Below are 57671 nucleotides of genomic sequence, written 5' to 3' on the forward strand. Positions count from 1 at the left end.
AGGTGATTCAGTTAATTCCAAATTACAGGTATAACTAATCGAACTATAGTAATTGGCTAATCATTTCCAGCTTAGCTCATCTAGCTAGAATCGTCCAACCTAACTAAAAACTCATTGATCAATTGAATGAATTGTGCTTTACTAGGTTCCCATAGTTCATGTCCAGACTCATTTAATTCCTTAATAACTACATCGGGAAGATTGCTTCTTAATTTTTCTGTCTCTACCTCTGATAATAGTGATTCTTGGGTACCACCTTTAATTACTAGTACTGGTACCTGGATTCGATTTAAATCTCTATATAGTTCAATACTTTTTGACTCTTGCTGAATACCTTCCACTACATGCTTTCTCTCTTTACTTATAAAGCTGCGACTAAGCACTCTTTCTGACCATGATTTTGGAATAGATGGATATTTAGCTGGATAATCACAAATTATTAGACCTTTTATTCCTGGTGATGTTGAAGCAAATTTGATAGCATATGGAACTCCCATAGAATATGCCATTAAACAAAAGCGATTAACTTTACTATCGTTTATTACTGTTTCTATATCTTTAACATGGTGTTCAAACGAGTATCCAGAATTAGGAGCATCACTTTTACCACGTCCTCTCAAACTTAATGAGAGACATCTTCTAGATTTGAACTCTTGCACTATTTCAATAGACTGCTCAGCGAAATTTAATGCACCTGGAATATATACCAAAGGAGTTAGTAGATTATCATTTATATCAATATCAAGATAGTGACCCCTTCCGAATTTGCGTATTTATTAGTGAAATTCATCTCAACACCCCTAGCCTATTTTATCTAAACTCACCGTGTTTTTAGCAGCTACTTTAACTAACTCCTGCCTAGTTAATTATAACTTCAATAAAAATAGCATTTCTCCTTCTTGAAGAAATGCCCATAACTATAATTAAACCCTATTATCTAATGGTTTTCTGATCTTTTCACAACAAGATCTTTGTACCCTTGAAGAGATTTCATTTTTTCTATTTTGATATCTTTATAATAGTATTCTAAAATTTCTTTATGGTTGTTCCCTATCATTGCCAAACTATTAGCCCCGTACTGACTCATTCCAACACCATGTCCGTATCCTTGGGTAGTAAATTCGATAGAATCATCAACAACTTTGAAACTAAAATCTGTTGACCTTAAGCCTAATGCCGTTCTAAACTCATCACCTGAGAATTCCTTCCCATTAATTGTGACAATCGATACTCGGTTTGTAGAAGTTCTATGAAGCTTTATATCACTTGTTAATTTAACACCAAGTTTTGACTCAAATTCACCTGAAGTGATTTTTGTCATTCCATTAAAGTCAGGGGAATTTTTATCCCATGGGCTAGGAACACTCCTTAAGTACGGAAGGGCCACTTTCCAGTAATCTTCTGAATTCTCGGTATAACCGTTACTTATTGCAAAGAAAGTAGAATCAATGAGTTCACCATTATATGTCATAATTAAACCCTCTGTTTCTTTAACTGCCTGAGTAATTTTGTTAATATATTTTGAATAATCTTCTTTCCATATCTTTTTTAACTCAGCTGAGTCTTTATAAACTTGATGTATTGTGGAATCTGTTATATCAGCACTTTTTGGTAATCCTTCTTTTTCAGTCATTAAAAATTTCAAAATATACGTTCTAGCACTAATCGCCTGTGCTTTTAATGCTTCTAATTCATAACTTGCAGGCATTTCAGAAGCAACTACACCTATTAGATATTCTTCTAAAAACATGTTTTCAATATCATTATTATGCATCCTAAAAACTGATAATGTAATATTTTCAGCATTTGTTCCGATAGGTGTAAGAGGGGACATTATAGTAGGTACATCATTTATATTTTGACTTGTTTTATTTGAACCAAAAGCAAAAACGATTACTGAAGGTACACCAAGGACTATTATCATAAGACAAATTACAATCATATAAAAAGATTTCATTAAGGGCCCCCATACATTTTTTACTAATATATATGGGCATCGGACAAGCATAAGAACACTAAATAACAAAAATTGTAATTAAACATTCAGTCTAGCTCCATATAGAACCATCAAACCTTACTAGTATTGGAATATGCGGGTTCATTCCTATATTTAATTAAATTTTTTAGACAGTAATTCTAGTAAATCTAATGGCATAATAAAACAGCTTCGTCATAAAAAAAGAAGCTGTTATATGGATTACTTTAATACACTAATAGCAATAAAGAAATGTATTACCTCATTCAATTTTTTTAGCCATATATGGGCCGTTATCAATAAATCTATTCCGTTGATAAAAATTATACGTACTATCAAATGCATGAAAACTTTTATCTGGGAGGCAAACTTCCAACCTTTTAATAGTGGAATCGCGACAATAATTTTCCACAGCACTAATTAGGCTATTTCCTACTAAAAGACTCCTATATGAAGGTTGAACCCAAAGTTCTTGTAGTAAAGCATATGCTCCACCCTTATATATGACTTCTTGTATGGAGACGGTCGCACATCCAATAATTTCATTATCTTCTGTTTCAGCAACTAGCACTGTTCCTGGAATAACGCTATTAATGATTCTACGAAATACATTCTTAGCATTTTCAGGCAATGGAATATCATGTTTTCCCCTTAATTCTTCAACAAATAATCGAATTGCTTCAAGAACTTGAGCTTCATCATTCATGTTCGCAGTACGAACTTTCCAATCCATTTAAGTATTACCCCCTTCTCTTACTATGAAGAATACTACTCACCATTTAAATATCTACTCAATAGGTTCTATTGAAACCTATTTAATAAGTTGCTTATTATACAAACTAATTGAGTGGATATTCTCTTTTAACAAGTTATCTACTATTTGTTTTATTACACTTGGTTCTCTTAAATCTTGGTTTTCAAATGTTACTAGCTCATTTACATTTATCCACTTGCTGTCTGAAACTTCACCTTCTGCGAGATTTAACGAACCTCCAGTTCCCTCACCGATAAAATGAAATAAAATAACTTGATCGTTTGTATTACTGATAAAATTATATACACCAGTCGTTCCGATAAGCTTTACTTCCAAACCTGTTTCCTCTTTAACTTCCCTCCGAGCTGCATAAAGAATATCCTCTCCATATTCAATACGTCCACTCGGAAAGTTCCACTTATTAATTGCAGTAGGTTTATTCTCTTTTATAATTAATACTTTATCATCAGAAAAAATTGATACACTTGCTACTAGTACAATTCCATCTTGAGACATCCAATTTCCCTCAATTCAATTAAAAAATTATATAATTTATTTTCATGGCTTTTTCATTCACTAACCCACTTCGTTACTACAATCTATAATTAGATATAATCTCTAAAGAAGTAATCCCTTCCCACCTAAACCCGTTATGTTCAACTTTACATTAGTTTTTTTATGTAGGGTGTCTTTCTCCACACAAAATGACTGAAAAAGAAGCTAAGAATGATCCCAAAAAATCCAGTTAGTAAGAATTTAATTAGTACCGACACTGGCAGGTTTGACAAACTATATTGGAGAAATACAACTACAGGAACATGAATAAAATAAACGACAAAAACATTATTCGCTAGAATCTTAGCTATACGATTTGTTCCGTTTACTTTTTCCCTAAATAAAATTAGTAGCCCAACGACAAGCGAAAAACATAGTAATGTCTCAATAAATGACCGAGACAGCGAACCTACATTTGCTCCACCCTTCAAAAGAAATGGATACATTGCTTCTCCTCCAAAATACAAAACTGCCGTCAACACAACTCCTATCGAAAGCCAGACGTACCCAAATCTTGCATTTGAATTTAATAGCCATGCCCGACGATATGCAATAATTCCTAATGCGAAAAAACTTACATATTGAGGAACATGTGCAAATTCTGTTTGGATAAAACCTAACACCCCAGTCCAGTAATCAATTGGATACCAAATCCTAATAATAAAAGTAGCTAATGATACTCCTAGTATAAAAAGAAGAATTTGATAACCTTTAATATTTTTATAAGTTTGTTTTTCTATATTTTTAGGAAAAAAATATGCCCAGACTGCTAAAACAAACGCATAAACGAGTAGATGCTCTAAAAACCATAAATGGCCAAATTGCATATCAGGCCAAGCGGGTCCAGTCCAATCTGTTGGTTTATCTGCTAACCCAAAAAATATATTTACATAGTAAGAAAAAAACGAGATTGTTTCATATCCTCTAAAATTAATATAATAAAAATACATTAAAAGGGGGATCATCACTACAAAGCCGATTAACAATGGAACGCCAATTCTTATAAACCTTTCTTTTATAAAGGTTTTCGACCCTTTTCTATCGATAGACTGAGGAAGAAAATAGGCTGACAAAAAGAAAAACAAACTCATAAAAAACGCAGCATTTACTGCAAAAAATCTACCGAGCCAATTTAAAACTTCTCCTTCTTGAAAATACCACCATCCCCCTGGGCCATATGCCTGTCCTGCATGATGAACAACGACAAGCATGATTAAGCCAATTTTTAAATTATCAAAAAAAAACAAATGATTAACCTTTTGTTTCATGGTAAGATCTCTCCCGCTATATTTTATTCAAATATCACCAGCTCAGTATCATTATATTCAGAAAATTAAGGACAAGAAATAACCTCCCAATTATGATTTATAAATTACTTTAAGAAGCATTCCAGGGAACAAGAGCACAACACTGGTGTTTTCTTGTGGAAGAATGGAACGAGCTCTTTACGTCTGGATCTGAAGAGATTTAGTATATGAAGCAAAGGTTTATAGAATCGGGTAAAGCTCTAGTAGGTTTAACCGTTAGTTTCTTTTATACTAAAATCCCCATCCATTTTATTCCTTCTCCTTTGCAGACTATAAAATCATTTCTAATTTCACATCGCCTGTTCTTCTTTTCAAACTATCCTCAATAACTTCAACAAAATTAACGATAATCCTTCTATGATTATCGCTCCAGTTAGTTTAGTAAGCCTCAATTTTTTCACTTAACTACAAATAATAGAAAATTAAAAAAGAGCTGCCGCAACAGCTCAGAGATTTATTTCAAAAACTATTTAACATTTTCAAAACTGGAATCCAAATTTCGCACTTTACGGAAGATGAAGTTAAATCTTTACTTTTAATCGACAAGATTTCAGGTCCTTCTTTTACTTGATAGTTGGAAGACGGGAACCACTCGGAATAAATCCTTCCCCAAGTTTCCTGTAGAGTATTAGGAAATGGCCCTGTTGATTCAAATATTGCCCACGTTAAGGCGGGAACTTCAAGCTTTGAAAAATATTTAGGCTTCTCTCGTGTTGTAGCCACTCCTATATACTGATCAAGATATCCTTTTTCTTCCATACGTCCTTCTGAAAAGTTTGTAGAAGCTTGAATTATTCCTTTCGGATCTATATTAGAGAGTTTTTGTAATTCTTCTATTCTTTCCATGGTCAAGGATTGCCACATCGCTGCTATTTCTGGATTTTCTCCTTCAATAACAATAGGAACTCGTTTCATAATACCAACGATGTTAAATCCTTCTTTTTGTTCTATTCGGTAGTTCATTTCATTTCCTCCTCTAATTGATAATTGGAAGGTCATGAGAGGATATGCTTTTAATTGCTGACCATTGTTCCTTGCTTCTGTTGGTGTAACACCATGCAAATTAAAAAAGGCTCTAGTAAATGAGTCGGGTGAATTATATCCATACTTCGTCGCAACATCGATTACCTTTACATTACTATTATGAAGCTCAAACGCAGCTAAACTAAGTCGTCTACGGCGTATATATTCTGATAACGTTATACCTGCAAGGAAAGAAAACATTCTTTTAAAATGATATTCAGAACAAAGAGTTAACCTAGCTACTACTTTAAAGTCTATTTCACTAGTAAGGTTTTCCTCGATATACTTCATTGCAGTATTCATGTTTTTTAGCAAATCCATTTATATGACCTCCTTTCATCAATAGAATAACAGGAGTTTAATCTTGCCATCCGACATTTTGTGCACCAGTTTGTATGATTAATTCTTTATTTCATTATACTGCCCTTTACTTCAACAAAAATAGCCACTAACCCTGTTTAGACCAGTAGCTATCTTCATCTTTGTGCACGATTTCTTACAAGAACCAATCGCCCTGAGCAATTTTTTCTACTTTTCCTCCTACATTTACTCTGATTTCACCGTTAACTTCACTAACCCTTAAAAACAATAAAGATGGTCTTTTAATTTCATATCCTTGTTCTACACGAATATTAATTTCACTTTTATCAAAATATCGATAGTTAACTATGTAAGCTGCTAAACATCCATTAGAGCTTCCAGTGGCAGCATCTTCTGGAATACCATAATAATCTGCAAAGTCTCGAACATTCAAATCATTCTCGGCATTATATGTTTCAGGAGAGAAGACCATAATTGCTTTTGCATCAGTATGTTCAATTAACTCAAAATATTTTTCTTTATTGATTCTAACTTTTTTAGTTGCTTCTAATGATCTTAAAGGGACAATTATAACCGGGAGTCCTGTTGAAACCTCCTGGATAGGAAATCTATTATCTATGTACTCTTTATCTATATTTAAAACATCAGAAACCTTATAAAGATCTAAAACACGTCCAAATGTTGGTTTATTTTGTTTCATCCAAAAGATTTCATCTTGATCGAACGTTACAGGGGTCTGTCCAGCTTTAAAATTTAAAATAAGTTTCTCTTTTGGTTCTTCCTCTATTTCATTTTGAATGATATAGGCAGTTCCTAAAGCTGGGTGTCCAGCAAAAGGAATCTCTTCATTAGGTGTAAAAATACGAACATCATATCCATCATTTTTGGGGGTATTTGATAAAATAAAAGTAGTCTCCGAAAAATTAATTTCCTTCGCTATTTGTTGCATTTGATTATCAGACAGGTTTTCAGCATTCTTAAACACAGCTAGTTGATTTCCCGTATATTTCCCTTGTGAAAAAACATCCACAATTGAATAATTAATTTTCTCCATTATTTCTTTCCTCCGACTGGGCAGTAACTTTAATCGCTAAGTTTTTCAATACACTAGCTCACAATTAATCGTCTTGCAGGTAATCTAATAGTTTTATAAAACTTTATCCCTAATCTTATTTTTTAGTTTTGAAATATTTAAATACTCCAGTAAGCGTCAGTAATAACATTATTCCTTTGGATAAAGATTCTGATATGTTTCTACTGTATACTTAATTAAATCCTTTAAAACATTAGTATCGATATCAGCTAGTTTATTAACATAAATACAAGCCTTACTCTTCGTATGTTTACCAAAGCCTTCTAATAACTTTTCTCTTTCCTCTCCTTCATAGGCCAAATAAAGACTAATTTTTGCCTTTCTTGGTGAAAAACCGACTAAAGGGGCATCCCCTTCACGTCCTGACGCGTACTTATAGTGATAGCTACCAAAACCTATAATACTAGAACCCCACATTTTTGCTTCATAACCCGTTACCTCTTCAAAAATCTCTAATAACTTATAGGCATCTGCCTTCTTCTTCTCATTTTCCACACGTTCAATGAATTCAATTACACTATTGTCGTTTTCTTTCATTTTCGGTTCAGACATATATACGCTCTCCTTATCTCTGAGTTAATACTTGTTTCATTATTGTCAATGGTATTTCATTATAGATACAAGCCCTCTTCTTGAGGGGATTTTTTAAAGTCTCAAGTTTATTGACTATGTAATATATATTTGCTTACTTACAACATTTATTAGTTAAGAATGTCTTGCAATGCCTTTTCAAGTGTTTCAAAAGTAAATGTGTAACCTTCACGTTCTAACCGTTCCGGAAGAACCCACCGACTTTTTAACACTAATTCTGTTTCTGTTTTGATCAACAGTGAGCCAATCTCCAAGATCCATTTGGGCGAAGGTAATCCGACTGGAACATTCATCGTTTTTCTAAGTTCTTTCATTAATTCACGATTACTAACAGGTTGTGGTGAAGAGCAATTAAACACACCCGTTAGCTCTTCTTTCTCTTTCAAAAAGAGTACGATTTTGAATAAATCTTCAATATGTATCCAACTAAACATTTGGTTTCCTGTTCCCTGAAAACCTCCAAGTCCAAACTTCACTAAATTTTGATAAGGAGTCATTACTCCGCCGCCCTTGCCTAATACAATAGCAATGCGTAATGCTATTTGCCTTGTATTTGATAAATCAAAGGAAAAGAAGGTTTGCTCCCAGTTTGTTGCAACATCAACTGAGAAACCAGTTCCAATCTCTCCTGTATCTTCCGTCATTGGACGATCTTCTGCATGGCGATAAATGGTTGCTGTACTTGAATTCATCCAAATTTCAGGTGGATTTTCACATGCCTGTATAGCCTCTCCAAGCAATGTAGTTGTCCTAATCCTAGAATTCATAATTTCATTCTTATTAGTCTCATTGTATCGACAATTCACAGATTTCCCCGCAAGATTGATTAAAAGTTCAGCATCCTCTAATGCCTCTTTAATGCCGTCTTTATCTTCCCAAGAAATATGTTGCATTTGCCTTGATATTATTTTCACCTCATATCCTAACTCCTTGAATTTTTCCTTAAAGTATTCACCGATAAAGCCTGTTCCTCCAGCTAAAACTATTTTTTTCATATAAAAACTCCAATCTATTTTGGATCCTTAATTCAGCTTTTTTCATCCACTAATAAAATGTAACAAAGTCCATGTTGTACTTTTTTATAACGTTTGAAACAGGACGTAATTCACTCTCACTTACCTGCCTGAAAATTTTTCTTTTCCTCATTCATTTTCCATAAAGTTTTGCTTCTCTAAGTAGTTTAAAACTGTCTGGGAGAACTCCTGATGAGACTCTTTCGTATATTTTGCAATCGTATAAATTTGGGCAAGATTTTTTAAACCTAGGCGTTCTGTCATTTCCTTCAGCTTAGGAACGTCCATGTAACGCTGCCAACCCTTTTCATCTCTCTCTTTATAGATTTCTACAATATCCTCATCCGAATAATCATGATACTGGTCATAGTGAACTAGTCCATGTCTCGGCAGACGATCACGAGGCGCTGGATTTTCAGCAGGATAACCTAACGAAAAACCTACTACTGGCACAACATTTGCTGGTAAGTTTAATAGTTTCCCAATTTGATCGCAGTTTGCTAAGGTAGAGCCCATATAGCAAATGCCTAGTCCCGCATTTTCTGCAGCTAATGCAACATTTTGAGAAGCAAGAGTTGCATCGATAGCCCCAATCATAAAGCTCATAAAGTTATCAAACTGAACAGGTGCATCATTCAGTTTCAACCATTTTCTCATCCGGTTAAAATCAGCACAAAAAGTTATGAGTACTGGGGCGTCAACTACCATCGATTGCTCCATATGTGCGCTGTACAGTTTTTCCTTAAGCTCTTTATCTGTTGTCACAATAATTGAGTACGTTTGCATATTACCACTCGATGAGGCGCGAATGCCCGAATCTAATATTTGGTTAAGTAGTTCTTGGCTTACTTCTTTATCCTCGTATTGTCGTATTGATTTGTGCCCATGTATTACATCATTTAGTTCCAATTGTAACAACTCCTTTTTTTATACCTGATTCATTCATTTATAAATAGCTAGTAATCTCTTCGTAAGTGGTTCGTAATTAATATCCAATCTTACTTCCTACCGTTTATATTATAAACTATTACTCCTAATATTCAGAAATTTAATGTTAAAATAATGGAAAATTGCATGTGAAGGTACTATCATGGAAGATTTTTTTCGGAATTTGCCTACTTTTGAAACTGATAGATTACTATTACGTAAGATTCAATAAGAGAATGTTCTAGACATTTTTCCAGTAGGATTATCATCCAAATATGGAGTTTACAAAAAAGCTTGAACATATATTAATGGAATTATATATATATTTATTTCTTTATTTCATCATTAATGAAGCAGGAGTAACAATAGATTTGTAGAAAATACAAATGAGGAATAATTATCAAAATACTTAAAAAATAGGAGGGAATCATGAGTAGAATAGTGCATTTTGAAATTCACGTTGATAATATGGACCGGGCGAAAACGTTTTATGGGGAAGTATTTGGATGGACATTTGAAGATTGGAGCGAATATGCTGGAATGCCGTATTTCGGGGCAGTAACTGGCAGTGAAGAATGGCCAGGAATTAACGGTGCGTTAATGCAACGTCAGAGTCCTCCCCCAGAACAAAACCAACCTCTTAACGGTTATGCATGTACCATAGGAGTAGACGATTACGACGCAATTGAAGCAAAAATTCTTGATAAAGGTGGCATTGTAGCGTTACCGAAATACGCGCTACCTGGCATGGCGTGGCAAGGTTACTATAAGGATACAGAAGGAAATATCTTTGGTATTCATCAGCCGGATGAATACGCAAAATAGAATACTTTCTGGATCTGGAAAAGGCACTAATATTGTGCCTTTTCTACATTTTTGATGAACGATGTGCATCTTCTCAATATAATTGGATTCTGCCTAAGTAGTCTTTGTTGCAAAGTCTTCTTGTTATAGCACTAGCAGTCTGCTATTATATGGATTTCCTTGCTTCTTGTTCGACCCTCTGCATAAATTCTTGTACGACGGAAGGGTTATTTTTCTGTCCGCTAAGCTTTAACATCGCTCTACCAACAAAATTAACTCCTTTATTTTGGCCCTCATATATAAACTTCGTGTGGGTATCGTCTAGCTTAACTAGTGTAAATGTGAGAGTAATTTCAAATGCTTTTCCTAAAACAAATGAGATTTTTTTCATTTTCCTATTCTCACTATTTTCATACGCTAATGTTTCGACTATGTACGTTTCGACACGTTTTCCTTCGCGATATTTTTGCTGGTGCTTTGCTCCTACTTCCCCCTCCTTCTTCTCCACTAATTGATGCTCTTCTACTTTGGGCATAATTCTTTTTATATTTTTATCGGCGAAAAGATCCCACACTTTTTCTATATTCGTTGAAATCACTATTTCTTCTTTCCATTGCATGATTCGCTTTCCTCCTTCCCAGATGCAAGAAAGTCATTGATTTCTTCAACACTCTGATGAAGTTCTTCAATTTGCATCTTTATCTTTTCTTTCTTTTCTATTAGCAACTCTTCCAAATGAGAGAAGGATTCATCTTCCATTACAGTAATCATTTCTTGTACGGTAAAACCAAATCCCCTTAATTTACTTAATAATATGGCAAGAAAATAACTTCCATCATCGTAATAACGATATTTATTACTAGGGTCAATATAAGCTGGTTCCAATAATTTCACCTCTGCATAATATCGTAACGTTTCTTTACTTAACCCTGTTAATTCGGAAAACTCACTTACTTTATACATTCCTATCCTCCCTCGGATATATAATAAACTGTGTTGTGCACCACAAAGTCAATCTTTTTTTAGGAAGATATTTCAAAAAGTGATAAAAACTCCAGCTACTTTTTTAGTTAGTTTTTATAACAGCATCTTTTATATCATTTTGATACCTTTCTGGATAAGAGCTAATATAAATTTTCCCATAACTATCTCTTTCAATATTCCAATATTGGTTTTATGATGCTAGTATTATCCGTTTCAATTGAATCACCATTATAAAATTATGCGAACATTATACCGAACAATTACCTACTAATATAATGGTTTTATAGTTTCCAATTACATAAAAAATAGCGCCAATTTCTCTTTAATATCGGCACTTTACTATATGTTTAGCGTTAAGCTCTTGGAGATTGAAACATGTCATACTTACGTGGTTATATCGTTTTTAACGCTTGCTTTTTTGAAAATTTGTCATTTGGTTGTAATTTATAATATTTTTGTTGACACAAGCAATAGGATGGTCGTCCACACAATTATTGGTAATAATAGTCCTAACAAGTGTTAACGTATTCCTTTCTCAGATTATAAGATAGACATATTCCAATAATCTTCAGCCTCGTATAGATGTTCCAACACTTCATTTGCAACCTCTTCATAAATGTTTTTAGATTCATATTCAACATCGTATCTAAACCATTGACCCTTCGTTTCTTTCAACCTGAACTTATTATGTAAGTCATGTGCTGTTACTTTATTGGGTAGCACTTTCTCCCCCCATGAATGAGTAATTCCTTCAGATGGACATACCCCCACTTCAATTACAAAACCTCCTCCATACCTGTCAAACTGGAAAGTCATCAAGTCTATTTTGTCCTTGCTAATTCTACGAAAATGGGGGAAAGAACCTTTAAATCCTCTTATTCTAAGTTCAGGGATAACTATCTTCTTCAATTCGGTAATCATTTTATTTCTCTCCAATGACATTCTACCACCTACTATTAATTTAACTTGACTATTTAAGCTAAACTACTCTGTTAATATCACTAATAGCAAATTTCCCCTTTACAGAAGCATTCCCACTAAGTGAATAATTGCTTAATACTATTTGTGTCCTTAATAATTTCTGTCTTGTTTTTATGCATGCTATATTTTTTGAAAAAATTAACTTTCCCCACGTCTTCAAAATATCGGTTCCACTTAAACATTTTGAAAAATATTTTTAAGGTTGGTTTGTAGTTTGATTTCTCTAATCGAAGTTTTTGTTTGAGAAACCTCTTTATTATCCGATAGGTTCTTAATGAGTATTTTGTATCTAAAAAAATAATCAAATCTGCACTTTGAAAACAGTTGCTTACCCAATCCTCATTGTGAACCCCTTCTATTATCCAACTTTCTGATTGTATTATTCTATTTAAATACTCTTCTCTTTCTTGTTCAGTTCTTCTAATATCGCCAGACTCTTTCCTAATCCAAACTACATTATCTAATTCATAATATGGTATATCTAACTTTAAAGATAATTCTTTTGCTAAAGTTGTTTTACCACTTCCAACAGAGCCAATAATGTGTATCCTTTTCGGAATAATTTTGTTCATAATACACCTAATTCATAATAATTTTACTCCCTAAAAATATTCTATTTAAGGTAATGAATTTCCTCTTAATATTACGAAGCAACTCTTTCTTGACTGTTTCTTTCATCAATAAACTTAAAATATGGTAAACACATTCCTAGTAGTGAAACTAAACTAATGATGAAACCAATAAAAAGGTATAACGGTCTTACCCCTAACATTTCACTTAATACACCACCAGCAAGTACTCCCAATGGCATTGCACCTCTTATGATTAGTAAACGCACTGAGAACACTTTCCCCATTAGTTGATTAGGGACCGTTTGTTGGCAAATCGTTGTATTATGTACACTAAAAATAGCCATTACTATTCCACCAATTACCTCGGTTGTTATTGCTAATGGAATACTATAGGTAAAACAAAGCGCTATAAATGTTAAGCCTCCTATAAAAAGAGATCCCAACATGAGAAATCTACGACTCTTATATTTTAATTTTGACACCAGTAAAGCACCGATAATGTATCCGATAGGAAAGCCCGCCATAAAATACCCATATTCAGCAAAAGTCCCTCCTAATTCTTCTGTAATGTATGGAAGAGTTGTTACCATCGTTACTCCTACTCCGAATTGGACAAATGCTAAAAAAATACCTAACCACACTATGACTCTCTGAGTGAAGAAAAAAGAAATTCCTTCCGAAAAATCGGCTAACCATGTTTTTCTTACATCTGGTCTATTTCTCTGTTCTCGAATAAAAAGTAAAGTAAATCCACTAATAATCATAAAAGAACTCACAAGTGTAAGAGTAACTGTAACACTCGTATACTCAATTACTATTCCAGCAATGATTGGAGATAAAAAAGTCATTAAGCGGGCAGTTCCGTCAATGTATGCATTTGCTGACTGTAGATGTTTATCTTCTACTATAGTGGGGATAATCGCATGGTTTGCAGGTACATAAAGAGGTGTGATTAATCCAACGATACACTGTACAGCATAAATGTGCCAAACTTCTAGGTTACCTATTTTTAATGCCATTAGTGGAATAAGAAATACGACTCCCCTTGTCCATTGCGAGAGTACCATAATCCATTTTCTGCTCCAACGGTCAATATAGGGGCCTATAAAAAGTTGAAGAATTAGAGATGGTAAAAAATATAGAAGCCACATACTCCCAAGTGCTAGAGTAGAACCTGTAAGTTGATAGATTAATATAGAATTACAGAAGGTTCCGAACGCGCCACCAAGCTCTGATATTCCATTTCCTACCCATGTACTAACAAACGAGCGATTCTTTAATAAAGAAGAGTTCATAAGGTCACCTATCCTTACCGTTTTAAGTACTGATCTAGTTCCTTGAAAAGCAATTTTACTACATTCGCTTTCAAGGAATATTTCGCACCATTCATTTCAACTAATTTAGCGGCACGTAATATTTTTAGATGGTGATGAATCGTCGTTTTCCCCATATTTAATATTTTTGTTAGTTCTTGGAGCGATCGGTCATATTCCGATAAAAGCTTGACTATTCGAAGCCTTGTTTCATCTCCTAACGCCTTATGCTTTTGAACTAGGAAGTTACTTGGCATATATTTGTCATTTGGTGAAAGGCTTTCATTTGCGACCGGATAGTAAAATACTTTTGTGTCTTCTATATCTGCTTCAATATTCCAAGGACGATAGATATACTGTGGAATGAGTAATACATTATGAACACTTGGCTCGGGGAGATAATTAACTCCACCAGTTGCCCACTGAACAAGTTCTTCCGGGGACAGCTTTTCTCTCATTTCGTTTTTAGACTCATAATCTATCTTTAAAATTTGATTTATCTTTTCTAACTCTGGACTTACTACTGCTTCATACCATAATGTCATAACTTCTATTAGGTGAGCTTTAAGTTCATCTGTGTTGCTGTTACTAATGAATTGTATGTATTGAGGGAAAAAGGGATTTTCACTCGTTTTCTCTTTCAGTTCCATGACTGCACTCTCTTCTCCAGCAGCTGCCGCTTCCCTCAATTGTTGATACTTCTCTCCAATATAAGGCAGACATGTAAATTTAAATTTCAAACTTTGTAACGATTCAATACTAGAACAGAATTCTTTCAAGTTATTACTTTTACATTGATGTAGCAGTTGTAAAAGTGCCTTCCAAGTATTGTGCTCCTCGACATAATCTAAATGATCTATAAGAGTCGTGGACAATGAACCTCTAAGTTCTTCCCAATATGATTTTGGTCTTTCCAAAGTATCAATTAATCGGGAGTTCGTTACTGCTGCAATTCCAAGGGCACATTCCCATAGCGGTGAATAAGCCACCTGAACGTCATACGTTTCTCTTTTCCTACTTGTTACGTGAAAAACTTCCATCCGATCACCTCTTTAATGTTAATTTGGTTATATTATACATAAACTGAATTTTATATTCAATAAATACTGAATATATTGTTCTATAAATTCTGAACAAATATAGTAACTTAATCAAAATAAAAAGATGCATTTCTATTTTTTATGAAATGCATTCCATCAGTTCAACTGCCTTTAATTTGGTTTTCCTGTTTTTTTGGATTACTCTACTCCCCAGTGTGGTAATCAATTTCTTGCTCTTTTCTTAGTTTTATTCCTGGCGTTTCCTCCCTTGCTGACAGGAATTCATCAACCTCTTCAATGTTGGATGACTTAAAGACCAACGTCTCTGAATCAAAAATTACAAACGAGGGAAACTCGTTAAATTCAAGTTTCTCTACATATTCAAAAGATTCAATACCAGGATATTCACCTGGTATTAACCAAATATATGTCCCATATAAAAGGGTATCTAAACTTTCTTTACTTAAAAATTGATTAAAGTTCACACTATAATAATCTTGTATTTCCCGCGAGTCAGAATTCTCTTTATCCTTTCCTGGAATGGCATATAGCATATAAAAATCAGAATGCGAAGAAACTAAATGTTCTATCATCTCTTCCTCTTTCACATTACCACAACCAGTTATTGTCAATAGTAATAATCCTATTATCAACAGTCTCAAATATAGCACCTCCACATATATTCTTATCTTAATGTAACTAAACTTAATACGTAAGTTTATTACCTTCAACAAATAAAAGCGATAATCCTTCTAGAATCATCGCTGCCTGGTATAGTCACCCACTAATGCTTATAGAAAAAAATCTAATTTATCCTCTTCGTTTTTCATGCATGAATTTCATCCATCTTTTTAACTTAAAACTGGTCCAAAAGTAGCCGACACCGGAGACGATAGATACTCCGACTGAAAGCTGTAAGAAAAGTTGATGGGATGTATGGATACCTATCCCAATTCCTATAATCCCTAAGAATGCAATTTGAAATAGCTTCTTTTTGTTATTTTCATAGAGAGTAAATTGAAAATGTCGACGTTGCTCGGTTTCTTTTATAACCTCTATTCATTGCGGTAGTTTTAAAAACTCTGTAAAAGAATGGATAGTATTGAATAAAGGCTGTGATTGTAACCAAAACGAAAGAAACGACCAACTGTTATTACCTTGTTTACTTAACCAACTCATAAATACATGTTTTAAGACGTTCATGAGTTCATCATCTGATGCCAGGCTACGAAGCATTCCTTCCATCGTAATGAAAGATCGACCTAAGAAAACAAATTTCGTTGGCACTTGAATTGGAAGTGCTTGAATGATGTCATTCAACTCCAATTTTAAGGCTATAAGATTGATTTCTTTTAATTGTGTAGTAGATTGATAGGACAGTAATTCAGCCATCAACTTCTCCATCGTCCTTGGATCCGCTTCAGGTAGTAAAAATCCTAAGTTCGTTAAGCACTCTACAGCTTTAGGGTAATTTTTTGATAATAAACTTTCAATTAATGTTTGAAAATTGGTGGCATCCTTTTTGGAAATGTTCCCTATCATACCGAAATCTAATAATATGATTTGTCCTTCTTTTGATACAAGAACGTTTCCTGAATGGGGATCTGCATGGAACATACCTAGTTCTAGCCACTGGGGAAGAAAAACTTCCATCAAACGTTCAGCCAATTGTAATTTAGTAATTTCTAATTGACTAATCCCTGCTTCATCTGTCAACTTTATTCCATCGACCCATTCCATAACCAAGACCTTTGGTGTACATAGTTCAGAATACACGGTAGGAATTTTCACCACATCAACAGATTTATAATGTTCTTGAAATTGATGTAGGTTATTTTTTTCCTGCGAAAAATCGAGTTCCTGTACAATAACTTCCTTAAGCTCTTTAAATAAAACCTTTAAGTTTATAAATCCTTTTGGCATTGGAACAAAATGATGAGCAAACCAAATTATAATACTTAACGTACGGAAGTCTGTTTGTGTGATGGATTGAATATTAGGACGTTGTACTTTAATAGCAACTGATTCACCATTTTTTAAAACACCTTTATAAACTTCCCCTATGGAAGCAGATGCTATCGCTTTTTTTTCGATGTGAAGTAAAAACTTGTCTAACGGAGCTCCCCATTCCGCTTCAACAATACTATTAATTTCTTCCCATTTAGAGGGAGGAACTTGATCTGTAAGTCCTTGAATTTGACGTATAAATCCATTCGGAAGTAAGTCTGCTCTAATACTTAGCAATTGTCCAACTTTAATAAGTAACCCTTCTAATTCAAATAATGTTTTTCGAAATCTACTCCCTATTTTCACCCACAGTGTTTCCCAATCTGCTTCCGTTTTTTTAGTTACTTTATATCAATAAATTTGAATAAAAATGACAAATGCCATCGACAGTACTTTTGACATTCGTTTTATATTGCTCATAAATACCATAATACTACTTATTTCCCTCCTAATAGTGACACGGGTTGTACATATTGGTTAAGTCTGCCCCAGCCCCTATAATGTAAAAATTTATTTAGTAACCCAAAAAAAGAAGCATGAGGTAACGGAGTAACTTCACACTTCTTCGTTCGATTAATAAATTCTACATAAAAAGTGCTAACCCTTCTCTTGGATCCACACTTATTTTTTTGATTTGCTTTTTTGAGTTTATAACTCATTGTCTCGACTAATTTTTAATAAAGCGCTGTTAATTTGCTTTATATTTAGTTATAATCCTTTCCTTTACATTTATAAATCCCCATATTGTGAACGTAAGCCAAGACCCACTTACTAAATAAGCACCCATAATATCACTCGGAAAATGAACACCTAAATATATTCTACTTACCCCAATAATGAGAATAAAAAATGCGCTTATACAAACTAACAAGATTCGTCCACTGTGTTTAGGTATATGTCTCCACAACAAAAAACTAATTATTCCATACAAAGATAATGCTGCCATTGAATGCCCACTAGGAAAACTGTACCCCTCTTCTATAAGCATTCTATAAAAATTTGGGCGTTCTCTATGGAAAAAATTCTTTAACAACACATTAATCGTTGTGGAACCAATTAACACAATAATATAGAGAATTAATTCCACTCGTTGGTGAAAGACCTTGTATAGAACAAATAATATAATGATGGAAATAATTATTACTCGGATTGTATCGCCGATATAACTAAAAAACTTCATTACGGAGGTGATGTTTGGATGCTCTAAACCTTGAATATATTTTATTGTTTGTATATCCATTTTTTCTACAATATTTGAATCATATGTATTAGCTAAAAAGATAAAAAAAGTCAAACTGAGAACACTTAGTATTATTAGGTAGTTGTATTTAGTACTCAATTTTCCACCAACTTTATTATTTTTCTCTACAGATTTCCATTGCATCATGTTAATTTAAGTATTTATTATAGGGTGTATTTTATACAGAAACTTTTTAAACTTCTCCTAACAAAAAACAAGCGAATTAGAATACTAATTCGCTTGTTAAAACAGTTTATTTGTTTTTTTCTGCCACTAGACTAGGACTACTTACTCTCTTCTTCTTTTCGTACCGTCCAAGCAGTCACTACTTCTCCTGCTTCTTGTTGGTCCAGAACAAAAGATCCGTTACTGTACCGATCGTTATTTCTATAATTAATTGGATCGATTTCTTCTACAATGCCTTTACTTGTTTCTATGTGTACAATTACTTCGTCCGAAACGGCAACAACAGAGGCTATTTCATGTGGATTTGTTCTTACTTCCCGTAGCATTACTAAGCCTCGTTTTGCTCGTGACGCTCTTTCAAACTCTGTAATTTTCACCTTTTTCACCGAACCACGGTGGGTTGTAATCATTAATTGCTGATGTTTATTCGGCTCGAAAGCTAGTCCACTAACGACATAATCGTTATCTTTAAGATTAATACCTTTCACACCTGCAGCTCTTGCACCAACAATATTTACCTCTTCTTCACCAAACCATAAACCATAACCAGTACGTGTTGCTAAGAAAATATCAAAATGCCCGTCTGTTAAATATACAGCTACGACCGAATCGTCTCCCTTTAAATTAATAGCAACTAACGATTTCGAATATCGTTGTGCCTTATAATGAGAGAGCTCCGTACGCTTGACCATACCGTTCTTCGTCATAAACAATAAATATTTATTTTCCTCAAAATTACTCACTGGGATAGCTTTAATTATTTCTTCATCGCGATCAATTGGTATAATATTCGCTACGTGCTGCCCCATATCTTTCCAGCGAATATCTGGGAGTTCGTGAACAGGAATAAATAAATAATTCCCTTTGTTTGTAAATAGTAGGACTGTTTCCGTTGTATTTACTTCTAATTTGTGGAGAATTCGGTCTGTTTCTTTCATACCGAAATCTTTCCCGTTTGATGCACTGTATGATCGTAAACTCGTCCTTTTTACGTAACCATCTTTCGTAACCGTAACAATTACGTCTTCAGAAGGAATCATCACTTCTAAGTTAATTTTAATTTCTTCTATTTCCGCTTCAATAATCGTACGACGTTCATCGGCATACGTCTTTTTCACGCGTTTTAACTCTTGTTTAATAACAGAAAGAAGCTTTTTCTCACTACCTAAAATAGCCTCTAGTTCCGTAATTTTTTTATGAAGCTCTTCTGCTTCTGCTTGTAATGCCGTTATATCCGTGTTTGTTAAACGATAAAGTTGTAACGATACGATTGCTTCCGATTGAGCTTCCGTAAAATCGAATTCCTTTATTAAATTATCTTTTGCATCTCTTTTATCTTTTGAAGCACGGATTGTTGCGATCACTTCATCTAAAATAGATAGAGCCTTCATTAATCCTTCTACAACATGCTGGCGTTCTTTTGCTTTTTCCAACTCATATTTGGAGCGATTCGTAACCACTTCTTTTTGATGGTTAATATACGCATCCAACATATGATGTAATCCCATTAGTGTAGGACGTCTATTTAAAATACCTACCATATTGAAATTATAAGGAATTTGAAGATCTGTATTTTTGTATAAGAAGTGAAGTATCCCGTTCGCATCGGCCTCTTTTTTTAGTTCAATAACGATTCGAAGTCCTGTACGATCTGTTTCGTCCCGTACTTCTGAAATCCCTTCTACTTTTCTATCTAATCGAAGCTCGTCCATCTTTTTCACTAGATTTGCTTTATTCACTTCGTAAGGAATTTCGGTAATTACGATTTGTTGCTTTCCACCGCGAACCGATTCAATGTCCGCCTTACCGCGAACGATTATTTTCCCTTTACCAGTTTCATAAGCTTTCTTTATTCCGTCTACCCCTTGAATAATTCCGCCAGTAGGGAAATCTGGACCTTTTATTACTTGCATAAGCTCGTCGACTGTACAGCTAGGCTTGTCTATTCGCATTATCGTGGCATCAATCACTTCTCCTAGATGATGAGGAGGAATGTCTGTTGCATAACCTGCAGAAATTCCTGTTGATCCATTGACTAAAAGGTTAGGAAACATTGCTGGTAATACAACTGGCTCTTCGCTCGTATCATCAAAGTTCGGAATAAATTCTACCGTGTTTTTATCGATATCACGTAGTAATTCTGAAGATATGGCAGAAAGTCTCGCCTCGGTATAACGCATCGCTGCAGGTGGGTCTCCATCCACACTACCGTTATTACCGTGCATTTCTACTAATACATTACGGACTTTCCAATCTTGACTCATACGAACCATCGCTTCATAAACGGATGAATCCCCGTGCGGATGATAGTTACCTATTACGTTACCGACTGTTTTAGCAGATTTACGAAACGGCTTGTCTGCAATATTACCTTCCGCATACATTGCATATAAAATACGGCGTTGTACTGGTTTTAAACCATCACGTGCATCTGGAAGTGCACGTTCTTGAATGATGTATTTACTATATCGGCCGAAGCGATCACCTAACACTTCTTCTAACGGTAAATCATGAAACTTCTCTATCTCTGTCATTCGTTATACCTCCTCTGCTGCGACCAACACATTATCATTTTCCAAAATATTAGGGTCATCTTCTAATCCAAATGCTACGTTCATTTCTATCCATTTTCTACGCGGTTCTACTTTATCACCCATTAGTGTTGTAACACGGCGTTCTGCTCTTGCAGCATCATCGATACGAACGCGAACTAACGTTCTAGTTTCAGGATTCATCGTCGTATCCCATAATTGATCTGCGTTCATCTCACCTAATCCTTTATAACGTTGTAACGTGTAGCCACGGCCAACCTTATCGATTGTTGCTTGCAATTCTTTTTCTGACCAAGCATATTCAATGACCGATTTTTTTCCAGTGCCCTTACTAACTTTATATAGTGGTGGAAGCGCAATAAATACTTTTCCTGCCTCTATTAACGGTTTCATATAGCGATAAAAGAATGTTAACAGAAGAACTTGAATGTGAGCTCCGTCTGTATCAGCATCCGTCATAATAACAATTTTATCGTAATTAATATCATCGATTGTAAAATCAGCTCCGACTCCACCACCAATTGCATGAATAATCGTATTTATTTCCTCGTTTTTGAAAATATCTGCTAATTTAGCTTTTTCTGTATTTATAACTTTACCTCTTAGTGGTAAAACTGCTTGGAATTTTCGGTCACGCCCTTGTTTTGCAGATCCTCCGGCAGAATCTCCCTCTACTAAATAAAGTTCATTTTTTTGCGGATTACGAGACTGAGCTGGTGTTAGTTTTCCACTTAACAATGTTTCGGAACGTTTACGCTTTTTCCCGCTTCTAGCGTCTTCACGAGCTTTTCTAGCAGCTTCTCTCGCTTGGTATGCTTTTACTGATTTTTTAACAAGCATCGTACTTGTCTCAGGGTTTTCTTCTAAAAAGTAAGCTAAATGTTCAGATACAATGGCATCTACGGCTGATCTAGCTTCACTTGTCCCTAGTTTACCTTTCGTTTGCCCTTCAAACTGAAGTATTTCTTCCGGTATACGGACAGAAACGATTGCACTTAATCCTTCGCGAATGTCCGTGCCATCTAGATTTTTATCTTTTTCTTTTAGCAAGCCTACTTTTCTGGCATATTCGTTTATAATACGTGTCATTGCCGTTTTGGCTCCAACTTCATGCGTACCACCATCTTTAGTACGAACATTGTTAACAAAAGATAAAATCGTTTCGGAATAGCCATCATTAAACTGAAAAGCAAATTCCGCTTCAATCCCATTTTGTTGACCTTCAAAATAAACGACCGGATGTAAACTATCTTTTTCCTCATTTAAATATTCAACAAATGCCTCAATTCCATTTTCATAATGAAAAACTTCTTGTTGATCATGACGTTTGTCAATAAGTTCAATCTTTAAGCCTTTTAGTAAAAAAGCTGATTCTCTTAAACGCTCGCTTAATGTTTCGTAATTATAAGTAGTCGTGCTAAAGATAGTTGTGTCTGGCTTGAAGTGAATAGTAGTCCCTGTTTGTTTCGTAGTTCCTATCTTTTCAAGTGTCGATGTTGGCTTTCCGCCACCTTCGAATGTTTGTTCGTATATATACCCGTCACGCTTAATGGTAACCTTTAACCATTCTGAAAGCGCATTAACAACGGAAGCACCTACACCATGTAGACCTCCGCTCGTTTTATATCCGCCTTGACCAAATTTACCCCCAGCGTGTAAAACCGTTAGAATAACTTCCGGGGTCGGTTTTCCCATTTTATGCATTCCAGTAGGCATACCTCTACCTTTATCCGCAACACTAATGCTATTATCTTTATGTATTGTAACAGTAATTTGATTACCGTGACCTGCTAAAGCCTCATCTACGGAGTTATCTACAATTTCATAGACTAAATGATGTAACCCTCGGCTATCGGTACTACCGATGTACATTCCTGGACGTTTCCTAACAGCTTCTAAACCTTCTAGTACCTGTATGGCATCGTCGTTATATTCAAACTTGTTATTGTTTGCCACAAAAAACATACCCCTTTCAATCTAACAACCATCTACCTATATGTATCGGTAGATATTTCATTTATACAAATATTCGTATTTATATTAACACACATTTATTGCTTGTCTAGCAAGAAAATAGACGAAGGATTAAAATTAGTCTGTTCTTCTTCCCTACAGACATACGTACTGACTAGCAAAACATTCGCTTGTTTTCTTCTAATAAAAGAGATAGAAAAGCCCTTGTTTTGTAAACAAGGACGTGAGAGACTTTTATTTGGTTAAAGCATGCTCTACTTTTATACAACGGTCCATAATGACTGTATAACCTGCTTCTTTTAAGAAGTGGTACGCTTCTTCATTTACTAAACCTAATTGTGCCCAAAAAATGTCTGCATCAATGTTAACAAATTCTTTCGCGACATCCATTAAATGCTCTGATCGTCTGAACACGTTAACGATATCCACATGTCCTTCGATTTCAGCAAGTGAGGAAACTGCCTTCACTCCGAGTACTTCGTCAACAGTAGGATTAACAGGGATTATTTCGTAACCTGCGTCCTGCATCGCTTTTGATACCATGTAAGAAGTTCTCTCTGGATTGTTAGATAAGCCAACTACCGCTATTCTTTTACTCTTTTTTAATAGTTGTCCAATTTCTTCTCTACTAGGGATTTCAATGCTCATGAAAATCGCTCCTTTTAAACCATCTTACTTATATATACTTGTTATTGTCTCATAAATATATTCAAGATAAAAGTCTAATCTCCATTTGAATCTGAAACAACTTCAATGTGCTGACTATTTTTAGACATTACTTCCCATGCAGAATCGTTTGCAAATACCCTACTCCAAGTAGCCATTCCTGCTAATTGGTATTGATGAACAAGCTGAACTCTTTTCGCTAACGACGTTTCATCTTCTAGCCACATTTTATACGTTGCATTTTCTTCTTCATTTACAAATTCTACATAATTTTGTTTTGTTTTCTCTTCATAATTAGGAGTTAATTCATTTTCCTCTATCCACTCGTTTGCAGCATCCATACTAAGAGCACGTGATGTAACTTGAATGTTCCCATTTTCCGTTACTTCCTCTTTCCAAAGTCTCGTATACAGTGGAATACCTAAAATAAGGCGATCATGTGGTACGACCTTTAATAAAGTTTTTAAATTGCTTTCCACCCACGGTAAGCTTGCTACGCTTCCTGCAACTGGGGAAGTACCCCAATGTTCATCGTAAGCCATTACAATTAAATAATCGACTAGTTCTGCAAGCTCCTCCCGTTCATAAAATAGGGACCAAGTAGGACTAGTAGAAATAAACGTTATGTCCATAGACACAACTAGCCCTGCTCTATGAAAATAAGGAACTGCTTCACGAACAAATTGCGTAATGAATGGTCCGTCCTCTAAGCGAACGTTTTCTATGTCCAAATTAATTCCATCCAAGTCATACATATCACTATACTGCAGTAATTGGCGAATCATTTTTTGTCTCTTTTCGAAACTACTGAATACTTCATGAGTCATATCTAAATCTTGAAAATCATTAGCAAACAAAGCCCATATTTGATATCCTTCTTCCTTTGCCCAATTCACATATTCTAAAGAACCTAAATTAGAAATATCGCCTTCTTCATTTTGAATATGAAACCAAGTTGGAGAAACTATATTGACCCCAGGCATGTTAGGAAGTTTTGATGTGTCTGGGTTATAACTATAAACAGCCTCCCAAGTTAATTGAATAGGCCATGGTAATTGAACTCGATTCGTATCAATTTTTTCCTCTTTTTGCTCTGCTACATATTGTTGATACGTTATTTCAATAACTTCTTTTTTAACATAACCAGCAATTCCATTTGATTGCCGAACGAAATAATAACCATCTTTTTCACTTTCTATAATTACTTCTTCTCCTTGTTGTAATTCACTTGTATATGGTGATTGTAAGGAAGGTTCATTTCTTAAATATTTTAAGTGCTCTTTACTCGGTAATGTTTTACCTAAAACAAGTATATCACTCGTATCTCTCACCATAATAATTCCTGTAGATGTATTTCTATTAATTTCTTTGTCATAAAGATCTAATAGAGGTTCGACAGTCACATATATTTCATTATCTTCACTAATAATTGTAGGGACTTGAAATGAAAATGGTTCTTCGTTTAAAAAATAGTTTAAAGAGTTTATTGGAAACTGAAAAACTTTGTCTTTCGTTGTAATAATTACTGATTTACTTTGCTCATCATAAACAGACGTTCTATCAATGTGTTCCATAAAAAAAGAGATAGGAAAGTAGATTACGTCTTCTTGAATTAATGCTTCTTTTTCATATATTTTCCCTTTATAAATAATTGGATTTGTTAAGTCGGTATATTGCAGCTTTTCATTAGATGGAAAAGGAAAAAGAGAAATAATTGTAATAATAACAGTACAAGCAAATAAGATTCCTACTATACCTATTGTTTTTAAACTTTTGTTTTTTTCTTTTGTTTTTACATCATGCATCATGTTAGATTCCTCCCCTATTACATTTTAAAGGAGGTTCCACAAAATTAGTATAGCTTTCTCGAAATTGTATAAAATCGGTAGTTTAGATTGCAAAAACTTCTTTGCTTTTTTTCAAATTTGACATATATTAAAATTAAGCTATACATAAAGGAGTTTTGGAATGATTGAAATTATTATTGTTATAATACTTGCTTATTTACTTGGTTCCATTCCATCCGCCTTAATTGTCGGTAAAGTTGGTTATGGCATCGATATTCGAGAACACGGAAGCGGAAATTTAGGTGGAACTAATACTTTTAGAACACTCGGAGTGAAAGCAGGATTAATTGTTACCATTGCAGATATTTTAAAAGGTACGTTAGCAACTGCACTCCCTATCATTTTTGCTGCTGACGTACATCCTTTACTAGTAGGTTCGTTCGCTGTTGTTGGACATGTATATCCTATTTTCGCAAAATTTAAGGGTGGGAAAGCAGTAGCAACTTCAGGTGGTGTATTACTCTTTTACTCACCATTATTATTCGTCATTATGCTTGCTTGCTTTTTCTTATGTCTTTATTTAACGAAATACGTTTCATTATCTTCTATGATTACAGCAGTTGTTGCAACCCTATACAGCTTGTTTCAAGGAGATGGTGCCTTAATTATAGTTGTGTCCATTCTTTCAGCATTCGTCATTTTTAAGCATAGGGCAAACATTAAAAGAATAGCGAATAAGACAGAACCTAAAATAAAATGGCTTTAACCTAAAGTAAATAAGCTTGTAGCGCAAATTATTATGCTAGAAAGGCTTCCTTTACGGGAAGCCTTTTTTCGTGTCTTTATTTAATATAATTATCTAAAAACTCTAGTATTGTTTTATACACTGTTATTTCATTTTCCTTTTTTGTGAAACCATGCCCTTCATCTTCTAATACTAAATATTGAACATCTCTACCTTTTTCTTTTAATGCTTCCACAATTTGATCTGACTCTGCCTTTACTACCCGTGGATCGTTTGCTCCTTGAATAATAAGCATCGGTTGTGTCATTGTATCTAAATACGTAATTGGAGAATCAACGGTTAAGCGCTCTTTATCCTCTACTGGATCACCGACCCATTGCTTCATTGCAGGCTTCCAATGTTCTGGTACTGACTCAATAAATGAAAATAAATTACTTACACCAAAGATATCAATAACTGCTTTAAAGTATTCTGGGTGTCGCCCGTGTAATAATAGTGCCATGTAACCACCATAGCTTCCACCCATTAATAGGATTTTATCTCGTTGTGCATATCCATTTTCAATTAACCACTCTAATCCTTGAATGTTATCTAGTCTTGGACCATGTCCCCAATCTCCTTCTACCATTTTCATAAACGATAGGCCGTAGCCAGATGATCCTCTGAAGTTTGGTGCAAATATACTGTACCCACGGTGTATTAAGTATTGGAAATAAGATCGGAAAAATTTACGTTCCGACGCTTGTGGACCACCGTGTGGCCATAGGATAACATGACCATTGGAGACCTCTTCTCTTGCACGGAAAAACAATGATTCTATTTCCAATCCATCATAAGAAGGATACTTTAATACTTCTGGATCACATAACTCCTCTTCTGTAACTCCAGGAACATTGAAATTTGTCAACCGCTCCCATTCACTAGCATTTAATTTTTTTCTAAATATATTAAATGGTTTAATAGCCGTACGTCCTAATAAATAAACAGTCCCACTCTTTGCTACGACTACTTTATCAACGATGTCTACTGGTATGTCCACTTTTGCTAGCATTTCAGACTCGAGGTCATAACTGTATAGCTCGTCTTCTACACCTACTGTTGAAGTTAAGTATAATAAGTTTCTATCCTTATCTAACTTTATTGCCTCAAAATCTAGATGATCTTCATGCGTTAGACGTGTAAAAATTCCTGTTTCCATATCATACTTAGCTAAATAACTAAAATCGTCATCATAGTTAGTTGATAAATAGATAGTGTTATTAGAAGCAAAAACGATGTCACTAACGGTATGTTGTTTTTCTGTTTGAGGTGTTATTTGCTTTACTGATTCCCCATCTACTAAATACGCTAACGTATATGTATTAGCAAAATGTTTAATTACTAATTTTTTTTGGCCATCTTTTGAAACGTCTGCTAAATACGTAGGAGCAATTTCTCCTTCTAAAAGCAACGATTCTTCTTCCGTATCCACATCATATTTGTAGGCATTTAAGTATGTTGGGTTATTTTTTGTGCTTGTATAGTATAGCGTCTTACCATCCTCAGAAAAAATAGGATTCATATGTCTACTTTCCGCCTCATAACGAACTTTTTTTAGCTCGCCTCCATTGTTCGGTAGCGCATATAATTGGGTTAATTCATTTCCGTCATCATCGAAGCTTGCCAAAATATAAGATCCATCTTTGCTATACTGAAGGCTATGACAGCTTTGGTTATGAAATGTTAATTGATACGGGAATTGACTCGGTAAATCCATTGCCCATAAGTTGTAATGACCTGTAAAATTACTACTAAACACTAACTGTGATTCGTCTGGACTTACTGCGAAGTTTTGAATAAAATATACACGAAAAAACTGCTCAACACTAGGCTTGTTAAATTTCATTGTTTCATCCTCCTTTTTCGTTCCATTTCTTATTTCGATATTCGAATTATTATCACCTTCTACTATTTAAAATTTTTCGACTTTTTTTTTCAAAAGGTTCACCATTTATAGGTAAAATGTATTATAGTGAGATATATGTAACATATTAGCTAAAAAAGGGGAAATACATCTTGAAGAACAATTGGAGATTCATTTTACCTGTTCTTATTTTTTTATTATTAGGTAGCGCTTTATTATCTTATATTTTTTATCAACAATCAGCTTCAAGTACAGTACCATCATCGAACGAACCTCAAATCGTTCACACACACGGTGCTAAATCGGTTGTATCGTTCGATAGAACTGTTACAACCGAAGTAACACTTTCTGCTGTAGGAGACTTACTTATACATGATTCTGTTTATCATACTGCCGAAACAGCAGATGGATATGATTTTAAACCAATGATAAACCCTGTTAAACAATATTTGATGGAAACGGACATTTCCATCGCGAATCAGGAAACAATTATCGGAGGAACGGAAATTGGGCTTTCTAACTATCCTTCTTTTAATAGCCCTTTTGAAGTTGCTGACGCCTTATTAGACGCAGGTATCGATATAGTGAGTATTGCTAATAACCATACGTTAGATCGTGGGGAACGTGCTATCATGAACGCAATAGGGCATTACGAAAAAATCGGGATGCAATATACTGGCGGTTATAAAGATGAAGAAGATCGTGATACTTTAAGAACGATAACTAAAAATGGATTAGTCTTTTCATTTCTTTCCTATACATATGGAACAAATGGAATTCCTATACCACAAGGAAAAGACTATTTAGTTAATCTTATTGACCGCGAAAGAATAGAAGGAGATATTGCACATGCACGGGAACATTCCGACATTGTCATTGTAAGTATGCATTGGGGAGTTGAATATGTTTTATATCCAAATCAGGAGCAAGAAAGTCTTGCCCAATTTTTAGCGGATGCTGGTGCAGATATTGTCATTGGCCATCACCCTCATGTATTACAGCCAATGCAATTTATAGAGAAAAAAGATGGCGGAAAAATGTTTGTTGTGTACTCATTAGGTAATTTCTTATCTGCACAAGTAGGGAATTATAAAGACATTGGTGGAATTGTTCAGTTACGTATTGCAAAAACAATCGATAAGGACAGTTCTAGTGTTAATATCGAAGTGGATCAATTTATTCCTACGTATGTGTCTCAATTACGCTCGGCAAAGTATCATATTGTTACATTATCAGATGCTGGCGACTACGGTTTTTCTAACGCGGCAGCTAAAAATAACGAAATGATGGACCATATGTTCCAATGGATTAATGATGGACAATAAAATAAAAAAAGGTAGCTAATTAGCTACCTTTTTTTAGGTATGTTTACGAATAATAAAATTATTATGTAAACTAACTTTTTACAAGTTTTTGCTTATAAACAGACTGAGTAAAATCGGTTGTTAGTGGCTTTTGTTCATACAGTATTATTTCACCTTCAGAAGTATATTGAAATGAATGTTCTATAACTTTGTCCCCATGTAAAATATCATTAATAAAATATTTTATGTTTGATACAGCTTCTTCTGATTCATTTAGCCAGTTTATACTTTTCCAAGCCAGCTTACCCTCTGGCCCTTCTATTAAATCACCATGAACCCCATTTCCAACAAATACATACATACCACCTTCGTTATTCCATGTCACGATACCTCGAAAAGAAACGTTTTTTACCTCTAATCCGGTTTCTTCTACAATTTCCCGTTTAATACTTTCATAAGGTGTCTCGTCCTTTTCTATTTTTCCCCCTACACCATTCCATTTAAATTGATTTGGTGCTTTGTTTCGGTATAAGAGTAAGAGTTGCCCGTTTTTTTCGATAAAGCAAATCGTGTAACGTAAAATCATTCTACTTCCTCCGGTTTTTTTTTTGGTTTTCTATTTATTATTTATATATAATAATAATAAGTCCTTGTTTAGGTACAAGAAGGGAGTTTATTTAAAATGCAAATTAAATTAGAAAAAGAAGCTTTTGATTGGTATAAAGAAGAATTAGACCTTCATACAGGTGATTCCCTCCGATTTCACGTTCGTTATGGTGGCTGTAGTAACATTCAAAAAGGTTTTTCCCTGGGAATTGAGAAAGAAAAACCTGAAAGTCCTATTGCAAAAGTAGAAATAGATGGGATTACTTTTTATGTAGAAGAAAAAGAGGCATGGTATTTCGAAGGGCACGACCTCGTTATTTCTTACGATTCAAAATTAGATGAACCTGTATTTAATTATGAGTAATAGATGGAGGTGATGTTGTAGATACAACATCACCTCTCCTTGTTAATAAACTTATTGTATTGTTCCCATTGATGTTCAGCTTGTAATATCTCTAGTTGTTTTTCTCCAATAAGATCAAAATGAGGATATTGTTGGCGATTATGTATCCATTCTTTTCGCAAATCGTACTTTTTCCCCCAATCAACTAATTTTTCTACATTGGAACAACCTACTTTTGTTACAGTAGTAATTCCTTCAAACTTTGGGTGAATCCAATAATGAGTTAAAAAAGCAATCTCTCCATTACGTACTTTTGATTTCCACTCATTTAATTCGTCTTTTTTTATTCCAAAAGCCATTTAGTATTTCCCCTTATTTTTTTGCTTGCTCATAAGCTGCGTGCCACTCTGGATACACTTTTCGAATAATGATAGGTCTGAACGTATCTTTTTTTACGCATACATGTGAGGAGGTTCCAGTTAGCGCAGTTTCTCCTGTTGGAGTAAATATTTCATAACCATAAACGACTCTAAATCCATCATATTGGTCAATCCATGTTTTAATAGTGGCCATTTCTCCGTAGCGTAAAGGTTTTTTATAAGAAACTTGAATATCGATAACTGGGGAAATAATTCCATCCTCCTCCATCGCTGCATACGAAAATCCTAAATCCTTTATTATTTGTGTTCTTCCTAACTCCATCCAAACTAAATAATTCGCGTGATAAACGACCCCCATTTGATCTGTCTCTGCATATCTTACTTCTATTTCCTTTGTAGAAACTAACATTACTTTATACCCCTAACTTCATTGTTTTATTTTTCTATCATATCACATTTTGGAAAATAGCTTCACTAAATAACTCTATATCCAACATGTTGCAAAAGAACAAAAGCGGAGACGGCTCGTTCTGGCCCGACAAGAAAGGTGCGGCGCTGCAGGTGGACGCTCTTTGTCCACCGGAAGTGACTGACTTATGTCTCGAGGGCCTTTTCCAAAGGAGCTAGACGTAGCAACACAAAGTTAGTAGTTATCCACAACTTTCCACTTTTATAATTTCCTAAACGACAAGGAAAAAGCAATCGGTACATAACCGATTGCTTTTGTTTTAGGACTGGTATCCGTTTTCTCTTGCTGCTGCTTCGTCTTTTATTTCTTCCCTCATAGCAGCTATACTCTCTTCACGTCGATGGTTTTTCGCTTCAATATTAGCTTTTTCTTCACTACTAGCATATGCTAAAGTCTCATGAGATTCTTCAATATTTTCTATTGTGTTTTGAACCATGCTTTGCAGCTTTTCTACATTATCGCTTCGATCATCTGGTTTTGGTTGGTTATGACGTGTCATCTTTCATTCCTCCTTAAATATAAGTACTACAGATATATTTTCTACCTAATAAAAATCAATATCACATGTAAAACTTGCCTATTGTATTTTTCCACTTAGTAACTAATACAGAAAAAAGTCCTGCTACATATAACAGGACTTCATACAATGTTATTCTCCTTTTGTTTGGATAACTTGGGCATGCTGGCCAGATTTATCTTGCATTTGTTTTCCTTTATTTCCACCAGCACTTCTTGGTTGTGTACCTAAATGATTCGGTACGAAATGTTCACTATTTTTTTTGTAGTGTTTGCTTTTACTCATTTATATCTCCTCCTATACGTAGCATCCGTCATAAGGGGAGAGAGTAAACGAAGAAAAATTTAGTAAAACTATTCTACCTTCTTCAAAATCTTTTCTTCTAATCGCGCTTCAATTTTTTGAAGAGCTTCTTCATCTTGTAACAACTGCTTTTTATTTTCAAGAACTAGCTCCTCAAATGAACGTTTTTTGAATTTTCCCATAATATCACCTACTTATTACTATTGTAATAGTATTAATGTCCAATAAACTTCAAAATTATGATAACTTTTCGAAAAATTAATTAAAATTTGATGAGAAAACTTAAAATCTTCGTAAAAACACAAAAAAAAGCCGGGGAATGGTATTTTTTCCATTCCTCCGACTAGATGTATTTTACACTATTTTATTTTATTGACATAATTATCTAACATACTATACGTTAATGGCCCTTCATGTCGTGCAGAAATAACACCCTCTTCATTGATAAAAAAAGTAGCTGGCATGTTTAGCACTTCATAATAGGCGAATATTCGATTCTCATCTAAGAGAATTGGATATGTGAATTGACCTGCTTCTACAAATTTTTCTACATTTTCTAACGTATCAGAAGATGTTATATTTACAGCTAAAATTTCTACTTCATCTTTGTAATCCTCATAATAAAGCTGCATCTCTGGCATTTCATCTTTACAAGGACCACACCATGTTGCCCAGAAGTTTACAATCACTTTCTTTCCTCTGTAATCAGATAATTTTACTTGGTCCCCAGACAAGACTGCGAGATCAAAATCATATGCTTGATCACCAACTGACGCTCCAACGTTAGGATCCTTTTCAGCAAATACTTGCACTAAGGCAACACCAACTAAACATAAAAGTAAGCCCACAGCCAATAATTTTTTAATCAAAACATTCTCATCCTTTTATAATCGTAATTGTATATAACCATTTAAACATACAATGTCACCGTTTCCTATCATTTTGCTTGTGTCAATTTTTCAACATTTTCCCTTTACACATTTACATTTTCAACCTAAAAAACACGAACAACTCCTAGGAATTGTCCGTGTTTTCATTTTATGTGTAGCGCTCGCGCTTTTGTTCTTATGCTTTTAATTTATCACGAAGTACCATTTGAAGGATTCCACCATGACGGTAGTAATCAATTTCCACTTCACTGTCAAAGCGAACTAATGCTTCAAATTCTTTCTTATTTCCTTCTTCATCTGTTGCTACTACTTTAACCATATCACGTGGTTTTACAGACTCATCTACATGTACCTCAAAAGTTTCTTTACCATTTAAGCCTAAAACTTCAGCATTGTCACCGTCTTTAAACTGTAATGGTAAAACACCCATTAGTACTAAGTTACTGCGGTGGATACGCTCGAAACTTTCTGCAATAACTGTTTTAATACCTAGTAGGTTTGTACCTTTTGCAGCCCAGTCACGAGAACTTCCCATCCCGTAATCTTTACCAGCGATAACCATTAGACCAGTACCATCTTGCTTATATTTCATACAAGCATCATAAATAGACATTACTTCACCAGTTGGTAAGTAAGTAGTCCATCCACCTTCTGTTCCTGGAGCAATTTGATTCCGAATACGAATGTTTGCAAACGTACCACGCATCATTACTTCATGGTTACCACGACGAGAACCGTAAGAGTTAAAGTCGCGAGGTTCTACTCCGTTAGCTTGTAAGTAACGACCCGCAGGAGTATCTTTACCGATAGAACCAGCAGGTGAAATGTGGTCTGTCGTTACAGAATCCGCAAATTTACCTACAACACGTAAATTAGATAACGGCTCAACTGTCCCAGCTTCTGGAGATAGCCCTTCAAAGAATGGAGGGTTTTGGATGTACGTTGAGTTATCGTCCCAAGTATATAAAGCTTCGTCAGACGTTTCGATTGCGTTCCAACGCTCATTATCATCAAATACTTTATCATATTCTTTACGGAATAACTCCGGAGTAACAGTTGTTTTCACAAGTTCTTTAACTTCGTCCATAGAAGGCCAGATATCTTTAAAGAAAACGTCTTGACCATCTTTTCCTTTACCAATAACATCATTTTGTAGATCAATATCTACCGTACCTGCTAAAGCATATGCAACTACTAAAGGTGGTGATGCTAAGTAGTTTCCTTTTACAAGTGGGTGAATACGTCCCTCAAAGTTACGGTTTCCAGATAATACTGAAGTAACTAATAGGTCATTTTTAGCAATCGCTTCTTCAATTTCATCTGCTAACGGACCAGAGTTACCGATACACGTCGCACAACCGTAACCAACGATATTAAATCCTAATTGATCTAAATATGGTTGAAGTCCTGATTCAGCTAAGTAACCAGTTACTACTTTTGATCCAGGTGCTAAAGATGTTTTAACGAAAGAAGGAACTTCAATACCTAACTCTACTGCTTTTTTCGCAACTAAACCAGCTGCAATTAAGACATAAGGGTTCGATGTATTTGTACAAGAAGTGATAGAAGCAATAGCGATAGAACCAGTCTTCATCGTAGTTTTATCACCAGATGCTAATGTAATTTCCACTTCTTTACTAATGTCTGTCTCCGTTAATCCATAACCTTGGTTACCTTGAGGTGCAACAAGTGCGTTACGGAATGTATCCTTCATCATAGATAGTGGCACAAGGTCTTGTGGACGTTTTGGTCCAGATAGGTTAGGCTCGATTTCTGCTAAGTTAATTTCTACCACTTCTGTATAAATTGGATTAGCATCAGTTGTAAAGAATAAGCCGTTTGCTTTACAATATTCTTCCACTATTTTGATTTGCTCTTCGTCACGACCAGTTAAACGTAAATAGTCTAGTGCTTCTTCATCAACTGGGAAGAAACCACAAGTTGCTCCATATTCTGGTGCCATGTTTGCAATTGTAGCACGGTCAGCTAACGGAAGTTCTGGAACACCAGGACCGAAGAACTCAACAAATTTACCTACAACCCCATGTGCACGTAACACTTGAGTTACTTTTAACGCTAAGTCAGTTGCAGTAGTACCGTTCGGTAAAGCTCCTGTCAATTTAACACCAATTACTTCAGGAACCGGGAAGTAAGAAGGTTGACCAAGCATACCAGCTTCTGCTTCGATACCACCTACACCCCATCCAAGAACACCAATACCATTAATCATCGTAGTATGGGAGTCTGTTCCAACAAGTGTGTCAGGGAATGCTACTAATTCGCCGTCTTGCTCAACAGCATGAACAACGTTCGCTAAATATTCTAAGTTAACTTGGTGAACAATTCCTGTTGCAGGTGGAACTGCACGATAGTTATCAAACGATTTTTTTGCCCAACTTAAAAATTTATAACGTTCTGCATTACGTTCAAACTCTAACTTCATGTTGAAATCTAATGCATCAGCAGTTCCAGCTCTATCAATTTGAACAGAGTGGTCAATAACTAAATCAACAGGGATTTCAGGATTAATTTTATCAGGATTTCCACCTAAATCTGCCATTGCTTTACGTAAAGAAGCTAAATCAACCACAGCTGGAACACCTGTGAAATCTTGAAGAATTACACGTGATGGTTTAAATGGAACGTCGATTTCCTTTAATTCATTCGTTCCCCATTTTGCTAAATTTTCTACATGCTCTTTCGTAATAACACGACCATCTACTTGACGTAAAACAGATTCTAAAAGAACTTTAATAGAATATGGTAGTTGAGAAACATTACCGATATTCGCTTCTTCTAACGCTTTTAAATTGTAGTAATGGTACGTTTTACCGTTCACATCAAAGGATGCACGAGCGTTAAAAACATCATGATTCGCCATATGTATTACCCCCTAGTGTTCATAGATTAGTAAGTATAGTAGAAAGAAATGCTCCATCTAACTATACATTGAAATAGCTTTCATTTTTCGAGCTATTTCTCCCAATAATTTACCTTACGATATTATCTTAATACAACATTTAACATAAGTAAATAACAATAAAGTTATTAATTACTATAAGAAACACTTATAGTTCGAAATTTTGAAACAATACATGTACGAAAGGCATTAGAAGATAATAAAAGTGGAGGTGAATACGATGGGAAAAAGAAAAGCTAATCATGTTATTCCTGGTATGAATGCTGCTTCTGCACAAGGCAAAGGTGCAGGTTATAACGAAGAATTTTCAAACGAACCTCTAACAGAGGAACAAAAACAAAATAATAAAAAGCGTAAAAAGAATCAATAAGTTTTTCCATATTATATAACATGAAAAAGGGCTGTCCTATATCGGGACAGCTCTTTTTTCATTTATTCATGTGCCTCATTTATTAATTGTTGTAAGTCTTCTTGAAATTGTGCTAGTTGATCTCTTTGCGTTTCAGATGCTACCTCAAGAGCGTTATTAATTTGCTCCATAGCTTCATTCACTTCGTTTTGTAACCTTTTAAAATGCTGACCATAATCTGGATCATTTTTTACTATTTCATGATAAACATCTTTTGCTTGTTCTACACCTTGTTGCGCTGCTTGAAATGCTTGTTGTTTGTCTTTATGATACGGCATATTTTTTCTCCTTTATAATGAATATCTGTCATTTATACTTCCCATAAAGAATTAAACTATGCCACTATAAAGAATAAATTTGGCTTAATATCAGATAATAGGAATCAAAGGAGGGAAACAAAATGAATAAAAATGATGGAAAAGATATGCGTAAAAATGCTCCTAAAGGGAACAATCCTGGGCAACCGGAACCTTTAAGTGGTTCCAAAAAAGTGAAGAATAGAAACCATACAAGGCAAAAAAACAACCCACACCACGGTATGTAATATAAAATAAAGAAGTAATTCCTCCTTCTATAAGCGATGAAAGAGGAATTACTTTAAAATAACAAGAAAGTTGATTAATCACTCTTGGTCCGCAACTTCTGACACGGAATCTTCATTTATCGTCAGAGATCTACTTTTTCTTGAAACATTGACCATACTACACTTAGTATGTGTATTTATATAGTCTCCAGAGTTACTACCTCCTGCACCTACAATTCCGTCCTCTATTGAAATTGGTGCAACTTTAAAAATGTTACCAAAATTAATAATTCCACCTTCTACGTTTTCAATAACTATTTGATTTATCAAACAGGCCATTTTCATCACATCCCTTACGATAAAATATGAAAGGAACAAAAGCTTGTATAGGTATGTGACTATCTTATTTCATAAAATCGTCTTAAATATATCTCCCACTTTTCCATATCAAGTTTTTTTAAGCAATTATGTTGCATATATTCTTTTTTCCATTGGCGCTTCTTCTGTTCTACTTTATTTGCTTGAATGCTACTTTCATTTAATATTTGTGCACGTAATAAGTTAATTTTAGACTGGTCATCAGATTGAAAGGTCCAAACCTTTAGTTGTCTTATTGTTCTTCTAACAAAATTAAATACCGGAATTATTAATAGTAACGCTAGGAAGAAATAAATAACTTTGTTTAATAAGTAAAAAACTATAACAGTAATAGAAACGATAAGCATGTGACTGAAAATAGAAAGTTTATTTAATACTATTCGCTGTTGTGCTTCTTTTTCATTTGATAATTTATCCATTTTACAATGAACACAATATAATGATATATACTCCCCGTCCGTTAGCCGTTCTGAAAGCTTCTTTTTATGCTTAGTACAATATAATTCCAAATGATCTATCCTCCAAGGAAATGGTTATTTTGATTATAACGGAAAAACTGTGCTCGATACAACGAAATTACCTATGTTTAAAACAGGAGTAACGCGAGAAAAGATTGATGAAACTTTAAACAAAAAACACCTCTATCCATAAAGGATAAAGGCGTTCCCTATTAGAAAGAGGAAATAGGAATGTGTAAGGAGTAATCAATGGTTATGCAGGAAACCTTGGTACTTCCTCCTTTCTCTATTAATCTATTAATTTTTTTCTATTTTGATACAACGTTTGTCTCAATTTATTAAATTTGTACTTTCAACTAACTTTACATATTTATCGATCTTTTTGAAAAAAATAATAGAAAAGGAGGAAAAAAATGTCATCATTTACAAATGATTATTTACTAGAGTTATTTCTAGATCATCTAGATGTGCCCGAGGATTATCCTTTGCAGCTCGATGAGTTTTATTGGTTATATCGGCAATTTGAAAGCATGGTTGTTAATAACAACTTCTTTCCTTGGTCTTATTAAAAACATGAAAAAGGGCGCTAAATTGATGCGCCTTAATCTTTATACATCGTTAAATCTTTCGTACGATAGCTTTCTGGCGTACTAATAGAAATTAATTGATCTTGTGTCATTTTATTTTTAATACGGTCAGCTAAACGTTCTCCATAACGCTTCGTTAAGTCGGCTGGATGAATATTGGACGTAAAAATAATACTTTTTCCTTGTCGTTGATTTAAAATAGAATATAACGTTTGGTCAACCCATTCGCTAATTCGTTCCACTCCTAAATCATCTAGTATTAACACGTCTACTTCTGCGACTGCTTTCATAAATTTACTCTCGGAATATCCTGCATCTTTTTCCCAGGAAGCTACAATTGTATCCATTAATTTAGGAACGTCAAAAAACATTGCCGTAAGGCTAGCGTCTTTTATTAATTTATAAAGGCCCACCGCTAAATGAGTTTTACCTCTTCCAGTACGACCATAATAGTATAAATTTTCACTTCCAGTAAATCGATCAATATAATCAAGCGTTCTTTCTAGTGCCTCTGCTTGACTTTCATAATTCACTTGAAAGTTTTCAAGTGTTGCATTTTCTAATTCATGTGGGATAATACAGAACTGTTCAAAGAACTTTAATCGTTTTTGCTTTTCAGCCTCTAGCGTTTCATTAGCAAGCCTACAATCACACTCATTCTCTATTACTTGCCATTGCCCTTTATTTTCCCCACCTAAAATTTGCATTTTCACTCTTTTAACTTCTCGATTACATTTAGGGCATATTTTTGAAGATAAAACTTCCATTTTCCCCATGTTACCAATTAAGTTACCTATTTTTTGCATGACTTACACCTCCAAGGCAACTAATTTTATTTGATATCCAATTATAAATAAAACGGTTATCTAGTGCAATTATAAACTTTTTATGTATAATAAAACAAGGATGTTAAAATCAACGGAGGGAAAAAGAAATGCTTAATGGTTGGTTTTTATGGTTTATTTTATTTTGGGTCGTCACTATGATTGGCCTTTTAGCAATCGGTGGCTTTTTTATGTTTCGGAAATTTTTGAAAAGAATGCCAAAAGAGGATGGAATGTCAGAACTAGATTGGCAAGATTATTATATAAAGAAAACAAAGCATTTATGGCCGACAGACTTAAAATTATTACTTGAAGAACTAGTTGAACCTGTTCCAGAACTTTTTAGAGATATTGCTAGACAAAAAATCGCTGGGAAGATTGGCGAATTAGCATACAATGAAAAGGCCAAAAAGATTACGAAGGATCATGTTATTAAAGGATACATAATTGCAACTCCTAAGAGAGATCACAAATTTTTAGTGAAAAAATTAAACGAACAAAACATCGATATTACACCGTATAAGCAATATTTTCCACAATAAGGACCTAATAGTAGGTCCTTATTGTGTTTCTATAAGGGCAACTTAATGAGAAACATTATGTAAGCTTCTTTCTAATTTCTTATATTTTAAAAGCATTGCTATTCTCCATGGGACAATCATTCCAAAAGCTAGTATCCAAAACATTCCTGCTAATTCTCCAATATCAAAATGGGCACTAAATACTATTTTAGCTACGATCCTAATAGCTAACAACCCTAGCAATATAAAAAGAAAAGCCTTCGATCTTTTCATGAAGATTTGATCATTTTTAATTTCAAAATTTGATGTTTTAATAAGAAAGATAGAAAAAATGAATCCTACTAATAAAGCCTCTATTATTTGTAAAGGTGCCACTCGAAATGGGGGAAATAAAAACATTAGTGCGCCTGTACTCATAAAAAAAGGTGGAAGTATAATTTTTTTCACACTAGAAGGTCTATTAGCTAATTTTAATCTTAAAAAATAAACGGCTATTGCCATTAATATAGCTAAGGTTGTTGGTAATATCGTTGTCATGTCGTTCACCTAAACTTTCTGTTATGTAACAATTATCATAAACAAAAAAAGAAAAAAAAGATACCATCTACTATTAGAAATATAGATGGTAGTTGTATTGTGTTGTTATTGTCCAAGTACACGCTTCACAGCTTCTATTACACGATATTCATCGAACGGTTTAACAATGAAATCTTTGGCACCGGCTTCTATTGCTTCTACTATTAATTTTTGTTGCCCTAAAGCGGAACACATAATGATTTTTGCATCTGAATCTTCTTTTATAATAGCACGTACTGCTTCAATTCCATTCATATGAGGCATTGTAATATCCATCGTAACGAGATCCGGCTTTAACTCTCGATATAGTTTAATAGCTTGCTCGCCATCCGTACCTTCACCCACAACATTATATTTCCCTTTCGTTAAAATGTTAGTAAGAGTTAATCTCATAAATTTCGCATCATCAACAACTAACACATTCGACACTGTAGAAGTTCCCCCTATGCAACAACAAAAAATTAAAAACCAGTGAAACCACCTGTAATTCTTGTAAAGAAGACGATGATTTGCGTCATCATATCAAAAAACAGCATAATACCTACGATAATCATAATCGTTCCACCGAATTTCATAATTTTCACATGATGCTTTCGAATCCAATTCAATCTTCCTATAAAGAAAGATAATATAAAGAAAGGTATAGCAAAACCGAGTGAATAGAAAATCATGTAAATCATACCAGACCCTGGATTTGATGCAGCAAGTGATAAAACTGCTACTAATATTGGTCCAGTACACGGAGTCCAACCAGCTGCAAACGCTAATCCAATTAATGTACTACCAAAATAGCCAGAAGGACGGTTTTTGAAACTAAACTTTTTATCCTTCATTAGGAATTTCGGTTGAAAAACTCCTAGAATGACAAATCCTAAGAATATGATTAATATCGCTCCAATTTGGCGAATTAGCGCATTATATTCTCTAAAAAATTGGCCAAAGAATGAAGTACTATATCCTAGCGCAACGAAGATTAAACAAAATCCTAGTAAGAAAAATAACGTATGTAAAATACTCCTTTTTTGAAGCATACCTTTTTCTTCTTTAATATCACTAACTGACATTCCTGTTATGTACGATAAAAATGCAGGATATATAGGAAGCGTACACGGTGAAATAAACGATAAAAATCCAGCTCCAAACGCTAGAAATAAATTTATGTCAACAGTAGAATCACCAGTCATTTTTTTCCCTCCTTGTAAACAACTATTACTATCTTATCAAATTATATAGATTTTATCGCCTACTAAGTATTTAAATTTTTTGACAAACTAATGACATACTATTAAAAATTGGTATAAATATGGAATAAATAGTTTTAATTATTTCCAATTATTTAGTATAATAATATTACCTAAAGAGGGAAAGGAACTAGAACATTGACAAACAAAGATGAAATGCTACTTACCTTAATTGAAAACAAACGTTCCGAGCTGCTAGAAGTAGTCAAAAAAAAGGGAATGTCCTCGTCCACTACGTTAAAAATTAGTCAAGAGCTAGACTCTCTTCTAAACCAATACAATCAATTTGTTATTACTAAATAAAACCGATAAAATGTTTCAAATTATAAATAAAAGGGAACTGTTACTTTTCGTATACAGCTCCCTTCTTTATTTTACAGAGTAATCTACAAATGATTGTTTTATCTAGTTGTAGATAAACTGATATTTATTGATTTCCTACTACAGTTTTTAAATTTTCTGCATTTCCATTTTGTAATAAATACATTTTATAATATAAACCTTCCTTGCTTAATAATTGTTGATGTGTACCTCTTTCCACTATTTCACCTTGGTGTAACACTAAAATTTGGTCTGCATCTTGAATAGTAGATAAACGGTGAGCAATGGCGATCGTCGTTCTTCCTTTTCTCATTTTTTCAAGAGCAACTTGAATTGCATCCTCTGTTTCCGTATCAATATTAGCTGTTGCTTCATCTAGCACTAGAATTTTAGGTTGAGTTGCAATAGTTCTAGCGAAAGCAATGAGTTGACGTTGCCCGCTTGATAATGTCGACCCTCTTTCCACTACTAGCTCTTCATATTTTTGTGGTAATTTTTCTATAAAATGATTTGCTTGCACAAAAGAAGCTGCTTGCTCCATTTCCTCATCCGTTATATTTAAATTATGCAATCGGATATTATGCTTGATCGTACCGTAAAATAAAAATGGATCCTGTAAAACTAATCCCATTTTATGACGAAGCTCTTCATCATTTATTTCTTTAATAGAAGAACCATCGATTAAGATGTCACCTTTTTCTATCGAATAAAACCTCATTAACAGATTTATAATAGAACTTTTTCCGCTTCCAGTATGTCCAACAAGGGCAATCGTTTCACCTGGATTCGCCGTAAATGAAATGTTTTTTAATACATCTCGTTTCCCATCATAAGAAAACGTTACATTTTTAAACTCAATTTTTCCATCGGTTATTCCATTATGTTCTGTCCCTATTTTAGTTGGTGCCAGCTCTGTTTCATCTAACACTTCAAAAACTCGGGATGCAGAAACAATTGCTTGTTGGTATAAGGACAATCTCATCATCATGTCATTTACTGGTTCAAAGAAACGACCGAGATAGTTAACAAAAGCGTATAAAACACCTAATTCTATCGGACTATTCAACGAGTTAAAACCAAAGAAACTTAATACTAGCATAAGAGCAAAAATGTAAACTAGATCAATTGCAGGACGTAACAATAATCCGTCTAATTTAATATTTTTTAATCCAGCTTGATAATGCCCTTCATTAATATCTTCAAATTCTTTTCTCAAACGTTTCTCTTGTCGGAATACTTGAATGATGGACATACCTTGTAAACTTTCATTCAGTTTCGCATTCAATTGACTTAACCTCTCCCGTAAATCTGCATAGTAACGGGAGCTAAAATGACGATACGTTGCCATGATGGAAAATATTATCGGAATAATCAATAAACAAAACAGCGCTAATTGTACATTCAAGTAAAACATTGCAATGAAAATACCTAGTAGCAATACAATGTTTTGTACAAAAGTGGATATAACACTTACAAACATATCTTTAATTGCTTCTGTATCATTCGTAACACGGGAAACAATACTTCCACCCGGTGTTTTATCAAAAAACTTTAAACCTAGCTTCTGTACTTTTGAAAAAACATCAATACGTAGCTCTTGAATGATATTCAAGGAGATTTCTTGAAACTTTAATAGTTGGAAATATTGAAAAACTACTTTAGCGATATGAACACTAATATAAACAATTGCTAACGTTGCAATTGGTCCCGTTTCAATATTTCTTGGCTGTAAATAATCATCAATAAAGATTTGTATTAATAATGGTCCTACAATTTCTCCTAAAGTAGCAAATAATAATAACGAAAAAGCGATAACAAATTGTTTCTTATGATTAGATCCATACGACAAAAGCCTCTTTAATACCGCTCTTTGCTCTTTCGCTGATATAGATTGATTATTCATCGAATTAACCTCCATGCTCTACAAGAGATTCTAGCTGTTGGCGATGGTACATATCTTTATACCATCCTTCTTCTTTCATTAACTCATCATGTGTACCTATTTGGACGATTTTTCCTTCATCTAGAACTAAAATGATGTTCGCATGTTGTATCGCGCTTAATCGATGAGAAGTAATGATAGTCGTTTTACCTAGCCGCTCTCTTTTTAATGCACTTAAGATGGTTTCTTCCGTTTTTGCATCTACCGCCGAGAGTGAATCATCTAATATTAATATTTCCGGATTCATTAAAAGTGCTCTTGCAATAGAAATTCTTTGCTTTTGACCTCCTGATAAAGAGACTCCTCTTTCTCCTACTATCGTTTCGTACCCTTCTGTAAACTGTACAATGTCTTCATGTATATTAGCTAATTTTGCTGCATTGATAATATCGTTATAAGATGCAGTCGGCACCGCAAATGAAATATTATCACTTACTGTAGAAGAAAAAAGGAAATGATCTTGCGGTACATAACCAATAGCCTGCCTCAAATAATCTAATTGAAAATATTTAATCGACTGATTGCCGATCGTTATTTCTCCATCATATCCATCAAATTCTCTAATTAATAATTTTAAAAGGGTTGTTTTACCGCTTCCCGTTTTCCCAACGATACCTAACGTTTCACCTTGTCGAAGTTGGAAATGTATATTTTCTAAAACAACTTCCTTCTTTGTAGGATAATAAAAATCTTTAAGGTTGTATTCTATATCCCCTGTCGGAATAGTTGCTTTTGCATCTTTAATGTCTTCAATATCTACTTCTTCTTTTAATAATGCCGTTACTCGATCATAGGAAGCTCTTCCACGCTCTACAATATTGAATAGCCAGCCGAAAGCTAACATTGGCCATACTAATAGTCCTAAATAGGTCGTAAATGCTACTAGCTGTCCTATTGTCATTTCTTCATTTACTACAAAATAAGATCCAAAGGAAACAGCTAAAAAGAAAGAAATTCCAACGATTAGTCCGATTGTTGGATCGAACAAAGAATCAATTTTCGCGACTGTAATATTTTTCTTCACAACATCATTAGACTGTTTTTCAAATTCTTCAATATCTTCCTTCTCTTGTCCAAACGTTTTAATTACTTTTATTCCATTTACACTTTCTTGAACTTTATCATTCAAACTAGAAAATGCAGCCTGTGCTTTATGAAAAGTTTTATGTAAAAGTGTTCCATAATAATTAGTAGATATCGCCATGAATGGTAATGGTATTAAACAGATTAAAGTGAGTTTCCAACTAATGGTTGTTGCCATTGCAATAATAACAAACCCACCAGTCATAACAGAATCGACTAATGTTAGTACTCCTGCCCCGGCAGTTTGTTGAATGGCTTGAATGTCATTTGTTGAATGCGCCATTAAATCTCCAACTCTTTTCCGTTGATAAAAGTTGGGAGACATTTTTGTAAAATGTTTATATAAATTGTTCCGTAATAACCGCGCTAATCGGACGGATGCACCAAAAATCATTATTCTCCATAAATATCGTAGTCCGTAAACTACTAATGCAGAAATTAATAAGATTAGCATTAATTGAACGAGTAAAGTTGTTGTAACTTGCCCGTCAGCAATAAAATCAACTGTTTTCCCTACTATCATCGGCGGTACAAGTTCTAATAAAGCTACAAATGCTAAAAGAATTACTCCAAAAGCATACGCTTTTTTCTCTGATTTAAAGAACCACCATAAATCTTTAAAAACGCTCATCATTTCTCCCCCAGATGTTCTTTTTCACTCATAATATTTTAGCAAATTTTCTAATTTTTAGAAACAAATATTTTTCTTAGAAGATTCGAGATCATTTTTACAAAAAAAGAAAAAGCACCCATAACGGATGCTTGTCCTCTATTATTTCATTTGGTTGTTCATTGCTTTCATCATTTGAGTAATTTTCTTCTGTGAAGGCTTCATACCCATTTGCATCATCATTACTTTTAACATTTGCTCGTTGATTGGTGGGTTTTTCTTTAAGTAAGTCATCATATACTTACGTGCGATGAAAAATCCAAGAGCAACACCTGCAATAAGTGCAAGAACAATTAATAGTATCCAAATCCAAGTGTTCATCTTGCTATTTCCTCCTTAAAACATGTCTACCAATGTAGTTTACTAAACAAATTTATATTATACAACATCTCCCTTTCATTTTCTAAATTTATTTATTTTTTTCCTATGTTCTATTAGTAATATAATGCGATTGATAGTATAATCTTTTATACAAAATTTCTTTGTTTAATTGGTTGAAGCCAACCGTAACGCTCCGCCTTTATATCAATCGCTAAATAGTATGGGGCATCTTTACGAATCACTTCAAATAAAATGGATTCTGCTTCAAAGGAGCCCGTTGCGGATAATTCAATATAATTTTCGTATAAAGATAATTTTGCGCTTGATTTAACTTTAGGGATCCATATTGTATGCTCATGTCCTTTAAAAGCATAGTCTTTCCGCTTACTTAACGTTTGTTTCAATAATTGGGATAATGAGTATTCTTGGATTGGTAAAGTTATATATTCGATTTGTTTTTTTATTATTGGTTGCAAGTTTTTGCTTTGCTCATATTCTTGAAAAAGTTGAAATAGCTTATACTCTTGTCCAACGTAATATTCCACAATCTCTTCTTTCATTAAATAAATGGTATATTGTCTCATTTGGCCCACTCCTATTTCTATTTCACTCTATTATAAGTATAGAAAATAGTAGAAAAAATGTTTGTCTATTAGTGGAGCATGAAAGAACTATTTTTGTCGAAACAATATAAAAGTTACAAAAAAGGTAGCACTTTTGTGTGCTACCTTCAAAGTTAAGACAATAATTGTTTTACTTTTGTTACTACATTCGGAACAGTAAAGCCGTATTCCTCCATTATTTTTTCTCCTGGTGCTGATGCGCCAAACGTATGAATGGCTACAATATCTCCTTCATCACCTACATAGCGCTCCCAACCTAGTGGATTTGCCATTTCAATTCCTAACCTTTTTTTCACACTTTTAGGTATTACTGATTCCTTATACTCTTTTGATTGTTTTTCAAATCGATCCCAAGATGGCATACTAATAACTGAAACTTCAATTCCTTCTTGGCGTAATGCTTCTTGAGCTTGAACTGCTAAACCGACTTCTGAACCAGTAGCAAGAAGTAACGCATCGGCAGTTTCCTTCTGCGCAGGAGAAATCACGTAAGCACCTTTTGAAACACCTTCATATGCATTTTTGTCCGTATCTTTTATAGTCGGTAAGTTTTGGCGAGTTAATACTAATGCAGTAGGTGTTTGTGTTGATTCCATCGCAACTCTCCATGCAGCAGCGGTTTCATTTCCGTCAGCTGGTCTAATGACAGATAAATTAGGCATACAGCGTAAAGAAGGTAGTTGCTCAATTGGCTCATGCGTTGGACCATCTTCACCAACAGCTATACTATCATGAGTAAACACATACGTAACAGGCAATTGTTGAAGGGCTGCTAATCGAATGGCAGGACGCAAATAATCGGAGAAAACGAAGAACGTTCCACCAAATATTCTTAATCCACCATGAAGCGCAATTCCGTTCATAGCAGCGCCCATTCCGAACTCACGAACCCCAAACCAAATGTTTCTACCGCTATAATCTTCTGGTGTATAATCTTTTTCGCCTTTAATCATCGTATTGTTAGATCCTGCTAAATCAGCTGACCCTCCGAGTAATTGTGGCATATTCTTTGCTATCGCATTCATTACTTCACCCGAAGATGCTCGAGAAGCAAGACTTTTCCCTTCTTCATATACAGGTATATCTTGGTCCCATCCTTCCGGAAGTTTACCCTCTATCGCACCTTGAAGTTGTTTACCGATTTCCGGATATTTCTCCTTGTATTGAGCAAAGAGGTTATTCCATTCATTTTCAAGTTGGTTACCTTTCTCTTCAACAGTAGCTCGGAAGTGCTCATATACTTCTTCAGGCACGTGGAAATCATTTTCAAACGTCCATTTATAAGCTTCTTTTGTTAACTTCCTTTCATCCTCACCTAGTGGCTTTCCGTGTACATCAGAAGTACCGGACATATTTGGAGACCCGTAACCAATTGTCGTTTTCACCTCTATTAATGTAGGACGGTTAAGATCTGATTGGGCTTCCTTCAATGCATTAGAGATTTCGTTTAGGTCATTACCATCTTCTACACGAACATATTGCCATCCATATGCGTTGAAACGATCCTTTATACTTTCTGAGAAGGAGCGATTCAAATCTCCATCTAACGAAATATCATTCGAATCATATAGGACAACTAATCTACCGAGTTTTAAATGTGCAGCTAAAGAAGCAGCTTCTCCGGATACACCTTCCATTAAATCACCATCACCACATATACTATATGTAAAATGATTAATTAGCTCAAAGTTTTCTTTATTATATGTATGAGCTAAATGGCGTTCGGCCATCGCCATACCAACTGCCATTGCAATTCCTTGTCCGAGCGGTCCAGTAGTCGCATCTACTCCTGGTGTATGACCAAATTCTGGATGACCAGGAGTCTTACTACCCCACTGACGAAATTGCTTTAAATCGTCCATTGTTACGTCATATCCTGATAAATGTAATAAACTATACAATAGCATGGAACCATGACCAGCAGATAGAACAAAACGATCACGATTAAACCATGTAGGATTTTTTGGATTATGGTTCATAAAACTAGTCCAAAGCGTATAAGCCATTGGCGCTGCTCCCATCGGCATTCCTGGGTGACCAGACTTTGCTTTTTCAATTGCATCAATAGATAATGTACGGATCGTTGCAATTGATAATTGATCTACATTTAAAGTCATTCGTATATACCTTCTTTCTTCTTTTCTTTAGTCATGCTATTTATAGTATGTACAAAATACACTCGGATGTTTAATGAAATTTTTTATTTTGCTCATCCTTTAATTTTTGAGGGGTTACATCATTTCCGTTTGGATCGACGATTGTTACTGATTTCAATGTATCTACCATAGAAGATCGAAACGTTTTTACATATTCCGCTCTTAATTCTTTTTGTTCTTTAGCCTCTTCTTCTGTTAAACCTTCTGATTTTGCTTTTTTTGCAAGTAGATTAATTCTTTTCATTTTATCTTGTGAAAGCATATTAAAACTCCTTTTATCTTTTACGTAATAGTTTAAATAATTTTCCTTTTTGTTTTGGGTTTATTAAATGTCTCTAACCCCAGTTAACAGTTCTTAATTTGCTACTTTTCCATCTTACTAGAGCTCACTTTTGTTAGCAAGAGTACTATCTTCTTTCTGCAACATGTACTCTTTATATCTTCTATTAACCGTTGCTTTAGATATATCGAATCCAAGCCCTCTAAGAGTAGCGGCGATTTCATGGAAAGTTAATTTGTTATGACGTAATCGCACTATTTCTTCTACAGGAACTTCTTTTCTTTCTCTCCCTGGACTTAAATGATTATTTTTTAAGTTTTTCAGCGGATTATATCCTTCTTCTACTGCTTTTTTCATTCCTCTTTTTATTTTTAAATTATGTAGTTTTCTTTGGTATTCTTCTACAATAGAAACAATTTGCAAAACCATTGAATCTGATTCTGATAAAGTTAATTTACCGTTGTCGATTATAGAATAAATAAGTACATTATGTTTTTTTAGTAAATGGAAAAAAGCTATTTTGGCATTTCCCCTCCCAATTCTCGTTTCATCTTGTACTAACAGTACATCAAATGGGTCGGTAGCTAACAAATCCATTAGATTATATATTCCCTCTCTCTCTAAGCTATAACCACTAGCTTGTTCCTCAATGACAGATATTACTTCTATATTGTTGTTTTGAGCTAATAACTTTAACTCCTCTTTCTGTCTAGCAAGAGAAGTTTCTTGTGTTTCCTTATTTGTGCTTACTCTACAGTAAATAACGCCTTTCATCTTATCACCATTTCAAATAAATTTATTATTATTCTATCATGCAAACATATATTCTGCTATTTTTCGAACTTATGTTTGTATACTATAGGTAATTATGCTATAATATTCTTAATAATACATATAGAGGTGCGGGGAAATGAAACTATCTAAAAGACAAGAAGATATTTTAAATTTCATTAAGCAAGAAGTACAAGCAAAAGGCTATCCACCTTCTGTACGTGAAATTGGAGAAGCTGTTGGGTTAGCATCCAGTTCAACTGTTCACGGTCACCTAGCTAGACTCGAAAGTAAAGGATACATTAGAAGAGATCCAACAAAACCGAGAGCAATTGAAGTGATTAGTTTAGATGACAAGCAAATTCCTAAAGTAAATGCAGTGAATGTTCCGATTGTCGGTAAAGTAACTGCTGGTCAACCAATAACAGCAATTGAAAATATCGATGAATATTTTCCACTACCTGATCGATATGTTGCTCCTGACGAGCATGTATTTATGTTGGAAGTTATGGGAGACAGTATGATTGAAGCTGGAATTTTGGATGGAGACTTAGTTATTGTTCGTCAACAACAATCAGCTAATAATGGAGATATTGTTGTAGCGATGACAGAAGACGACGAAGCAACTGTGAAACGATTCTTTAAAGAAAAGGATTATATTCGATTACAACCAGAGAACTCCTCTCTAGAGCCTATTATAGTGCGAAATGTATCCATTCTAGGTAAAGTTATTGGCGTTTATCGAAATATACATTAAAAAAAAGGGTTCAAAAAGTCATAGCAATCGACTTTTTGAACCCTCTTAAGTGACTAAAACAATTAGTTTTTATCACTGTCTTTTTTTTGACAAACTCATATTTTATTTACATAGATATTGCTTTATTAGCTAATTCGACATCATTTTGTAGTAGCTAATACAAACTAAAAAGTCAGCAGGATATTCACCCCACTGATTTTCATACTTCATTATAGTTCTACTTTAAAAGACTTCTCTTCACCAATTTCATTTCCGCTACCATCAGTTGGAGCAGGAATCTTTACTTCTACCCATTCTAATTCTTCGACGTTTCCAGTCTCTAATAAGAAGAATAACGACCCTTGCTTCGTTTCACTCTTTTCAAATTCACTATCGATTATAACACTCAATTTTTCACTAGGTGAGACTTCTTCTCCATTACTCGTTGTTATTTTTATATCACCTGCTTGAATAACAACATCTTGTTCAGAGGAATTCACTACTTCCATATCTATTTGCACATATTCAATATAATCTTCACCAACAAATTCTTTAAAATCGTCATAAAGTTCCCCGCTTAATGTTGCTACTTGTGGGATGTGAAAGGATAACGGTCCAACCTCAACATTACCTACTTTATAGTTGCGAGCAACAAGTGTAAATTTACCACCTTCTGTATCCATTACATCACCAGGCTTAGATTGCCATTGTTGTTCTTCTTCATCAGCTACTTGTTGATCTTGCTTTTGCTGTTCATCTTCTGTGTTCGCCACATCTGCATTATCGTTAGAACATGCCGTAATAAGTAAACTTAAAAATAATGCAATTGACAATGTTTTGATAATTTTCATTATAGTTGTCCCCCTTATTTATATGATTGATTATACTGCATTCGACAAACTTGGTAAAGAAACTTACCTACTTTTTCAATACACAAAATAGAAACCCCTCAACACCATAGGTATCAAGAGGTTAAACTAATTAATATTGAGTTAAATATTGGTCACGTTCCCATGGGTGAACTTGACTTCTAAACATATCCCATTCAATCTCTTTAGCTTCAATAAAGTGCTCCAATAAATGATCACCTAATGCTGATTGAATAACATCATTTTCTTTTAATAATTCAAGAGCTTGCGCTAATGTTGCCGGTAAATCTACAATACCTTCTGCCAAACGCTCTTCTTTGTTCATTACATAAATGTTACGATCTACTGGCGCAGGTGGAGTTAAACTATTTTTGATACCATCTAGTCCTGCCTTTAATAGAACAGCCATTGCTAAATATGGATTAGCCGCTGGGTCTACACTACGCACTTCCACACGTGTACTTATGCCACGAGATGCAGGAATACGAACTAAAGGACTACGATTTTGCGCTGACCACGCTACATAACAAGGAGCCTCGTAACCTGGCACTAAACGTTTATATGAGTTTACCGTTGGGTTTGTAACAGCTGTAAAATGCGGCGCATGCTTGATGATTCCAGCAATAAATTGTTTTGCCGTTTCACTAAGTTGTTGTTCCGCTTTTTCATCAAAGAACGCATTTACTCCATTTTTAAATAAAGATACGTTACAGTGCATTCCAGATCCATTCACCCCAAATAGAGGTTTTGGCATAAACGTTGCATGTAAACCGTGTTTACGCGCAATTGTTTTTACAACAAGTTTAAACGTTTGAATTTCGTCACAAGCTGTAAGAGCATCAGCATATTTAAAATCAATTTCATGTTGTCCTGGTGCTACTTCATGATGAGATGCTTCAATTTCAAAGCCCATTTCCTCTAGTTCTAATACGATATCACGTCTACAGTTTTCCCCTAAGTCTGTTGGAGCTAAGTCAAAGTAACCGCCTTTATCATTTAATTCTAAAGTTGGTTCTCCTTTTTCATCTAACTTAAATAAGAAGAATTCCGGTTCTGGTCCAAGATTAAAATCTGTGAATCCTAAATCTTCCATTTCTTTCAAAATACGCTTTAAGTTCGTTCTAGGATCACCTTCAAATGGCGTACCGTCTGCTTTATGAACGTCACAGATGAATCTCGCAACCTTCCCTTTTTCCGATGTCCAAGGGAATACTACAAATGTATTTAGGTCAGGGAATAAATACATATCAGACTCTTCAATACGTACAAATCCTTCGATAGAAGACCCATCAAACATCATTTTATTATCTAACGCTTTTTCTAATTGACTTACAGGGATTTCCACATTTTTAATTGTGCCTAAAATATCTGTAAATTGAAGACGAATATATTTTACATTTTCCTCCTGTACGATGCGCACAATATCTTCTTTCACGTATTTTGCCATTTTTATTTCCTCCCTAATTTTTTCTCTCAGATTTAATCTTGGTGTTTTATATAAATTTTTAAGCTAACTAATTAATGGAAAAATCGAGACATGTCGCCTTGGTTTAAACTAGTTTTATTGAATCTACCAGCTTGTAACATTTCGGCTCGAAGTACTTTTCGTAACTCCTCATTCGATAAATCTCGTTTTTCTTTTGTTTTCATTTTTTCTTTAACGGTCATGATCGCCGCTTGTTCTTTTAGTTGCATAATTTGTTTAATTCCAGCAATGTTTATTTTTTGCTCTAGTAAACTTTTAATCTCTAACAAACGATCCACATCATTAAATGAAAATAATCTTCTGTTTCCTTCTGATCTTTCAGGTGTAATTAGTCCATGTTCTTCATAATATCGGATTTGTCGAGCTGATAGTTCAGTTAATTTCATTACAATACTCATCGGGAACAACGGCATCGATCTTCTCATCTGATCACTCATTACAAACCCTCCAATAAATTATTCTTTAAGATATATTTATCTTAAACGATGTTAGATTAACTGTCAACTAAATGTTAGGTTTTCTAACATCGTTTTTATTAAATAGTAAAATAATATTTTTCCATAACAAAAAGACAGTCTATTGACTGTCTTTTGTTAAATCTTTATTAAGTTTTTTGTTAGTAAGGAGTCTATTGCCGTACAAACAGCAATCTTTACATGGGAATACGTTAAGCCACCTTGAACATAGGCAACGTATGGAGGTCTAATCGGACCGTCTGCCGTTAATTCAATGCTTGCCCCTTGGACGAATGTGCCGGCAGCCATTATAACGTCATCCTCGTATCCAGGCATATAGTTTGGATATGGAGTTACGTGAGAATTAATCGGGGACGCAAATTGGATTGCTTGGCAAAATGCTACCATTTTATCTCGGTCATCAAATTGTACAGATTGTATTAAATCGGTCCTTTTACTATCCCAGCTTGGAAATGTATTCATACCTAACTCCTCTAAAAATGCCGCGGTAAATACCGCTCCTTTTAAAGCTTGTGCAACAACATGAGGCGCAAGGAAAAAGCCTTGATACATTTCTTGTAAAGAATATAGAGAGGCACCAGCTTCTGCACCAATCCCTGGTGAAGTCATTCTGTATGAGCATGCTTCTACTAGTTCTTGTTTCCCTACAATGTAACCTCCTGTTTTCGCCAATCCTCCACCTGGATTTTTGATTAATGAACCAGCCATTAAATCAGCACCAACATGACAAGGTTCCTTAAATTCAATAAATTCACCATAGCAATTATCGACAAAAACGATAACATCTGATTTAATTTCCTTAACAAAGTTTATCATTTCTTCAATTTCTTCAATCGTATACGACGGTCGGGTAGCATAACCTTTGGAACGCTGTATCCCAATCATTTTTGTTTTCGGTGTAATTGCGTTACTGACAGCTTCCCAATCAATACTTTTATTATTTTTCAATTCAATCGCTTTATAATTAATATGGAAATCTTTCAAAGAACCTACTCCAGAACCACGTATACCTACAATTTCTTCTAACGTGTCATAAGGCTTTCCTGTAATATATAACAATTCATCCCCAGGTCGCAAAATACCAAATAGAGCAATGGAAATGGCATGTGTTCCAGAAATTATTTGAGGACGAACTAGTGCACTTTCTCCACCCAAAACATCCGCATATACTTTTTCTAATGCATCTCGCCCCATATCATCGTAACCGTAGCCAGTAGTTGGCATAAAGTGGGCATCGCTAATTCTATGTTGCTGGAAACTTTGAAGAACACGAAATTGGTTCGATTCACTAACTTGATCTGCTTCTTTTAAAACATCTTGAATCTTTCTTTCAATTTTTTGTACAATCGGTTTTAACGTTTCCCCATGTTGCAAATTTTCTAACATATGTTTCTCCTTTAATGTTTCTATAGTTTTTCTATTGTCTCTGAAAGTCGAGAATCCTTAAAATAGAACCCTTTACATTCATAAGCTTCTTTTACTTCATTAAACGTCGTTTTTTCAAGTATCGTTTCTTTTTTTAGTGCTGCTAATAACTTCCCTGAGTCAGATGGTAAAGAAATATTATATGGTTCCATTTTCTGTTTCATTACTTCTTCAATCTTCCTAACTAACAGGAGTTGATCTTCTTTATTTAGAGCACTAATTACTATACTCTCTTCATTAGTAGAAGGAATAAATGAATCCGGCATTCTATCCTTTTTATTATAAACAGTTAACGATGGTACATCCTTAACGCCAAGCTCATTTAATAAGGAATGTACTGTTTTTTGATGATTCATATAATCCGGGTCCGAACTATCTACAACATGTAGAATAAAATCAGCTTCCACCACTTCCTCTAATGTCGAGCGAAACGCAGCCACTAATGAAGTAGGTAAATCTTGTATAAACCCTACTGTATCGGTAAGTAATGCTTGATATCCATTGGAGAGTGTTAACTGTCTAGTCGTAGGATCCAGTGTAGCAAATAAAAGGTTTTCTTCAAATGTATTGGCTTCTGTCAATCGATTAAAAATGGTGGACTTACCAGCATTCGTATAACCAACGAGCGCAATTTGGTACACTTGATTCCTTTTTCGTCTTTCGCGGTATTGTCCACGATGCTTTACGATATTTTGCAATTGCCTTTTAATATCATCAATTCTTCTATTAATGTGACGGCGATCCGATTCTAATTTGGTTTCACCAGGTCCTCTCGTACCGATCCCACCACCTAGTCGTGATAGTTCAATCCCTTTCCCACCTAACCTTGGTAGTAAATATTGCAATTGGGCGAGTTCAACTTGTAGCTTCCCTTCCTTAGAACGTGCTCTTTGTGCGAAAATGTCTAATATAAGTTGAGTTCGATCAATAACACGAGCATTCAACATAGAAGATAAATTTCGGTTTTGACTTGGAGAAAGCTCATCGTTGACGATTATCACGTCAAACTCTAACTCTTCTTCCAATGTAATTAATTCTTCTACTTTCCCTTTCCCTATGTAAGTGGCGGAGTGTACTTTATCTCGCTTCTGTGTTACTACCATGACAACTTCACCATTTGCAGTCTTCGTCAAGGAAGAGAGTTCCTCCATAGAATATTGAAAATGCTCATCATCTATATATGGTAACTGACAACCGAGTAATAAAACTCTTTCTTTATCATTAATATGTATATCGTTCAATCGGTAAACTCCTTTACTTTTACGTTTTTAGTCAATACGTACATCATATCAAAAAAAGTAAATAAAGTACTACTTTCTTCATATCATTTTTTCCATTTACCAAACTTTTTATTGAAGATTCATTTTATAAACAGAAGTATAACATTAATACATTAAAGTGCTAAAAATGTATTGATTTATTTGATAAACCACTATAAAATCAGTTATGTTTATATTTTTTATTGAATGATTAAACGGAGTGGTTATTTTGACATGGGAAGTATTTAATGTTATTGGTACGATTGCATTTGCGATAAGTGGGGCAATTGTAGCAATGGAAGAAGAGTACGATATATTAGGTGTATATATATTAGGAATCGTAACAGCGTTCGGTGGCGGAGTAGTTCGTAATTTGTTAATAGGAGTCCCTGTTTCTGCAATATGGGAGCAAGGTGTATTATTCCAACTTGCTTTATTTGTCATGACAGCAGTGTTCCTTTTCCCTAATAATGTATTAAAACATTGGACAAAATGGGGTAACTTTACAGATGCTATCGGATTAGCAGCATTCGCTATTCAAGGGGCATTATATGCCACTAATATGAACCATCCACTAAGCGCGGTAATTGTTGCGGCAGTACTTACTGGTAGTGGTGGAGGAATTATTAGAGATGTTTTAGCCGGAAGAAAACCACTCGTACTAAGATCTGAAATCTATGCAGCATGGGCTATACTTGCTGGGCTGGCAATAGGGCTTGGAATTGCAAAGTCACCTATACAGTTATACGTCCTGTTTGCAATCATCGTTACATTTAGAGTGTTGTCATACACATATAAATGGAGATTACCAAATCGAACACTTAAAGCACGTAGCTATTAATAGATCAAACTATTTTGTTATTATTCTATTATTCTATATGTCGTAAACAAAAAACTATCCATTATAGATGATGGATAGTTTTTATGTTCAGTTAATTCATTTCAACCGATTAACGCTCTTTTGCTTACTTAACTATTTATTACAATATCCTTACTCTCGAGCGTGATTAAGTCTTCTCTGCGAAATATATCTTCTTTTAATAACCTCATCGCTTGGGACCTAATTGATTTTTCGATAATATTTCTAACATACCGACCATTACTAAATGCAGAAGGAAATAGGGTTGTTTTTAGTTGGATTAAATGATTTCTTAATTTCCATTCCGCTTCTTTACTCAATGTATATTCTCTTTCCTTTAGCATACGAATTGTTATTTCCATTAATTCGTCTACTGTATAATCAGGAAAATCAATTATTATCGGAAACCTTGAAACTAAGCCTGGATTAGTTCGTAAAAATTCTTCCATCTCATTTTTATACCCAGCTAAAATTAAAATAAATTCATGCTGTTTGTCTTCCATATGTTTTACCATCGTATCAATTGCTTCTTTACCAAAGTCTTTTTCTCCACCTCGGGCTAGTGAGTATGCCTCGTCAACAAACAAAATACCACCAAGTGCTTTTTTTATTAAATCTCTCGTTTTTTGAGCGGTATGACCGATATATTCTCCAACAAGGTCCGCTCTTTCTGCTTCAATCAAATGCCCTTTTGATAAGACGTTCATATCTACAAATAGTTTACCAATTAATCGAGCAACAGTTGTTTTGCCTGTCCCTGGGTTTCCTTTAAACATCATATGCAAAACTTGCTTCTCCGCTTTCAAACCTTGTTCTTCTCTTTTTTTATTTA

Annotated in this window: 63 protein-coding genes (1 of these 63 running past the window's edge); 11 read left to right on the forward strand and 52 right to left on the reverse strand. The window is 34.4% G+C overall.

All coding sequences use genetic code 11. The features are described 5' to 3' along the window. Positions 1–80: 80 nt before the first annotated feature. From BC6307_RS11920 to BC6307_RS11965, 10 genes are all read right to left on the reverse strand, one after another. Complete coding sequence (locus tag BC6307_RS11920; protein WP_342351661.1) at positions 81–710, reverse strand: alpha/beta fold hydrolase; 630 nt, start codon at positions 708–710, stop codon at positions 81–83. A 227-nt stretch (positions 711–937) separates the two neighbouring features. After that, complete coding sequence (gene spoIID / locus BC6307_RS11925) at positions 938–1957, reverse strand: stage II sporulation protein D (protein WP_066411057.1); 1020 nt, start codon at positions 1955–1957, stop codon at positions 938–940. A gap of 280 nt (positions 1958–2237) precedes the next feature. After that, positions 2238–2708 (reverse strand): GNAT family N-acetyltransferase, encoded by a 471-nt coding sequence (locus BC6307_RS11930; protein WP_066411058.1) that lies wholly within the window; start codon positions 2706–2708, stop codon positions 2238–2240. Positions 2709–2786: 78 nt separating this feature from the next. Then, positions 2787–3245, reverse strand: a complete 459-nt coding sequence (locus BC6307_RS11935; RefSeq protein WP_066411062.1) for an NUDIX hydrolase — start codon at positions 3243–3245, stop codon at positions 2787–2789. Positions 3246–3391: 146 nt separating this feature from the next. Next, a complete protein-coding gene (locus BC6307_RS11940; protein ID WP_066411063.1) occupies positions 3392–4552 on the reverse strand; it encodes an acyltransferase family protein in 1161 nt (386 codons plus the stop codon). Between the two features lie 498 nt (positions 4553–5050). Next, on the reverse strand, positions 5051–5935 hold the full coding sequence (locus BC6307_RS11945; protein ID WP_066411065.1) for an AraC family transcriptional regulator: 885 nt from the start codon (positions 5933–5935) through the stop codon (positions 5051–5053). Positions 5936–6110: 175 nt separating this feature from the next. Further along, positions 6111–6989, reverse strand: coding sequence for a PhzF family phenazine biosynthesis protein (locus BC6307_RS11950; protein WP_066411067.1), 879 nt, complete (start codon positions 6987–6989; stop codon positions 6111–6113). Positions 6990–7157: 168 nt separating this feature from the next. Next, positions 7158–7580, reverse strand: coding sequence for a DUF1801 domain-containing protein (locus BC6307_RS11955; RefSeq protein ID WP_066411068.1), 423 nt, complete (start codon positions 7578–7580; stop codon positions 7158–7160). A 149-nt stretch (positions 7581–7729) separates the two neighbouring features. Continuing rightward, complete coding sequence (locus tag BC6307_RS11960) at positions 7730–8614, reverse strand: TIGR01777 family oxidoreductase (protein ID WP_066411069.1); 885 nt, start codon at positions 8612–8614, stop codon at positions 7730–7732. Between the two features lie 147 nt (positions 8615–8761). After that, a complete protein-coding gene (locus BC6307_RS11965; protein WP_066411070.1) occupies positions 8762–9541 on the reverse strand; it encodes a nitroreductase family protein in 780 nt (259 codons plus the stop codon). A gap of 447 nt (positions 9542–9988) precedes the next feature. Here BC6307_RS11965 and BC6307_RS11970 point away from each other — a divergent pair, with 447 nt between their 5' ends. Continuing rightward, positions 9989–10384: a VOC family protein gene (locus tag BC6307_RS11970; RefSeq protein WP_066411071.1), complete on the forward strand. Its 396-nt coding sequence runs from the start codon at positions 9989–9991 to the stop codon at positions 10382–10384. A 145-nt stretch (positions 10385–10529) separates the two neighbouring features. Here the strand turns inward: BC6307_RS11970 and BC6307_RS11975 are convergent, their stop codons facing one another. From BC6307_RS11975 to BC6307_RS12035, 13 genes are all read right to left on the reverse strand, one after another. After that, positions 10530–10982 (reverse strand): SRPBCC family protein, encoded by a 453-nt coding sequence (locus BC6307_RS11975; protein ID WP_333482912.1) that lies wholly within the window; start codon positions 10980–10982, stop codon positions 10530–10532. Further along, entirely contained in the window at positions 10961–11326 is a 366-nt protein-coding gene (locus tag BC6307_RS11980; RefSeq protein WP_066411074.1) for a MerR family transcriptional regulator, read from the reverse strand. The genes BC6307_RS11975 and BC6307_RS11980 overlap by 22 nt, the downstream gene beginning before the upstream one ends. A gap of 561 nt (positions 11327–11887) precedes the next feature. Continuing rightward, on the reverse strand, positions 11888–12268 hold the full coding sequence (locus tag BC6307_RS11985; RefSeq protein WP_157729282.1) for a DUF4304 domain-containing protein: 381 nt from the start codon (positions 12266–12268) through the stop codon (positions 11888–11890). 116 nt (positions 12269–12384) lie between these two features. After that, positions 12385–12900, reverse strand: a complete 516-nt coding sequence (locus BC6307_RS11990) for a P-loop NTPase family protein (RefSeq protein ID WP_066411077.1) — start codon at positions 12898–12900, stop codon at positions 12385–12387. Positions 12901–12971: 71 nt separating this feature from the next. Next, positions 12972–14195, reverse strand: coding sequence for an MFS transporter (locus BC6307_RS11995; RefSeq protein ID WP_066411081.1), 1224 nt, complete (start codon positions 14193–14195; stop codon positions 12972–12974). A gap of 14 nt (positions 14196–14209) precedes the next feature. Continuing rightward, positions 14210–15253, reverse strand: coding sequence for an ArsR/SmtB family transcription factor (locus BC6307_RS12000; RefSeq protein ID WP_066411086.1), 1044 nt, complete (start codon positions 15251–15253; stop codon positions 14210–14212). A gap of 203 nt (positions 15254–15456) precedes the next feature. Next, positions 15457–15915: a hypothetical protein gene (locus BC6307_RS12005; RefSeq protein ID WP_066411087.1), complete on the reverse strand. Its 459-nt coding sequence runs from the start codon at positions 15913–15915 to the stop codon at positions 15457–15459. Positions 15916–16312: 397 nt separating this feature from the next. Next, entirely contained in the window at positions 16313–17566 is a 1254-nt protein-coding gene (locus tag BC6307_RS12010) for an ABC1 kinase family protein (protein ID WP_235858032.1), read from the reverse strand. Between the two features lie 382 nt (positions 17567–17948). Then, the gene (locus BC6307_RS12015) at positions 17949–18554 is read right to left on the reverse strand and encodes a phosphatase PAP2 family protein (protein WP_235858033.1); all 606 of its coding nucleotides are present in this window, start codon (positions 18552–18554) and stop codon (positions 17949–17951) included. A gap of 230 nt (positions 18555–18784) precedes the next feature. Continuing rightward, positions 18785–21220 carry a DNA topoisomerase IV subunit A gene (parC, locus tag BC6307_RS12020; protein WP_066411089.1) on the reverse strand — a complete coding sequence of 812 codons (2436 nt, stop codon included), beginning with the start codon at positions 21218–21220 and terminating at the stop codon, positions 18785–18787. A gap of 3 nt (positions 21221–21223) precedes the next feature. Further along, positions 21224–23194: a DNA topoisomerase IV subunit B gene (gene parE, locus BC6307_RS12025; protein ID WP_169714885.1), complete on the reverse strand. Its 1971-nt coding sequence runs from the start codon at positions 23192–23194 to the stop codon at positions 21224–21226. 252 nt (positions 23195–23446) lie between these two features. Continuing rightward, complete coding sequence (locus BC6307_RS12030) at positions 23447–23860, reverse strand: CoA-binding protein (protein WP_066411091.1); 414 nt, start codon at positions 23858–23860, stop codon at positions 23447–23449. Positions 23861–23934: 74 nt separating this feature from the next. Then, positions 23935–25686 carry a glycosyl hydrolase family 18 protein gene (locus BC6307_RS12035; protein ID WP_235858034.1) on the reverse strand — a complete coding sequence of 584 codons (1752 nt, stop codon included), beginning with the start codon at positions 25684–25686 and terminating at the stop codon, positions 23935–23937. Between the two features lie 160 nt (positions 25687–25846). Here BC6307_RS12035 and plsY point away from each other — a divergent pair, with 160 nt between their 5' ends. Next, positions 25847–26431, forward strand: a complete 585-nt coding sequence (plsY, locus tag BC6307_RS12040) for a glycerol-3-phosphate 1-O-acyltransferase PlsY (RefSeq protein WP_084380097.1) — start codon at positions 25847–25849, stop codon at positions 26429–26431. A gap of 76 nt (positions 26432–26507) precedes the next feature. Here the strand turns inward: plsY and BC6307_RS12045 are convergent, their stop codons facing one another. Beyond that, the gene (locus tag BC6307_RS12045; RefSeq protein ID WP_066411096.1) at positions 26508–28295 is read right to left on the reverse strand and encodes a S9 family peptidase; all 1788 of its coding nucleotides are present in this window, start codon (positions 28293–28295) and stop codon (positions 26508–26510) included. Between the two features lie 170 nt (positions 28296–28465). Between BC6307_RS12045 and BC6307_RS12050 the strand changes: the two genes are divergently transcribed. Further along, positions 28466–29638 carry a CapA family protein gene (locus BC6307_RS12050; RefSeq protein ID WP_066411097.1) on the forward strand — a complete coding sequence of 391 codons (1173 nt, stop codon included), beginning with the start codon at positions 28466–28468 and terminating at the stop codon, positions 29636–29638. Between the two features lie 70 nt (positions 29639–29708). On the opposite strand, the gene BC6307_RS12055 is transcribed toward BC6307_RS12050, so the two are convergent. Continuing rightward, the gene (locus tag BC6307_RS12055) at positions 29709–30203 is read right to left on the reverse strand and encodes an NUDIX hydrolase (protein WP_066411098.1); all 495 of its coding nucleotides are present in this window, start codon (positions 30201–30203) and stop codon (positions 29709–29711) included. Between the two features lie 96 nt (positions 30204–30299). Between BC6307_RS12055 and BC6307_RS12060 the strand changes: the two genes are divergently transcribed. Further along, positions 30300–30587: a HesB/YadR/YfhF family protein gene (locus tag BC6307_RS12060; RefSeq protein ID WP_066411099.1), complete on the forward strand. Its 288-nt coding sequence runs from the start codon at positions 30300–30302 to the stop codon at positions 30585–30587. 29 nt (positions 30588–30616) lie between these two features. Here the strand turns inward: BC6307_RS12060 and BC6307_RS12065 are convergent, their stop codons facing one another. The 7 genes from BC6307_RS12065 to acnA all read right to left on the reverse strand — a co-directional run bounded on the left by BC6307_RS12065 (position 30617) and on the right by acnA (position 36006). After that, complete coding sequence (locus BC6307_RS12065; protein ID WP_066411100.1) at positions 30617–30925, reverse strand: hypothetical protein; 309 nt, start codon at positions 30923–30925, stop codon at positions 30617–30619. Between the two features lie 13 nt (positions 30926–30938). Then, positions 30939–31355, reverse strand: a complete 417-nt coding sequence (locus tag BC6307_RS12070) for an acyl-CoA thioesterase (RefSeq protein ID WP_066411101.1) — start codon at positions 31353–31355, stop codon at positions 30939–30941. A 319-nt stretch (positions 31356–31674) separates the two neighbouring features. Beyond that, entirely contained in the window at positions 31675–31914 is a 240-nt protein-coding gene (gene tlp / locus BC6307_RS12075) for a small acid-soluble spore protein Tlp (protein ID WP_066416599.1), read from the reverse strand. A 150-nt stretch (positions 31915–32064) separates the two neighbouring features. Further along, a complete protein-coding gene (locus BC6307_RS12080) occupies positions 32065–32217 on the reverse strand; it encodes an acid-soluble spore protein N (protein WP_066416596.1) in 153 nt (50 codons plus the stop codon). Between the two features lie 68 nt (positions 32218–32285). Further along, complete coding sequence (locus BC6307_RS12085; RefSeq protein WP_084380451.1) at positions 32286–32417, reverse strand: FbpB family small basic protein; 132 nt, start codon at positions 32415–32417, stop codon at positions 32286–32288. A 177-nt stretch (positions 32418–32594) separates the two neighbouring features. Further along, on the reverse strand, positions 32595–33104 hold the full coding sequence (locus BC6307_RS12090) for a redoxin domain-containing protein (protein WP_066416593.1): 510 nt from the start codon (positions 33102–33104) through the stop codon (positions 32595–32597). A gap of 196 nt (positions 33105–33300) precedes the next feature. After that, positions 33301–36006: an aconitate hydratase AcnA gene (gene acnA / locus BC6307_RS12095; RefSeq protein WP_066416591.1), complete on the reverse strand. Its 2706-nt coding sequence runs from the start codon at positions 36004–36006 to the stop codon at positions 33301–33303. Between the two features lie 259 nt (positions 36007–36265). On the opposite strand from acnA, the gene sspO reads away from it, so the two are divergent. Further along, positions 36266–36415: a small acid-soluble spore protein SspO gene (gene sspO, locus BC6307_RS12100; RefSeq protein ID WP_066416589.1), complete on the forward strand. Its 150-nt coding sequence runs from the start codon at positions 36266–36268 to the stop codon at positions 36413–36415. A gap of 62 nt (positions 36416–36477) precedes the next feature. Here the strand turns inward: sspO and BC6307_RS12105 are convergent, their stop codons facing one another. Further along, positions 36478–36732 carry a DUF2524 family protein gene (locus BC6307_RS12105; RefSeq protein WP_066416587.1) on the reverse strand — a complete coding sequence of 85 codons (255 nt, stop codon included), beginning with the start codon at positions 36730–36732 and terminating at the stop codon, positions 36478–36480. A 122-nt stretch (positions 36733–36854) separates the two neighbouring features. On the opposite strand from BC6307_RS12105, the gene BC6307_RS12110 reads away from it, so the two are divergent. Further along, positions 36855–36998, forward strand: coding sequence for a small acid-soluble spore protein P (locus tag BC6307_RS12110; protein ID WP_066416584.1), 144 nt, complete (start codon positions 36855–36857; stop codon positions 36996–36998). Positions 36999–37076: 78 nt separating this feature from the next. Here the strand turns inward: BC6307_RS12110 and BC6307_RS12115 are convergent, their stop codons facing one another. Beyond that, complete coding sequence (locus BC6307_RS12115) at positions 37077–37316, reverse strand: spore germination protein (protein ID WP_066416581.1); 240 nt, start codon at positions 37314–37316, stop codon at positions 37077–37079. Positions 37317–37375: 59 nt separating this feature from the next. After that, entirely contained in the window at positions 37376–37864 is a 489-nt protein-coding gene (locus tag BC6307_RS12120) for a hypothetical protein (RefSeq protein ID WP_066416580.1), read from the reverse strand. A 362-nt stretch (positions 37865–38226) separates the two neighbouring features. Here BC6307_RS12120 and BC6307_RS24805 point away from each other — a divergent pair, with 362 nt between their 5' ends. Beyond that, positions 38227–38382 carry a hypothetical protein gene (locus tag BC6307_RS24805; protein WP_157076654.1) on the forward strand — a complete coding sequence of 52 codons (156 nt, stop codon included), beginning with the start codon at positions 38227–38229 and terminating at the stop codon, positions 38380–38382. A 32-nt stretch (positions 38383–38414) separates the two neighbouring features. On the opposite strand, the gene BC6307_RS12125 is transcribed toward BC6307_RS24805, so the two are convergent. Further along, positions 38415–39206 carry an ATP-binding protein gene (locus BC6307_RS12125; protein WP_066416578.1) on the reverse strand — a complete coding sequence of 264 codons (792 nt, stop codon included), beginning with the start codon at positions 39204–39206 and terminating at the stop codon, positions 38415–38417. Positions 39207–39334: 128 nt separating this feature from the next. Here BC6307_RS12125 and BC6307_RS12130 point away from each other — a divergent pair, with 128 nt between their 5' ends. Beyond that, positions 39335–39766 (forward strand): DUF2621 family protein, encoded by a 432-nt coding sequence (locus tag BC6307_RS12130; protein ID WP_066416576.1) that lies wholly within the window; start codon positions 39335–39337, stop codon positions 39764–39766. Between the two features lie 42 nt (positions 39767–39808). Here BC6307_RS12130 and BC6307_RS12135 read toward each other — a convergent pair whose 3' ends face one another. The 3 genes from BC6307_RS12135 to BC6307_RS12145 all read right to left on the reverse strand — a co-directional run bounded on the left by BC6307_RS12135 (position 39809) and on the right by BC6307_RS12145 (position 41505). After that, positions 39809–40282 carry a CcdC family protein gene (locus BC6307_RS12135; protein WP_066416575.1) on the reverse strand — a complete coding sequence of 158 codons (474 nt, stop codon included), beginning with the start codon at positions 40280–40282 and terminating at the stop codon, positions 39809–39811. A 105-nt stretch (positions 40283–40387) separates the two neighbouring features. Then, positions 40388–40750 (reverse strand): response regulator, encoded by a 363-nt coding sequence (locus tag BC6307_RS12140; protein WP_066416574.1) that lies wholly within the window; start codon positions 40748–40750, stop codon positions 40388–40390. Between the two features lie 32 nt (positions 40751–40782). Beyond that, positions 40783–41505, reverse strand: coding sequence for a cytochrome c biogenesis CcdA family protein (locus tag BC6307_RS12145; RefSeq protein WP_066416571.1), 723 nt, complete (start codon positions 41503–41505; stop codon positions 40783–40785). Positions 41506–41700: 195 nt separating this feature from the next. Between BC6307_RS12145 and BC6307_RS12150 the strand changes: the two genes are divergently transcribed. Beyond that, a complete protein-coding gene (locus tag BC6307_RS12150; RefSeq protein ID WP_270064430.1) occupies positions 41701–41865 on the forward strand; it encodes an aspartyl-phosphate phosphatase Spo0E family protein in 165 nt (54 codons plus the stop codon). A gap of 124 nt (positions 41866–41989) precedes the next feature. Here BC6307_RS12150 and BC6307_RS12155 read toward each other — a convergent pair whose 3' ends face one another. The 7 genes from BC6307_RS12155 to BC6307_RS12185 form a co-directional block, all read right to left on the reverse strand. Beyond that, on the reverse strand, positions 41990–43786 hold the full coding sequence (locus BC6307_RS12155; RefSeq protein WP_066416568.1) for an ABC transporter ATP-binding protein: 1797 nt from the start codon (positions 43784–43786) through the stop codon (positions 41990–41992). Positions 43787–43790: 4 nt separating this feature from the next. After that, positions 43791–45539, reverse strand: coding sequence for an ABC transporter transmembrane domain-containing protein (locus BC6307_RS12160; RefSeq protein WP_066416566.1), 1749 nt, complete (start codon positions 45537–45539; stop codon positions 43791–43793). 141 nt (positions 45540–45680) lie between these two features. Continuing rightward, on the reverse strand, positions 45681–45899 hold the full coding sequence (locus tag BC6307_RS12165) for a YneF family protein (RefSeq protein WP_066416564.1): 219 nt from the start codon (positions 45897–45899) through the stop codon (positions 45681–45683). A gap of 146 nt (positions 45900–46045) precedes the next feature. Further along, on the reverse strand, positions 46046–46483 hold the full coding sequence (gene sirA, locus BC6307_RS12170; protein WP_066416563.1) for a sporulation inhibitor of replication protein SirA: 438 nt from the start codon (positions 46481–46483) through the stop codon (positions 46046–46048). A gap of 152 nt (positions 46484–46635) precedes the next feature. Continuing rightward, positions 46636–48639 carry a transketolase gene (tkt, locus tag BC6307_RS12175; RefSeq protein WP_066416561.1) on the reverse strand — a complete coding sequence of 668 codons (2004 nt, stop codon included), beginning with the start codon at positions 48637–48639 and terminating at the stop codon, positions 46636–46638. A 70-nt stretch (positions 48640–48709) separates the two neighbouring features. Next, positions 48710–48940 (reverse strand): DUF896 domain-containing protein, encoded by a 231-nt coding sequence (locus tag BC6307_RS12180; RefSeq protein WP_066416558.1) that lies wholly within the window; start codon positions 48938–48940, stop codon positions 48710–48712. Positions 48941–49057: 117 nt separating this feature from the next. Next, complete coding sequence (locus BC6307_RS12185; protein ID WP_066416555.1) at positions 49058–49732, reverse strand: YneB family resolvase-like protein; 675 nt, start codon at positions 49730–49732, stop codon at positions 49058–49060. 136 nt (positions 49733–49868) lie between these two features. Between BC6307_RS12185 and lexA the strand changes: the two genes are divergently transcribed. Next, positions 49869–50486 (forward strand): transcriptional repressor LexA, encoded by a 618-nt coding sequence (gene lexA / locus BC6307_RS12190; protein ID WP_066416554.1) that lies wholly within the window; start codon positions 49869–49871, stop codon positions 50484–50486. 209 nt (positions 50487–50695) lie between these two features. On the opposite strand, the gene BC6307_RS12195 is transcribed toward lexA, so the two are convergent. The 5 genes from BC6307_RS12195 to hflX all read right to left on the reverse strand — a co-directional run bounded on the left by BC6307_RS12195 (position 50696) and on the right by hflX (position 55947). Next, on the reverse strand, positions 50696–51316 hold the full coding sequence (locus tag BC6307_RS12195) for a hypothetical protein (RefSeq protein WP_066416553.1): 621 nt from the start codon (positions 51314–51316) through the stop codon (positions 50696–50698). A gap of 130 nt (positions 51317–51446) precedes the next feature. Beyond that, positions 51447–52781 carry a type I glutamate--ammonia ligase gene (glnA, locus tag BC6307_RS12200; RefSeq protein ID WP_066416549.1) on the reverse strand — a complete coding sequence of 445 codons (1335 nt, stop codon included), beginning with the start codon at positions 52779–52781 and terminating at the stop codon, positions 51447–51449. 71 nt (positions 52782–52852) lie between these two features. Continuing rightward, a complete protein-coding gene (locus BC6307_RS12205; protein ID WP_066416547.1) occupies positions 52853–53257 on the reverse strand; it encodes a MerR family transcriptional regulator in 405 nt (134 codons plus the stop codon). A 156-nt stretch (positions 53258–53413) separates the two neighbouring features. Continuing rightward, positions 53414–54682 (reverse strand): methionine gamma-lyase family protein, encoded by a 1269-nt coding sequence (locus tag BC6307_RS12210; protein WP_066416545.1) that lies wholly within the window; start codon positions 54680–54682, stop codon positions 53414–53416. Between the two features lie 20 nt (positions 54683–54702). Continuing rightward, positions 54703–55947, reverse strand: coding sequence for a GTPase HflX (gene hflX, locus BC6307_RS12215; RefSeq protein ID WP_066416605.1), 1245 nt, complete (start codon positions 55945–55947; stop codon positions 54703–54705). 262 nt (positions 55948–56209) lie between these two features. Here hflX and BC6307_RS12220 point away from each other — a divergent pair, with 262 nt between their 5' ends. After that, positions 56210–56821 (forward strand): trimeric intracellular cation channel family protein, encoded by a 612-nt coding sequence (locus BC6307_RS12220; protein WP_066416543.1) that lies wholly within the window; start codon positions 56210–56212, stop codon positions 56819–56821. Positions 56822–56949: 128 nt separating this feature from the next. Here BC6307_RS12220 and spoVK read toward each other — a convergent pair whose 3' ends face one another. Further along, positions 56950–57671, reverse strand: partial view of a stage V sporulation protein K gene (spoVK, locus tag BC6307_RS12225; protein WP_235858135.1) — the 3' portion only. It continues 208 nt past the right edge of the window; only the last 722 of its 930 coding nucleotides appear in the window; the start codon falls outside the window, past its right edge; it ends in the stop codon at positions 56950–56952.

The organism is Sutcliffiella cohnii (genome assembly GCF_002250055.1).
GTDB classification, from domain to species: Bacteria; Bacillota; Bacilli; order Bacillales; family Bacillaceae_I; genus Sutcliffiella; species Sutcliffiella cohnii.

Bases quoted from the DNA above. Each gene is read 5' to 3' on its own strand.
- BC6307_RS12035 (WP_235858034.1), bottom strand. From the start codon at position 25,686: ATGATGCATGATGTAAAAACAAAAGAAAAAAACAAAAGTTTAAAAACA.
- BC6307_RS11980 (WP_066411074.1), bottom strand. From the start codon at position 11,326: ATGTATAAAGTAAGTGAGTTTTCCGAATTAACAGGGTTAAGTAAAGAA.
- BC6307_RS24805 (WP_157076654.1), top strand. From the start codon at position 38,227: ATGTCATCATTTACAAATGATTATTTACTAGAGTTATTTCTAGATCAT.
- BC6307_RS11995 (WP_066411081.1), bottom strand. From the start codon at position 14,195: ATGAACTCTTCTTTATTAAAGAATCGCTCGTTTGTTAGTACATGGGTA.
- plsY (WP_084380097.1), top strand. From the start codon at position 25,847: ATGATTGAAATTATTATTGTTATAATACTTGCTTATTTACTTGGTTCC.
- BC6307_RS12105 (WP_066416587.1), bottom strand. From the start codon at position 36,732: ATGCCGTATCATAAAGACAAACAACAAGCATTTCAAGCAGCGCAACAA.
- BC6307_RS11950 (WP_066411067.1), bottom strand. From the start codon at position 6,989: ATGGAGAAAATTAATTATTCAATTGTGGATGTTTTTTCACAAGGGAAA.
- spoIID (WP_066411057.1), bottom strand. From the start codon at position 1,957: ATGAAATCTTTTTATATGATTGTAATTTGTCTTATGATAATAGTCCTT.
- BC6307_RS12080 (WP_066416596.1), bottom strand. From the start codon at position 32,217: ATGAGTAAAAGCAAACACTACAAAAAAAATAGTGAACATTTCGTACCG.
- BC6307_RS11930 (WP_066411058.1), bottom strand. From the start codon at position 2,708: ATGGATTGGAAAGTTCGTACTGCGAACATGAATGATGAAGCTCAAGTT.
- BC6307_RS12125 (WP_066416578.1), bottom strand. From the start codon at position 39,206: ATGCAAAAAATAGGTAACTTAATTGGTAACATGGGGAAAATGGAAGTT.
- BC6307_RS12030 (WP_066411091.1), bottom strand. From the start codon at position 23,860: ATGAGCATTGAAATCCCTAGTAGAGAAGAAATTGGACAACTATTAAAA.
- parC (WP_066411089.1), bottom strand. From the start codon at position 21,220: ATGACAGAGATAGAGAAGTTTCATGATTTACCGTTAGAAGAAGTGTTA.
- tkt (WP_066416561.1), bottom strand. From the start codon at position 48,639: ATGACTTTAAATGTAGATCAATTATCAATTGCAACGATCCGTACATTA.
- BC6307_RS11935 (WP_066411062.1), bottom strand. From the start codon at position 3,245: ATGTCTCAAGATGGAATTGTACTAGTAGCAAGTGTATCAATTTTTTCT.
- BC6307_RS12110 (WP_066416584.1), top strand. From the start codon at position 36,855: ATGAATAAAAATGATGGAAAAGATATGCGTAAAAATGCTCCTAAAGGG.
- BC6307_RS12160 (WP_066416566.1), bottom strand. From the start codon at position 45,539: ATGAGCGTTTTTAAAGATTTATGGTGGTTCTTTAAATCAGAGAAAAAA.
- sspO (WP_066416589.1), top strand. From the start codon at position 36,266: ATGGGAAAAAGAAAAGCTAATCATGTTATTCCTGGTATGAATGCTGCT.
- BC6307_RS12145 (WP_066416571.1), bottom strand. From the start codon at position 41,505: ATGACTGGTGATTCTACTGTTGACATAAATTTATTTCTAGCGTTTGGA.
- BC6307_RS11985 (WP_157729282.1), bottom strand. From the start codon at position 12,268: ATGATTACCGAATTGAAGAAGATAGTTATCCCTGAACTTAGAATAAGA.
- BC6307_RS11970 (WP_066411071.1), top strand. From the start codon at position 9,989: ATGAGTAGAATAGTGCATTTTGAAATTCACGTTGATAATATGGACCGG.
- BC6307_RS12210 (WP_066416545.1), bottom strand. From the start codon at position 54,682: ATGTTAGAAAATTTGCAACATGGGGAAACGTTAAAACCGATTGTACAA.
- BC6307_RS12065 (WP_066411100.1), bottom strand. From the start codon at position 30,925: ATGGCTTTTGGAATAAAAAAAGACGAATTAAATGAGTGGAAATCAAAA.
- BC6307_RS11975 (WP_333482912.1), bottom strand. From the start codon at position 10,982: ATGCAATGGAAAGAAGAAATAGTGATTTCAACGAATATAGAAAAAGTG.
- BC6307_RS12115 (WP_066416581.1), bottom strand. From the start codon at position 37,316: ATGGCCTGTTTGATAAATCAAATAGTTATTGAAAACGTAGAAGGTGGA.
- acnA (WP_066416591.1), bottom strand. From the start codon at position 36,006: ATGGCGAATCATGATGTTTTTAACGCTCGTGCATCCTTTGATGTGAAC.
- BC6307_RS12185 (WP_066416555.1), bottom strand. From the start codon at position 49,732: ATGAAAGGCGTTATTTACTGTAGAGTAAGCACAAATAAGGAAACACAA.
- sirA (WP_066416563.1), bottom strand. From the start codon at position 46,483: ATGAGACAATATACCATTTATTTAATGAAAGAAGAGATTGTGGAATAT.
- BC6307_RS12180 (WP_066416558.1), bottom strand. From the start codon at position 48,940: ATGCTTTCACAAGATAAAATGAAAAGAATTAATCTACTTGCAAAAAAA.
- BC6307_RS11940 (WP_066411063.1), bottom strand. From the start codon at position 4,552: ATGAAACAAAAGGTTAATCATTTGTTTTTTTTTGATAATTTAAAAATT.
- BC6307_RS12055 (WP_066411098.1), bottom strand. From the start codon at position 30,203: ATGATTTTACGTTACACGATTTGCTTTATCGAAAAAAACGGGCAACTC.
- tlp (WP_066416599.1), bottom strand. From the start codon at position 31,914: ATGACACGTCATAACCAACCAAAACCAGATGATCGAAGCGATAATGTA.
- BC6307_RS12195 (WP_066416553.1), bottom strand. From the start codon at position 51,316: ATGAAAATTATCAAAACATTGTCAATTGCATTATTTTTAAGTTTACTT.
- BC6307_RS12205 (WP_066416547.1), bottom strand. From the start codon at position 53,257: ATGAGTGATCAGATGAGAAGATCGATGCCGTTGTTCCCGATGAGTATT.
- BC6307_RS11960 (WP_066411069.1), bottom strand. From the start codon at position 8,614: ATGAAAAAAATAGTTTTAGCTGGAGGAACAGGCTTTATCGGTGAATAC.
- BC6307_RS12135 (WP_066416575.1), bottom strand. From the start codon at position 40,282: ATGACAACGATATTACCAACAACCTTAGCTATATTAATGGCAATAGCC.
- BC6307_RS12000 (WP_066411086.1), bottom strand. From the start codon at position 15,253: ATGGAAGTTTTTCACGTAACAAGTAGGAAAAGAGAAACGTATGACGTT.
- BC6307_RS11990 (WP_066411077.1), bottom strand. From the start codon at position 12,900: ATGAACAAAATTATTCCGAAAAGGATACACATTATTGGCTCTGTTGGA.
- BC6307_RS12070 (WP_066411101.1), bottom strand. From the start codon at position 31,355: ATGTTAGTTTCTACAAAGGAAATAGAAGTAAGATATGCAGAGACAGAT.
- BC6307_RS12155 (WP_066416568.1), bottom strand. From the start codon at position 43,786: ATGAATAATCAATCTATATCAGCGAAAGAGCAAAGAGCGGTATTAAAG.
- BC6307_RS11955 (WP_066411068.1), bottom strand. From the start codon at position 7,580: ATGTCTGAACCGAAAATGAAAGAAAACGACAATAGTGTAATTGAATTC.
- lexA (WP_066416554.1), top strand. From the start codon at position 49,869: ATGAAACTATCTAAAAGACAAGAAGATATTTTAAATTTCATTAAGCAA.
- BC6307_RS12165 (WP_066416564.1), bottom strand. From the start codon at position 45,899: ATGAACACTTGGATTTGGATACTATTAATTGTTCTTGCACTTATTGCA.
- glnA (WP_066416549.1), bottom strand. From the start codon at position 52,781: ATGGCAAAATACGTGAAAGAAGATATTGTGCGCATCGTACAGGAGGAA.
- BC6307_RS12045 (WP_066411096.1), bottom strand. From the start codon at position 28,295: ATGAAATTTAACAAGCCTAGTGTTGAGCAGTTTTTTCGTGTATATTTT.
- BC6307_RS12060 (WP_066411099.1), top strand. From the start codon at position 30,300: ATGCAAATTAAATTAGAAAAAGAAGCTTTTGATTGGTATAAAGAAGAA.
- BC6307_RS12085 (WP_084380451.1), bottom strand. From the start codon at position 32,417: ATGGGAAAATTCAAAAAACGTTCATTTGAGGAGCTAGTTCTTGAAAAT.
- BC6307_RS12130 (WP_066416576.1), top strand. From the start codon at position 39,335: ATGCTTAATGGTTGGTTTTTATGGTTTATTTTATTTTGGGTCGTCACT.
- BC6307_RS11945 (WP_066411065.1), bottom strand. From the start codon at position 5,935: ATGGATTTGCTAAAAAACATGAATACTGCAATGAAGTATATCGAGGAA.